Below are 57,671 nucleotides of genomic sequence, written 5' to 3' on the forward strand. Positions count from 1 at the left end.
CGCAGGACGAGCGCGCAACCACCGGGTACGGCCGAGACATGCCCGCACGCGCCGAGCCGAGGAGACACCCCGCCCCGGCACCCCACCCCGCCCCCTGCCGACAGGCCCGCCACCCCCAGCCCCGCCGGCGATTGAGGCGCGGGTCCGGGCAGCGCCCGGCAGACAGCCCGCGCCCGGCACACGGCCCGCGCCGAAAACACCGCCGAGCCGCCCGCAGGGCAGACGGCTCGCGCCGAACACACCATCCGAGGAGTCCACCGTGCACGCATTACCGCCCGACGAGCCGACCCGCCGGACCGGCCGGCGCCCCCTGGTCGGGGTACTGGCCGCCAACACCATCTCCATAGCCGGGAGTTCGCTCACCCTCATCGGCGTCCCGTGGTTCGTGCTCCAGACCACGGGCAGCGCCGGCCGGGCCGGGGTCGTCGCCTTCTGCGCCACCCTGCCCGTCATCGTGGCCGCCCTGATCGGCGGACCGGTCATCGACCGGATCGGCCGCCGCCGGGTCTCCGTCGCCTCCGACCTGATCAGCGGCCTGTCGGTCGGCGCGATCCCGCTGCTGCACTACACCGGCGTCCTGGAGTTCTGGATGCTGTGTGCGCTGATGGCCGTCGGCGGCCTGGTGCACACCCCGGGCCTGACCGCCCGCGGCGTGCTCCTGCCGAATCTCGCCGAGCACGCCGGCACCACCATCACCCGGGCCGCCGGCCTCTACGACGCGGTCTCGCGCGGTGCCCGGATGATCGGGGCCGCGGTGGCCGGTCTGCTCATCGCGGCGTTCGGCGCCGAGACCGTACTGCTGCTGGACGCGGCGACCTACGGGGCGTCGGCGCTGCTGGTCTCCGTCTTCCTGCGCGGGGTGCCGGCCGCCGAACCGCAGCGCACCGCCGGGAAGGTGTCCCTCAAGGCGTACCGCGCCGAGCTCGCCGAGGGCTGGGCCTTCATGACCCGCACCCGGCTGCTGCTGGGCGTCACGGTGATGGTCATGATGACCAACGGGCTGGACCAGGGCTGGTCCTCGGTCCTGCTGCCGGTGCACGGCCGGGAGGCCCTCGGCGGCGCCACCGCGATCGGCCTGATGATCTCCCTCTTCGGAGGCTTCGCGCTGCTGGGCGCCCTGTTCTACGGGATGTGGGGCGAGCGCTTCCCGCGCCGCGCGGTGTTCACGGCGGCCTTCCTGCTCTCCGGGGCGACCCGGTACGTGGTGGCCGCCCTCACCGGCACGACCCTGCCGCTCGCGGTGACGATGGCCCTGGCCGGCCTGGGCGCGGGCATGCTCAACCCGATCCTGACGACGGTCATGTACGAGCAGGTGCCGGAAGCGCTGCGCAGCCGCGTCTCGGGCGTGGCCACGGCGGGCTGCGAGCTGACCATGCCGATGGGCGGACTCGCCGCCGGCCTGCTGGTCGACGGGTTCGGGGTCACCACCGCGCTGCTGCTGTTCGGTGGCACGTACCTGCTGACGACGCTCTCCCCGATGGTCTTCCCGGCCTGGCGCGGACTGGACCGGGCGCCGGCCGTCAGCAGGACGGAGCCGGCTCGCCCCGGTTCAGCGCGCGAAGAGAGTTCACCGCATCCGTCAGCGAGGTGACGGGGACCAGCCGCAGCCCCTCGGGGAGTTCCGACAGGGCGTCCGCGCACTCGGCCTTCGGTACGAGGAACACGCTCGCCCCGTCGCGCCGCGCGGCCTGGGTCTTCAGGGCCACCCCGCCGACCGCGCCGACCGCGCCGTCGGCGGTGATGGTGCCCGTACCGGCGATGCTGCGACCGCCGGTGAGATCGCCGCCGCTGCCGTCACCGTCCAGCTTGTCGACGATGCCGAGGGAGAAGAGGAGGCCGGCGCTCGGGCCGCCGACGTCGGCGAGGTTGAGCTCGACCTTCACGTCCTTGGGGTCCTTGTGGAGGAAGCCGAGGGCTGCGTCGGTGGCGGCCGACTGCGACTTGGACATTTCCTCCAGGTTGTGCTTCTCGATCTCCTCGTCGCTTCCGCCGGAGGAGTAGACGGCCTCGCGGGGCATGACCGCCTGATCGGTCTTGAACCAGTGGCCGATCAGCTCGTGCAGCTTCATGGTCGAGGACGGGCCGGTGGCCCGGATGGTGGTCATCCGCAGCTCGCCCTTGGTGTCCCGGACCGGGGCGCCGGTCACGGTGATGACCGGCTTGCCCTGGTCGGAGCCCAGAACGTCGGCCGTGAGCCCGGGGATGGCGACCACGAAGGGCAGCGGCGCAAAGGCCGCGGCGGCGAAGAGCCCGAGCACGGGCACGGCGCAGACGGCCAGGGCGGCGGGACGCGGCAGACGTGAGAGGCGTGAGAGCACCCGCCCAATCTATCCGGCCCCTCCCACCCCACCGGCCCACCCCAGCACCGCCGGCCACAACCAGCCCAGCCGGGCACACCCAGCCCCGCCGGCGTTTGAGGCGCGGGGGCCCGGGGCAACGGCGCCGACCCGGCAACGAACCGCCGAGCCCGCGGCCTAGCGAAGGGCGTCGGCGACCTCGCGCGCCGCGTCGACCACCCGCGGCCCGACCCGCTCCGGCACCGCGTCCGCCAGCATGACGACGCCGACGCTGCCTTCCAGCCCGGTGATGCCCACGAGCGGCGCGGCGGCGCCGCTGGCGCCCGCTTCCAGCTCCCCGTGGGTCAGCGTGTACCCCGGCTCGATCAGGGAGCCCTGACGCGCTGCCAGGATGGCCCGCCCAGCGGCCCCGCGGTCCAGCGGGTGGCGGAAGCCGGCCCGGTAGGCCACGTGGTAGTCGGTCCAGGTCGGCTCCACGACGGCGACGGCGAGCGCCTCGGTGCCGTCGACGAGGGTCAGGTGCGCGGTGGCACCTATGTCCTCGGCGAGGGACCGCAGCGCGGGCAGGGCGGCCTCGCGTACGAGCGGGTGGACCTGGCGGCCCAGCCGCAGCACTCCGAGGCCGACCCGGGCCCGGCCGCCGAGGTCACGGCGGACCAGGGCGTGCTGTTCGAGGGTGGCGAGGAGCCGGTAGACCACGGTGCGGTTCACACCGAGGCGGTTGGAGAGCTCGGTGACGGTCAGACCGTGGTCGGTGTCGGCGAGCAGTTTGAGGACTCTGAGTCCTCTGTCGAGAGTCTGGGAGGTTTCCGCGGTCACGACGCCTCTCCCTCTTTCGGTGAGCGGCGGTGACTCTCGGGGTGGCACGCCGCCGGTCCCGCGGCGACGCACGGAGAGGCCGCCGGTAGCGGCCATTGCACCGGCTGCGCTCCCGCGGCGGCGCTGCCACGGTGCGTTTGTTGCGGGGACAGTAGCGAGCGGGTCCGCTCAGCGGAAGGGCTCGTCCAGAATCCGGGCGCGCGCTACCTGTTTGTGCCGTTTCCTGATCGGGCTCGGTGTCATTTCGTGACCTCGATTGCCACAGGACGCCTTTACCGCCCCATGACTCCGAGCATGTTCAAAACGACTGTGATCGCCTCCAGGGAGGATGCGCCCCCGCGCACCTGGACCCGGCGACGGGCACCGGCGGCGGCGTGGTGCTCGCCATGGGCGCGGCCCTGGTCGCCGGCAACGGCCGCCGGCGCCGCCCGACCGCGTAACGGCGGACGGGGTCCGTGCGAACCTCCGCACGGACCCCGTCCCCCACTTCGTGGAAACTCACCGCATACGGGTGGCCCACTCCTGCACCTTCTTGATCCGCTCGCGCAGCTGCCCCGCGGTCGCCTCCGCGCTCGGCGGCCCGCCGCACACCCGGCGCAGCTCCGTGTGGATCACCCCGTGCGGCTTGCCGCTCTGGTGGACGTAGGCGCCCACCATGGTGTTCAGCGACTTGCGCAGCTCCAGCAGCTCCTTGTGCGAGACCACGGGCCGCCGGTCCGCCGGCAGCTCCAGCAGGTCCGCCTCCGCGTCCGGCTTGCGCCGGCTGTGCGCGATCTGCCGCGACTGGCGCTTCTGCAGCAGCATCTGCACCTGGTCCGGCTCCAGCAGCCCGGGGATGCCGAGGTAGTCCTGCTCCTCCTCGCTGCCCGGGTGCGCCTGCATGCCGAACTCGGCGCCGTCGTAGAGGACCCGGTCGAAGACCGCGTCGGACTCCAGCGCCTCGAAGGACATCTGCTCGTCCTCGCCGGTGTCCTCGTCCTCCTGCTTGTTCGCCTCGTCCATCTCCTTCTCGGACTCGGCGTACGGATCCTCCTCGCCCTGCTTCTTCGGCTTGTCGAGGACGTGGTCGCGCTCGACCTCCATCTCGTTGGCGAAGCCGAGGAGATAAGGAATGGTCGGCAGGAACACGGACGCGGTCTCGCCGCGCCTGCGCGAACGCACGAAACGGCCGACGGCCTGCGCGAAGAACAGCGGCGTCGAGATGGTCGTGGCGTAGACGCCCACCGCGAGGCGCGGTACGTCGACGCCCTCGGACACCATCCGGACCGCGACCATCCAGCGGCTGCCGTCCTCGCTGAACTCGTCGATCCGCTTCGACGCGCCGGTGTCGTCGGAGAGCACCACGGTCGCCTTGCTGCCGGTGATCTCCCTCAGCAGCTTGGCGTAGGCGCGCGCCGAGTCCTGGTCGGAGGCGATGACGAGGCCGCCGGCGTCCGGGATGCCCTTCCTGACCTCCGTCAGCCGCTGGTCGGCGGCGCGCAGCACGTTCGGCATCCAGTCGCCGCGCGGGTCCAGCGCCGTGCGCCAGGCCTGGGAGATGGCGTCCTTGGTCATCGGCTCGCCGAGCCGGGCGGCGATCTCGTCGCCGGCCTTGGTCCGCCAGCGCATGTTGCCGCTGTAGGAGAGGAAGATGACCGGCCGGACGACGCCGTCGCCGAGCGCGTTCCCGTAGCCGTAGGTGTAGTCGGCGGAGGACCGGCGGATCCCGTCGTTGCCCTCCTCGTACGTGACGAAGGGGATCGGGTTCGTGTCGGACCGGAAGGGCGTTCCGGTCAGGGCCAGGCGCCGGGTCGCCGGGTCGAAGGCCTCCAGGCAGGCCTCACCCCAGGACTTCGAGTCACCGGCGTGGTGGATCTCGTCGAGGATGACGAGGGTCTTGCGCTGCTCGCAGCGGTTGCGGTGCAGCATCGGCCGCACGCCGACACCGGCGTAGGTGACGGCGACCCCGTGGTAGTCCTTGCTGAGCGGTCCGGCGGAGTACTCGGGGTCGAGCCGGATGCCTATCCGGGCCGCCGCCTCCGCCCACTGCTTCTTCAGGTGCTCGGTCGGCGCGACGACGGTCACCTGCTGCACGACGTGGTGGTGCAGCAGCCAGGAGGCGAGGGTGAGCGCGAAGGTGGTCTTGCCCGCGCCGGGCGTGGCGACCGCGAGGAAGTCCCGCGGCTGGTTCTGGATGTAGCGGTCGAGCGCCCCCTGCTGCCAGGCACGCAGCTTGTTGGCGGTACCCCACGGGGCACGGCCGGGGAAGGCGGGTGAGAGATGGTGGGAGGCGGTAGTAGTCACGGTCTCCGGTTCGTGCTCTCGGCGTATCTGGTACGGGTGGCAGGCAGTCGTACGTAGGACAACCGGGCCACCCTACCGGCCCGGGCCCGCCCCTCGCGGAGGGACAGGCCCGTGACCTCGGCGGGTGCGGCGAGCGTCACATCGGCGGGGCGAGCAGCGCCCGCAGCCGGGCCGCGATCCGCGCGACGTCGCCCTCGTGCCCGGCGGCCACATCGATGACCAGCGCGTACGCGGCCTCCTGGTCCACGTCGCCCGGATCGGCCCCGTTCACGGCGAGGAAGGTGGCCGCGGCGAGCCAGGCGGTGCGCTTGTTCCCGTCCACCAGGGGGTGGTTGGTCGCGATGCCGTGGAGCAGCGCGGCGGCCTGCTCGTACGGGTCCTCGTACGCGGGGGTCCCGAACATGCGGGCGCGTGGCCGGTGCACCGCCGACTCCAGGAGCCCGGGGGCGCGCAGTTCGACGGGCTGGTCCTGGGCCAGGCAGGCGTGGCGGGCGAGGTCCAGGACCTCGGCGAGCGTGAGGTGGCGCACCGGGGCCGTGGGGGCGCTCATTCGCCGAGGCGCTTCAGCAGGGGCGCGTGCTGCTGCGCGAGCCGCAGCGCCTCGGCGGCGACCCGGCTGTGCTCGGCGCGCAGCAGCGCCCGTACGGCGTCCAGCGCGAGCTCTTCGGGCGACCGGCCCGTCGCGTCGGCGAGGTCGGCGCACTCCGCCCGCTCGGCGTCGGAGAGCATGATGATCAGCTCGTTCATGGGCGGAACGGTAGTGCCGCGGCCGGTCGTGACGCATCCGGATTCCCCGGCGCCCGGCAGACCCGGGCGGTCACCGCTCGGCGGGGTCCCCGGCCGGATCTTTGGCCGAATCCTCGGCCGAATCGTTGGCGGGATCCTTGGCGGGATCGAGCCGGGTCGCCACCCAGGCACCGACCAGCGCCACGCAGGCCATCGGCAGGAACACCACGGCGAAGGCGGCCGGGTGCGAGGCCGACGCGTCGGCGGTCACGCTGTGCGCGGCCCCCACCGCACCACCGCCCAGCGCGGCGAACGCGGCGCCCCCGCCGGCCAGCAGCACCACGTTCGCCAGCGCGTCCGAGATCTGCAGCGAGGCGGAGTTGGCCCCCGCCTCCTCCGGCGCCGACAGCTGGAGCAGCAGCACGCTCGTGGAGCCGATCACCAGGCCCATGCCCAGGCAGCCGACCGCCCAGGCCAGTGCCAGCGTCCACACCGGCACGGACTCGATCAGCACGGCGGGCGCCGCGGCGATGGCCAGCGCCACCAGCACCATCCCGGTCACCATCAGCCGTTCCCGGTACGGCGCCACCCGGCCCTTGGACTGCACCCACGAGCCGCCCGCCCAGGTCACCCCGCCGAGCGCGAGCGAGAACCCGGCCATCGTCGGGCTCAGCCCCCGCTGGGTGACCAGCATCAGCGGTACGAAGCTCTCCGCCGCGATGAACGACCCGGCGGCGACCCCGCGCAGCAGCACCACGGACGGCAGCCCGCGCCGCGCCAGGTAGGTCCCGCGCGGCAGCAGCCCCAGCACGGCGGGCACGAGCAGGGCGGCGCCGGCGATGCCCGGCGCCAGCGACAGCCACCGCAGGTCCTGGGCGGCGTACTGGAGCAGCCCCGCCCCCACCGAGATGCCGAGGGCCAGCCGGATCCGGCGCCGGTCGAAGGCCACGGGCGGGGCGTCGGGGTCGACGGGCCCGGACGCGGTCCGCCGTATCGCGGGCAGGGCCACCACGAGCGGGACGACGACGAGGGCCGGTATCGCGAGGAACACCCACCGCCACCCGAGGTGCTCGGTGACGGTCCCGGAGGCGAGCGGCCCGACGATGGAGGGGACCACCCAGCTCGCGGCGAACGCGGCCATGATCGCGGGCCGCAGCCGCTCCTCGTAGGCCCGGCTGACGACGACGTACAGGGCGACGATGACCAGCCCGCCGCCGAAGCCCTGCACGGCCCGGCCGAGGACGAACACCCACATGACCCCGGCGGTCCCGGAGATCACGAGCCCGGAGGCGAAGGCGGCGATCCCGACGGTCAGCGGCCGCAGCGGCCCCTGCCGGTCGGCCCACTGGCCGGCCAGGACCATGCCGAAGAGGCTGGTGGTGAAGTAGGCGGAGAAGGCGAAGGCGTAGAGCCCGATCCCCTCCAGCTCGCGGGCGGCGACGGGCATGGCCGTGCCGACGGCGGTGGCCTCGAAGGCGATGAGGAAGACGACGGAGATGATCCCGATGCTGAGCGTCCGGTACGCGGGCCCGAGAATCCCGCCCCCGGGCGGGGGCGGGATCGGTGCGGTTCTCTGGGGAACACGGGGTTCAAGGGCGCTCATCGCCCCAGAGTAAGGTGCGTAGCCCCGCAGTGACCCTGTCAATTCGACGGATCCCGCTCTCGTCCCGGAGGCCTAGGCCGGACGGACTGTGAACGCGGCATGGCAGTCGCATTGCACGGCCCGCGTATCCCTTCCCCGGCCCGGCGAGCCCCCGTAGCGTCATGCACGTCACCACCACACAGCCGTGTGCCCGAGTGGTTGAGGGACTCGCCTGCAAAGCGAGTTACGCCGGTTCGATTCCGGTCACGGCTTCGCGGCGGGCCGTCCAGGGGCAGGCGCACCCCTGGGCGGCCTTCGCCTTTTCCGGCTCAGGCACCGCACCCGGTCTGCTGCCTGGCGAAGTCCAGGTACTTCTTCATGAGACCCGCGAACAGGGGGCGGCGTTCCTCCTGCTTGATCTGCTCCGTCGAGCCGTCGAGCCACAGCTTGAGCTCGAAGGCCTCGGTGGGACCCTTGCACGAGAGGAAGATCGCGACACCGCCGTCCCACAGCTTGCTGTTCTCCGCGAAGGGAAGCGGCTCCGGCTTCTGCTCATCGACCGCAGGAGCCCAGAAGAAATTCTGTCCCTGTGGCAAACGCTCCGCCGACGCGAAGAACCGGGTCTTCCCCTCCACATAGATGTTGCAGATCGCGCTCTTCCGGCCGGCAGTCAGACGCGCATCGGCCGGCGCGGCCACCCGCACCTCCTCGCCCGTACCCATGAAAGGTGCGAGTTCCGTCGGGGTGAAGGCTCCGAAGCACGTGGACGCGGGAAGCTCGGGCACGGCCGACACCTTGCCGTCGGAGCAGCCGGCGAGCAGTGCCGCTCCGACGGCGACCGCGGCCACCGCGCGGTGGGTACGAGTACGAGGACCGGTCATCATGATCCGCCGTTCATGGTGGCGACCAGATCCCGGCCGACCGAGTAGGCGTTCGCCGTCTCCGTGGACGCGACACCCGCGTAGGAGTCGATGGTTCGCTCGGACAATCCGGATCCGCGGGCTGCGATGCGGACCGACGCCGCGGCCGAGTCGGACGCGCCGGTCTGCGCGCGCACGTACTCCTCGCCCGCCTTCTGGTTGCTGTCCTCGACCTTCTTCGCAGCGTCCTTCTCGGCCCCCTCGACCACGCTCTCCGTGATGTCCTCCTGAAGCCATTCGACGACGTCGCCGGCCAACGGCACCAGTTCGAGGTACTTGCCGCCCGCCGCGGTGATACCGCGGTTGACCCACTTGGCGTTGTCCTCGACGCCCTTGACGTACTCCTCCTGCTTGTGGGCGTTCTCGCCGAACGTGCCCTCCGCCCGGGCTTCGGACAGCATGCCGGCGATCTGTCCGCCCGGGTGCACCGCGACCTTGACGGCCGCATCGACGTCGTCGTACTCGCCCCGATGGGTGAAGACGTCATTGACCAGTGCCGTGGTGAAGGTCCGCTGGGCCGTGGTCATCGCACCGTAGGCCTCCGGATCCTGGCCCACCGCCCCGATGAACCGAGCCATGCCGGCCTTGTCGAACTCGGCCATCTCGCCGTTGGCCTTGATCGTCCCGCTGCCGTTCTCCGCAGCGGCCTGGATGTCCGGCATGTACTCGGCCGCCATCTGGCCGAAGTGCCCGGACAGCCCGTTCAGCGGCCCGTCCGGTTCCTTCGGGTCCGCGTCGACCAGCTCCGGCTTGTCGCCGATCTTCTCGACGACCCGCTCCATGACCGCCGCCATCTCCTTCGTGTGCGGGACCGGCGGGGAGTCCTCGTCACCCGGGGCGCGGTGCGAGACCGCCGCCATCAGGGCATCGCCGACCGCCTGCTGGGCGGGGTGCAGGTCCCCGGTCCGGCTGATGTCGAAGCTGTCCATGTACTGCTTCTTGTCGAGCATGTAGTCGACCATGCCCTGGTCCTTGCCGTGCTGGCCGCCGACCGGCTTGTCGTCCTTCGTGACGATGCCGTCGTTGTTGCTGTCCTCGCGGACCGGCTCGTTGAAGAAGGCCGTCGCCGCGTCCGGGTTGTTGCCCAGCGCCTCCATCAGGCCGGTCAGCGGGTAGAAGCCGCGGCCGTCCTGGCCCTGGCTGAGGACCGTCTCCAGCCCGTACGGGGTGTGGAACTCCCAGGTCCTCGGGTCCTTGCGGTCCATGGCGACCATGTCGCGGCCGACCGAGGTGAGGAACTCCGTGTCGTACTTCCCCTCGCGCAGCAGCGCGCCCAGGGCCTGGTAGCCGTAGATCTGCTGCACGCCGCCGTAGACGGCCATCTCCTTGCGGCCCGCCTTCATCAGCTGGGTCGTCCAGGCCGCGTCGAGGTGGCCCGGGACGTCCTTGTGCGTCGCGAGCCCGAGCATCGCGCCCATGTCGCTCTGGATGTTCGCGACCATCAGTGCGCGGTCCTTGCCGGGCGCCCCCAGGCCGGTCGCGTCGAGGGACATCTTGGAGTACATCTCCAGCGTGCCCTCGGCGCCGATCGTCCGGTAGAAGCCCGTGGAGAACTCGGGGTCCGTGCGGTTGTCGTCGAGCAGTTCCTCCAGCTCGCGCAGCGCCTCGACGTTGCGCGCCGTGCCGCCCTCGCCGGTGACCTTCTTCATCAGATCGGCCGCGCGGGCCACCTGTTCGGCATCGAGGGTGGTGAACTTCGCTCCGCTGAAATCGTGTTCGTCGGCGACGTTCGCCTGGAGGACGCGGACCAGGGAGTCGTCGGCGTCCTGGGCGTCCTCGACCGCCCGGTTGATCCGGGACTGCCACGCGTTGCGGGCCGTGTTCAGGGTCGCCTGGTAGTCGGGGTCGTGCCGGGCCGCGTTCCGCTCCCCCTCGGTGGGCAGGGGGATGGCGGTGACCCGCCCGTCGGCATCGACCTGGAAGCCGGCCGCCGGAGCCTCCGCGGCGAGCTTCTTCAGCGCGTCCTGGGCGGCCTTGAACGTCGCGTGCGCGTCGGCGAGGACCTGGTACATGCCCTTGGCGGCCTTGGCCGCGTCCTCGAACTCCTTGGCCGTCTTGTCGACGAACCCGCGCGCCACTCCTGCGGTGACCCCGCTCCACTCGGCCTTGTCGGACTTCGCCTTCATGCCGTTGCGGGCGGCCTCGGCCATCTCGTCGAGCTTGCCGGCCATCGCCGTCCAGTCGGTGACGGCCGTCTGGAGCTTGTCCAGGGGCGCGTTCATCACGTTCTCGTACGTCAGCATGCGGGGCGCCTACTTGAGGTATCTGTCGATCGCGGACGCCGTGAAGTCTGCATGGAGCTGCTGCTCGTCCTTGGCGTGGGAGGCGAGCGAGTAGTTCAGCCCGTTGGAGATGTTGGCGCAGGCGGCCACGAGGGTCTTCACCTGGCTCTCCCAGACGCTGTTGGCCTTGAGGAGCGCCGCCCCGCCGGCGAAGGCCTCCTTCGTGAGGGCCCCGGCGGCTTCGGCGGTGGCGGTGGCGGCGTGCTTGCCGTCGGCCTGCAGGCGCGTGTGCAGCTTGTACGCCTCGGAGCCGATCGCACCGATGTGGTCCTGATTGAGCTCGAGGTCACCGCCGCCACCGCCACCACCGCCGCCGGGATCGGCGGGCACCTGATTGAGGCGCATGGTGACACTGGCGGTGGCCGTGGCGCGAGCCGCCGACCATTCCTCGTCGAACGACATCGCGTGAACTCCCGAAGGCAGGGTGCAGGTCAGATCGGCCCCGGGTCAGCGGTTACGTCGTACGACGACTACGGTCACGGCTCCACCGATCAGCACGCAGGCTGCCAGACCGAGCCCGATCCAGGGAAGCGCGCTGCCGCTCTTCTTCTCCTCGGCCTGCGCGGCGGGCTTGGACGCGGCGGCGTCGGGGGCCTTGCCGTCGGGGGCTGCGGAGGGCTTCTTGGCCGCGTCCGCCGCCGCGAGATCGGGCAGCGGATAGACGTCGGCCGGACCGGGGTCGCCGGGCGTCTGGAGCGCGATCCGGGGGCGGACCACTCCGTAGCCGACGTAGTCGTTGCGCTCGACGCCGTCGGTGGGCTTGCCGGCGGTGTTCAGGAGGACGCGCAGGACCTGGTTGTTGGTCCAGTCGGGGTGGGCGGACCAAATGAGGGCGGCGGAGGCGGAGGCGAGGGCGGAGGAGTCACTGGTTCCGTGGGTTTTGCACAGCCCGGACTGGGCCTTGCAGGATGAAACGATGTCCATACCCGGTGCCGCTATGTCCACCTGGGGGCCGTGCATCGACTCCTTGGTCGGCTTAGCGTTGACGTCCACTGCCCCGACACCCACCACACCGGGAGTCCCAGCGGGGTAGGCGAGTTCGTTGGTCGATTCCCCGTCATTGCCAACGGCGGCAAAAATTAGCTTGCCCTTCGAGAGCGCATACTTCACAGCGGCTGCCCGCCCCGCGTCTTGTTCCGGCTTGCCAGGGAGCCCCATGGAAATATTGATGACCTTGGCGTCCGAGTCCGCCGCGTATCGAATAGCCGCGACGATCGACGGAGTATCCGTCCCTTCCAGGATGTCGGGCACACGGATCGGGAGGATCTTGACGCCGGGTGCAAGGCCATACGCGCCGTCACCGCTTGGGTGCTTCCCAGTGCCAGCGATCATTCCGGCCATGCCAGTGCCGTGGCCGGAATAGTCGTTGTCCCTGCCGACCTCGGCATCACCAACGGGGAAAGCCTTGCCCGGGAGAACTTGGCCAGCAAGTTCCGGGATCTGATTGACACCAGTATCGATCACCGCAACGGTGATCCCCTTACCGGTGGTGACCTTCCAGATCTCGTCGGCCTTCATGGCGTCGAGATGCCATTGCTGGGATCGAACGGTCTCCGCATGGGCAGGGGTCGCGGCGACGCCTGCCAGAAGGAGACCCACCAGGGCCGAGGTCGCCTTGCGCATGCGCATCCCGTGCAATGTCCGTTCTGCTCAGTCGATCACCGGCGGGACAACACGACGGCTGCCCTGCCAGGTCTCTTCGTCTTCGGCCAGGTAGTCGGGGCGTTCGCCCCCCTGGTCGTTCCGTCGCGTACCCGGAGTCTGCGTGCCGGCGCCGCCCGCGTGGCCCATGGGCCTCATGCCCGCGCTACCGCCGGCGCCATTGCGGACGAGACCCGAACCGCCCTGGGTGAACGGCTGGCCGCCCACGCCCGGGCGACCGACCGCACCGGTCTGACGCCCTCCGACGACGCCTCCCGGCTCCGAGGCCAGCCGACGTCCGCCGGAGAAGCCTCCCTGGCTGCTGCCGTGGCCGCCACCGCCACCGTGGCCCATCCCTCCGCCACCCATGGGACGGCCTGCCTGGGCGCCTTCGCCGATGACCGTACCCCGCGGGATACCCGAGCTGGGGCCGGTGGACGTCACGGGGCGGCCGCCCATGATGCCGCTGTCACGCGGAAGCATGCCGGGCAGGCCGCCGCCCTTGCCGAGGGGACCAGGCGTGCCCGGGACAGGGATGCCGGGGCCGAAGACACCGGGGAGACCCGGCCCCTTCACCCCGCTGATCGGTGGGACTGCCATGGGCGGCACGAAGGGGCCGGGGGTCGGACCGCCGGGGCTCGTCGGCAGCGGGCCACCGGGCGGCGTCGTCACCGGAGGCAGTGTCTGGTTCGGGGGCAGCGTGCCGACCGTGTCGAGGTCCACCTCCACGTCACGGTCGGGCGTCACCGGCGCGGGCAGAGTCGTCGTCGGCAGAGTGTTGTCCGGCTGCGGCGGATGTCCCGGAACAAAACCTGGCTCGTTCGCCGGCGCACTGCCGCCAGGACCCGTCACCGGGTACGACGAACCGGCGGAGCCGACTGCTCCGGAGCCTCCCCCAGACCTCGCCATCTCTTCTGAACCGCCGCCGTCGTAGCCCTTCGGCACAAGGTCAGGCGGCGGCGGCGGGAACGTCGGGATCGGGGCCCTGTCCATCTCCGTGGACGACTGCTGGTACGACTGCGCCAGGTTGGTCATCAGGCGGATGGCCTCGCGGCGGTCCGCGTCCAGGATCGTCTGGGCCTCCGAGCGGGTCTTCGCCGAGTCCGGGTCGTTGTGGTGCTCGATGGCCGCCGCGAGATCCTTGGTCGCGGTCGCGTCGACCGCGACCATCTTCGTGGCCTCGGTCATCGTCTGGACGACCCAGCCCATCGCCGTCCCGCCCTTGGCGCTGTATTCGCTCAGGCGCAGCGTCGCGTTGCCGGCGCGGCCCACCCACTCCTGGAAGGCGTCGGCTCCTTGGCCCTCCCAGCCGGTCACGACGTGGTTCTTGAGCGCCTCGCCGATCTTCTTGATGTCCTCGGCGGCCTTCTTCAGCTGGTCGGCCCGTGCCTGGACCGAGATGGGGTCCAGCGAAGCGATCATGTCGCGCATCTGCTGGTGCGTGAAGCGTTCGAAATCGGTCATGAGTAGCTACCTCCCGCCGTGCTGGTCGACGGAGTCGGAGTCGGAGTCGTGGACGTCGGTGGCTGGTTGGCTTCCTTGAGGCGGCGCTGTTCCTCCGGCCACGGGTCGCGTTCCTCCACGTACTGCGCCTTCGCCTCCCTGGCGATGGCCGCCATGCGCCGCTTGGTCTCCTCGTCCACGCCGTCGTAGCCCTTACCCGCCGACAGGACCGCGATGCCCAGGGCCTCGATCTGCCCCGCCAGCCCCTTCGAGAGGTTCTGCAGCTGCGTGATGACCGTGTCGTACGACTTGAACAGCGCGTCCACCTCGGTGAAGCCCTTGCCGAGCTTGCTGGCCGGCAGCTTGCCGTCCGCCAGCTTCTTGTGGTCCGCGTCCGAGCCGGTGAGTTCGTCCAACAGCGAGTCCACCATGCGCTTGTACTCGCTCATCGAGTCGAACTCGACCCGCAGCGCCGCACTGGCCGCACCGTAAGCCGCCCCCGCGATCGCGCCCATCGGGCCCGCCAGCCCCAGCGTGAGGGCTGCTGCCACCTGGCCCGCCCCGTTGTCCTCTGCCACGTTGGCCTCCCCGTCTCCCCGTCTCCCCGTGGTCGCGGCGTTTCCGCCGCTTCCCGTCCCCGTTCGCACCCGTGTCCGCGCGTACACACACACCGGTACCGATCACTCTAGCGACCGGCGCCGACAGGCCCAAGTCCGGGGTTGCACGTGCAATGCGGGTCACACAGTCACGAGTTGGGCGTACCCACCGCCGCAGAAGGCCTGATCGGCAGGCGGTTCACCGGGCGGCCCGTGGCCGCGCGGACCGCCGAGGCCACCGCCGCCGGGGTCGTCACCACGGGGACCGCGCTCGCCGCCTTCGCGCCGAACGGGGCCACCACATCACGTTCTTCGACCAGCTTGACGATGCGGACCGCCGGGGCGTCCAGCGCCGTCGGGAGGGCGTAGCCCGTCAGGTCCGGGTGGCGGATCAGGCCGGAGACCGTGCGGAGGTTCTCCGTCAGGGCCGCGCCCACGCCCTGCGTGACGCCCGCCTCGATACGGGCCTCCAGCTGACGGGGGTTCAGGATGCGGCCCACGTCCTGGGCCACCGCGAGTTCCACGACCCGGACCGAGCCCAGTTCGATGTCCACGTCCACCACCGCGCGGACCGCGCAGAAGGCGAGGCCCACGAAGGCGTCGCCCTGGCCGTCCGCGTCCAGGGGTTCCGTGGGGTGGGGGCGGCACTGGGCCGTCGCCCAGAGTTCCTTGCCGGCCATCGCCTCCGCCACCGACATCGAGAACGCGCCGTCGTACGACGTGATGCGACCGTCCTGGATCTGCAGGAGCTCCGTCGACATGCCCAGCTTGTGGGCCATGGGCTGGAGGAGCTGGGTGCGGACCATCTTGGCCGCCCGCTCCACCGCGCCGCCCGACACCCACGTGTGGCGGCCGTGCGCCGACGGGCCGGCCGGCGGCTGGTCGGTGTCCACCGGGGCCATGGCGACCTCGTCGACGCCCAGGACCTCCTGCACGATCTGCCGGGCCAGCGTGGCGAAGCCCTGACCGGTGTCGACGGCCGCGCAGATGACCGTGGCCGCGCCGCCCACCACCTTCACCGTGGCCGTGGAGACCTCGTCGGCCCCCTCGGCGCCGAGCATGTGGACCATGCCGACGCCGTAGCCCACCCCGCGCCGTACCGCGCCCGGCTCGCCCGCGCCCTCCGGGCCGCCCGGCAGCAGCCACTCGTCCTCCGGGGCGTCCTTGGGCAGGGCGGGCAGTTCGAAGTCGCGGACCGCGCGCAGCAGTTCCGCCACGGGGGCCGGGCAGGTCACCGTCTGGCCGGTGGGGAGCAGGTCTCCGGTCGCCAGGACGTTGCGCAGGCGCAGCTCGGCCCCGTCGATGCCGAGGGCGGCCGCGAGCTTGTCCATCTGGCCCTCGTACGCGGCGCACACCTGCATGGCGCCCTCGCCGCGTACGTGGCCGGACGGCGGGTTGTTGGTGCGTACCACCCAGCCCTCGACGAAGGCGTGCGGGACGACGTACGGGCCGCAGGCGAAGGCTACCGCCGCCGCCAGGGACTCTGAGGAGGAATCGGCGTAGGCGCCGGCGTCCATGAGGATCTGTGCCTCGACCTTGACCAAGCGTCCCTCCGCGTCCGCGTGGTGGCGGTAGCGCAGCAGGGTCGGGTGGCGGTGGGTGTGGCCGAGGAAGGACTCCTCGCGGGTGGCGGCCAGTTTGACGGGGCAGCCCGTGCGCAGGGCGAGCAGGCCGAGCGGGAGCTGGAAGGCGGCGTCCTCGCGGTCGGCGGTCGCGCCGGGTACGCCGGTGACGACCACGCGCACGCGGTCCGGATCCAGTCCGAAGCAGGCGGCGGCCAGGTCGCGGTCGGTGTGCGGGTCGGTGGACGCGGTGTAGAGCTCCACGCCGCCGTCGGGGCGCGGCACGGCCAGTCCGGCCTCGGCGCCGATGGGGGCGGGGTCCTGGCGGCCGATCCGGTACAGGCCCTCGACGACGACCTCGCCGGTGGCTTCCGGGTCGCCGTAGCGGAGCGGGATGTGCCGGATCAGGTTGCCGTCGGGGTGCAGGGCGGGGGCGCCGAAGGACTGCTCGGGGTCGGTGACCGGGTCGAGGAGCTCGTACTCGACGGCGATCGCGGCGGCGGCGAGCCGTGCGGTGTCGGGGTGGTCGGCGGCGACGGCGGCGATGGCCTCGCCGTGGTGGCGTACGACGTCGTGCGCGAACACCGGCCGGTCGGCGATCCGGCGGCCGTGGGTGGTGGCGCCGGGCACGTCGGCGTGGGTGACGACGGCGCGGACGCCGGGCATCTCGGCGGCGGCCGTGGTGTCGATGGAGAGGATCCGGGCGTGGGCGTGCGGGGAGCGCAGCACGGCGGCCCACAGGAGGCCCTCGGCCCACAGGTCGGCGGCGTAGGGGAAGGTGCCCTCGGTCTTGGCGCGGGTGTCCGCGGCCGGGACGGAGGCCCCGATTCCGCGCGGGACCTGCGGCTCGGATGCCTCGGAACCGGGGGCGGCCATGGCCGTCACCGTGGGGTTGACCGTTGTGGTCGCCGTCGCCGCGTCCTGCCCGCTCACGCCGTGCCTCCGTGGTGGATGCCGCCCTCGCCGGGCGCTGCCTGGTGCGGGATGCGCGGCTCCGGTGCACCTGCGCCCGGGGCCGCGGGTTCCGCGGCCGCCGCCTCGCGCTCGGCCACGACCTCGCGCACGGCGTCGACGACGCCCGCGTAGCCGGAGCAGCGGCAGAGGTTGCCGCACAGGGCCTGACGGGTCTCCAGCTCGCTGGGGGCGTGATTGCCCTCCAGCAGGTCGTGGATGGTCATGGCCATGCCGGGTACGCAGAACCCGCACTGCACCGCACCCGACCTGCACAACGCCTGCTGGACGTCCGAGAGTTCCCCGTCCGTCGCGAGACCCTCGACCGTACGCACCTCGCTGCCGGCGGCCGTGGCGGCCGGTACCAGGCAGGAGGCGACGAGCCGGCCGTCGACCTGCACGGCGCAGGCGCCGCATTCGCCCTGCGAGCAGCCGTCCTTGGCGCCCGCGAGGCCGAGCCGCTCGCGCAGCACGTACAGGAGGGACTCGCCGATCCAGGCGCCGGTGACGGGCCGGTCGGCGCCGTTGACCCGCAGGACGTAGGAGGCCGACGGGTGCTCGTGATGGGCGACGGCCCCGGCGGTCGCGTCTTCTTCGTACGTCGCCACCTCGGCCGGGAAACCTTCGGTGGTGCCCTCGTCCGGGATTGCGTCCCCGCTGTCGGCGGTGCCGTCGGTCGGCGTGAGGCCGGCCGGGGGCTCCTGCGCGGCCGGCCCGTCCCCGCTCCCGGGGTCGGAGTCCGCGGCGGCGGGCTCCGCCTCGTGCGCGGGCCCGTGCGCGGCCTCGGGGCCGGGCTCCGGCGCGTGGCCGAACGCCGTGAAGCCGTGGCCGTCGGTGCCGCCGGGCTGCGCGGGCTCGGCGGCCGGTGCCGGGACACGGACCCCGCCGAAGAGATCCAGGTCGGCGGGGGGCACCGGCGGCTCCGCGGCGGCGCCGGGCGCGGCGTACTCGCCCTGCCCGGCGTACTCCCCGTGGACCGCGTGGCCCGCATGGCCGGTGTACTCGCCCTGTCCCGCGTGGTCCGTGGACCGGGCGCCCTCGGCGTGCTCCGCCGCCGGGCCGTGCGCGGCCTCGATGTCGTGCGGGGCCTGGTGCACCGGCTCGCCCTCGGACAGGGGGGTGCCCACCCCGGGCCCGCCCAGCACGCGCGGCCCACGTCCGGCGGCATGCGCGGTCGCGGCGGCGGCTGCCGAAGCGGCGGCGGCCTCGTCCGTGCCGGGCAGCACACCGGCAGCGGCGCCAGCGTCAGCGGCGGCGTCCGTGCCGGGGTCCCCGGCCGGCTGCTGCGTCAGGTACGCCCACGGCGCCGCGGCGCCGCCCGGCAGCGTCGCCGGGGCCTGGCTCCAGTCGGCGTCCAGAGCGCCCCGCCGGTAGTCGTTCGGCTGGTGGGGGAATTCTTCGAACTCGGGCACGGCCCACTGCCCGGTCGCCGGCCCGGCCGGCTCGGGCTCCTGCGCCGCCTCCGGGAAGCGCCACTCGGCCGTCGCGCTCGGATCGGTCACCGGCTGCTCCGGCTCCGCCTCGGCGAACGCCGCCGCGACCGACGCCGGGATCGGGATCGACGCCGGGATCGGCCCGCCCACCGACCCGGAGCCCGGGCCCTGACCCTGACCAGCAGCACCGGCGCCACCAGCGCCACCCGCACCACCCGCGGGGCCGCCCTGTGCCGGGCCGCCCGCCTCCGGCCACTGCACCGGAATCGCCCACGTCCCCGTGGCCGCCGGATCCGTGCTGGCCGAGCCGAGCGGCACGATCATCGGCGGCGGCACGTAGCCGTGCCCGGGCGCCGCGAGCGGCTCCCCGGTGCCGAGCGCGTCCAGCATGTCCTGCGGCAGTTTCACGAAGGCCGTGGCGTCCGAGTCGTACTCGCCGCCCTGCGGGACGGGTTCCCAGCCCCAGCCCGCCGTGCCGTTCCCCTGGGTCACGTTCTCGTTCTCGTTCTCGCTCATGAGGTCAGCGCCCTCCCCAGGGCCCTGCGCGCCAGCACGGCCACCGTCCGCCGCAGATGCAGTACTCCGGGAGCCACCGGCTCGCCCTGGTCGGGCACGCACGCGGCGGCGACGTACTCGCCGAAGGCCTCCAGCGCCTCGGGGGCCAGGGTCCGCCCGCCGTCCCAGTCGATCAGCGAGGCCACCCACTGCTCGGCCTCCAGCGGCCGCAGCGGCATCGGGGCGACCGCGCCGATGGCGCAGCGCACCCCCCGGCGCGCGGGATCCAGGACGAGCCCCACGGACGCCACAGCACGCCCCGGCCCGGTACGGCCCGTGGCCTTCAGGAACACCTGCGGTGCGTGCAGCAGCGGCACCCGCACGAAGCCGATCAGCTCGCCGGGCCGCAGCATCTCCCGCCCGGCCAGCAGGTACGACACCGGGATCTCCCGCTGTCCGCCCGGGCCGACGATGACGAGTACGGCCTCCAGCGCGGCCAGCACGGGCAGTGCGTCACCCGTGGGCGCGGCGGTGGCGATGTTGCCGCCGAGGGTGCCCGCGTTGCGGATCTGCGGGGGGCCGGCGGCCCGGGCCGCGGCCGCGAGGGCGGGGATCAGAGCGGCGAAATCCGGCCGTCCCATCCGGGCGTGCGTGAGGCCCGCACCGAGCAGCGCGTGGCCGTCCTGGTACTGCCAGCCGCGGATCTCGTTGATCCGGCCCAGGCCCACCAGCGCGGCGGGCCGCAGCAGCCCGGCGTTGACGGCGGCCATCAGGTCGGTGCCGCCCGCGACCGGCACGGCGGCGGGCATGGCGGTGAGCGCCGCCACGGCCTCGTCGAGCGAGGCCGGCAGCGTCACGGACTGCGCCGCCTGCGGGCCCTGCGGCCCCTGAGGTGAATCCAGTGCGTGCGGTGCGTGCGTGGTCAACCCAGCTGCCCCTTCCCGATGTCCCGGTTCCGGCGCTCACGCCTGTTCCGCCGTACGGTACGTCCTCACCGCCGGGACGTGGCAACTCTGGCACATCTTCCGGGCCGCCCGGCGCGAGGGTCCGCCCGCTGCGGCCGACCCCGGGCGCGGTGCCCCGTACGGGGCGTACGGCCCTGTCGCACCGCCTTGGGCGACCCTCCTCCCCGATTGCCCGATTTTCCCTGTATAGGGGGAAATTGAGGCAGAGTTCCGCTCCCGTTCCCTTTCGGTTCGGGTCGGCGCCGGCATCCACTTGTCACACGTTCGGGGGCGTGCCCTCGATCGGACGCCCGAGCACACCGGGCCGCCGCTGCCGCGGCAACGGCCCGCCCGGCGGCCGGTAATCGACCCCCTGCGCGGCCAACCGCGCGTAGTGCGCGTCCATCCGCCCCTCGAACCACGCGAAGTCGCGCTCCCCGGGCGCCGGCTGCCGTGACCACACCACCTCGGCGAAGGCCGCCAGCCGCGGGAACACCTGGTAGTCGACCCGGTCCTGGTTCTCCATCACCTCGGTCCACACGTTGGCCTGCGCGCCCAGCACCCGGGCGGCGGCCTCCGGCGACAGCTTCGGCGGCACCGGCTCGAAGCGGTAGACGTCCTCCAGCGAGCGCACGTACCCGATGGGCATAGGCTCGTCCGCGCCGCCCGCCTGCCGGTGGTCCAGGTAGACCTGCTGCTCGGGGCACATGACCACGTCGTGCCCGGCCTCGGCGGCGGCGATCCCGCCCGCGTAGCCGCGCCACGAGGACACGGCGGCGCCCTCCGCGAGCCCGCCTTCCAGGATCTCGTCCCAGCCGATCAGCCGCCGCCCGCGCGCGGCCAGCCAGCCGTCGAAGTGCCGGACGAACCAGGACTGCAGCCCGTCCTCCCCGTCCACGCCCAGTTCGCGGATCCGCTCCTGGGCGGTCGCGGAGGCCTTCCACTGCGCCTTGGGGCACTCGTCCCCGCCCACGTGCACGAAGGGTGAGACCTCGGCCGGGAACAGCTCCAGCAGCTCTTCGAAGACCCCCTCGTAGAAGCGAAGCACGGCCTCGGTGGGCGCGAGCACGTTCTCGGTGATCCCCCAGTCCTCCCAGACCCCGAGCGCGGCGGTGTCGACGACGTCGGTGTTGCCCAGCTCCGGGTACGCGGCGATCGCGGCCTGCGAGTGCCCCGGTACGTCGATCTCCGGGACCACCCGGACGTGCCGTTCGGCGGCGTACGCGACGATCTCGCGGATGTCGTCCTGCGTGTAGAAGCCGCCGTGCGGGGTCTCGTTCCACAGCGGTGAGGCCCGGTGGCCCCAGCGGCTGCGCGGGCGCCAGCCGCCGACCTCGGTCAGCCGCGGGTAGCGCTCGATCTCGATCCGCCAGCCCTGGTCGTCGGTCAGGTGCAGGTGCAGGACGTTGAGCTTGTGCGCGGCGAGCAGGTCGATGTAGCGCAGCACGCCGTCCTTGGGCATGAAGTGCCGGGCCACGTCCAGCATCATCCCGCGCCAGCCGAACCGCGGGCCGTCCACGACCGAGGCGTACGGAAGGCTCCACGCGCGGCCGGGCAGCGGCGCCCTGCGGTACGCGTCGGGCCCCAGCAGCTGACGCAGCGTCTGGGCGCCCCAGAACAGCCCGGCCGCCGTCGCGCCCGTCAGCTCCGCCCCGTCCGGGCCGATCTCGATGCGGTACGCCTCCGGGCCCAGGTCCCCGGCGCCGTCCGGGTCGACGCGCAGCCGCAGCTCGGCGGTCACGCCGGCCCCGGCGGCGGGCAGCTCCCAGCCGGTGGCCGCGCCCAGTTCGCGCCGCAGCCAGCGCGCGACCGCCGCGGCTCCCGGCCCGGCGTCCAGGACCGGCCCGGGCCCGAACGCGAAGCGGCGCCCGCCCTCGTCGGGAACGGCGACCCGGGGTGCGGGGATCAGGTCCATGCGTCAGCCCTTCACGACGGCGTGCGCGTGTTGCGCCCTGCGCAACGCTCGTTCCGCAGGGCGCTCGTCGCGCCGACCCTAACGCGCCCCACGGGCACGGCAAAGACCCCCGGGCGCACTGGGGCGCACCGGGGGTCTCGGTCGGTCTCGGTCCCGCGGAAGACGGAGGGCCGGGGGCGGACTACTGGTCCTTGCCGCCCTTGTCCTTGTCCCCGCCGGGGCCCATGGACTCGTAGATCTCCTTGCACATGGGGCAGACCGGGTACTTCTTCGGGTCCCGGCCCGGTACCCAGACCTTGCCGCAGAGCGCGACGACGGGGGTCCCGTCGAGCGCGCTCGCCATGATCTTGTCCTTCTGGACGTAGTGGGCGAAGCGCTCGTGGTCGCCGTCACCGTGCGACACCTGCGGCGTCGGCTCTACGAGGGTCCCCGTGCCAGTCCCGCGCTCGGGCTCAAGAGTGCTCATGGAACCCAGGGTACTTAACCCCGCGCCCGTCAGTTGAGCGACGGGTCGTCCGGATAGGTGGCGACCATCGCGAGGTCGCTGCGCTGGCGGCGCAGCACCGCCCGCCACAGCCGCTCCGGATCCGGGAAGGACACGTCCCCGGGCTCCGATTCGACCACGTACCAGGCGCCCTCGCTGAGCTCCGCCTCCAGCTGGCCCGGGCCCCAGCCGGAGTAGCCGGCGAAGATCCGCAGGCCGCCCAGGGCCGCGGCCAGCAGCTCCGGCGGCGTCTCCAGGTCGACCAGTCCGATCGCCCCGTACACGCGGCGCCAGCCGAGCGGACCCTCCTCGCCCGGGATCACCGCCACGCCCAGGGCCGAGTCCATGGCCACCGGCCCGCCCTGGAAGACCACCCCGGGGTCGCCGGCCAGGGGCGCCCAGGGCAGCAGGACGTCGCCGACGCCCACGGGCGTCGGCCTGTTCAGGACCACGCCGAGGGAGCCCTGCTCGTCGTGGTCGAGCAGCAGCACGACCGCGCGGTCGAAGTTCGGGTCCGCGAGGGCGGGGGTGGCCACGAGCAGCCGCCCTGTGAGGGAGGACACCTCGGTCATGCCGCCATGATCCCGCACATCGGCCGATTCCGGGGAGCGAGCGGGAAGATCGGATCGACCGCAGCTCAGGGCGCACGGCAGCAGCGAGGAGCGCGCACGGACGGCGTAGGCGGAACGCAACACTCCGCCATGTGGTGGATACGGAGGGTGTTGTACCGAATTCATGACAGTCCTACGGCCACGTCGGCCTTACGAACAAGGGGGTGGTGGCCCTTACCCTTTTCCCTGGCCCCCTGCCCACCCCTCTCCGGAACGCGAGATTCATGACCGGCATCAGTGACGATGTACTGCTTGTCCACGGCGGTACCCCGCTCGAGGGCGAGATCCGTGTCCGTGGTGCGAAGAACCTCGTGCCCAAGGCCATGGTCGCCGCTCTGCTCGGCAGCGAACCCAGCCGGCTGCGCAACGTTCCCGACATCCGTGACGTGCGCGTCGTCCGCGGGCTGCTCCAGCTGCACGGGGTGACGGTCCGTCCCGGCGAGGAGCCGGGCGAGCTCGTGCTCGACCCCACCCACGTCGAGAGCGCGAACGTCGCCGACATCGACGCCCACGCGGGCTCCTCGCGCATCCCGATCCTGTTCTGCGGCCCCCTGCTGCACCGGCTCGGCCACGCCTTCATCCCGGGCCTGGGCGGCTGCGACATCGGCGGCCGGCCGATCGACTTCCACTTCGACGTGCTCCGCCAGTTCGGCGCGACCATCGAGAAGCGCGAGGGCGGCCAGTACCTGGAAGCCCCGCAGCGCCTGCGCGGCTGCAAGATCCGCCTCCCCTACCCGTCGGTCGGCTCGACCGAGCAGGTGCTGCTGACGGCCGTCCTGGCCGAGGGCGTCACCGAGCTCAGCAACGCCGCGGTGGAGCCGGAGATCGAGGACCTCATCTGCGTCCTGCAGAAGATGGGCGCGATCATCTCCGTCGACACCGACCGGACCATCCGGATCACGGGCGTCGACCGCCTCGGCGGCTACAACCACAAGGCCCTCCCGGACCGTCTGGAAGCCGCCTCCTGGGCTTCCGCGGCGCTGGCCACCGGCGGCAACATCTACGTGCGCGGTGCCCAGCAGCGCTCGATGATGACGTTCCTGAACACCTTCCGCCGCGTCGGCGGGGCGTTCGAGATCGACGACGACGGCATCCGCTTCTGGCACCCGGGCGGCCCGCTCAACGCCATCGCGCTGGAGACGGACGTCCACCCCGGCTTCCAGACCGACTGGCAGCAGCCGCTGGTCGTGGCCCTGACGCAGGCCTCCGGTCTGTCGATCGTCCACGAGACGGTCTACGAGTCCCGGCTCGGCTTCACCTCGGCGCTCAATCAGATGGGTGCTCACATCCAGCTGTACCGCGAGTGCCTGGGCGGCAGCGCCTGCCGCTTCGGCCAGCGCAACTTCCTGCACTCGGCGGTCGTCTCCGGCCCCACCAAGCTGCAGGGCGCCGACCTGGTCATCCCCGACCTGCGCGGCGGATTCTCGTACCTGATCGCGGCCCTGGCCGCCGAGGGCACCTCGCGGGTCCACGGCATCGACCTGATCAACCGCGGCTACGAGAACTTCATGGAGAAGCTCGTGGAACTCGGCGCGAAGGTCGAGCTCCCGGGCGGCGACCTCGCCTGAGCCGTACCCGGACGCCCGGACACCCGGACGTACGCAGAAAGCCCCCCGGGCCCCGCACAGGGCCCGGGGGGCTTTCCCGTACCCCGGCCGAGGCCCGGTCCCCCGCCCGTAGGAGCCGTATGGAGCCGTACGGAGCCGCACTGCGGCCCGGCGGGACGTGCCGGTGGCATACCTGAGCCCCGCCAGGCCCCCTGACGGGCCCTCACAGGGCCTGTCAGGCTCGCCGGGCGGCCCGGGGCGGTCCTCCGCCCGTCCGGGCCCACCGGCCCGTGTCCGGCCCCGGACATGCCGAAGGGCGGCCACCCCGCCCGGGGGTGACCGCCCATCGTCGTTCTGCGTACTACTGCCGTTCCAAAGGCCTGTGCGGCCCTCGGCGCCGGGGCAGGACTTACTTGCCCTTGGCGGCTTCCTTGAGCTTGGAGCCCGCGGAGACCTTCACGCTGTAGCCGGCCGGGATCTGGATGGGGTCGCCGGTCTGCGGGTTGCGCGCGGTGCGAGCGGCACGGTGGGTGCGCTCGAAGGTCAGGAAGCCGGGGATGGTGACCTTCTCGTCGCCCTTGGCGACAATCTCGCCGACGGTCTCGGCGAGCGCGGCCAGAACGGCGTCGGCGTCCTTGCGGGTCACCTCGGCGCGCTCGGACAGAGCGGCCACCAGCTCACTGCGGTTCATGTTGTACTCCCGTGTTCAACTTGCCTTAGAGGCGTGAGATCGAAGCCGATGCTGCCAGGGCCCTAGGACAGTCCCCGGACCCGGGTCTGAACGTCAGACCCTCTCGCCCGGTTACGCATCCTGCCCCCACCAGCGGCGGGAAAGCCAATCCGGCACCCATCGGGGTCACACGAAAAGCGCCACAGTCACGCCGCGGTGACGCTCCGTCCACGCCTTCGCTCACGCGCCGCCGCGGACCGCGGACCTCGCGGGCATCCCCGCAAACCCTAGAGGCGGCCCGTCGGGCCCGCATCTCGCGACGCGCCGGTATCGGAGCACCGTGAGGGCCGTCACAGCAGGGCTCAGGCTCCCGAGGCCGCCTTGCGGACGGCGCCCGCGACCGCACCCGCGACCTTGTCGTTGAACACCGACGGGATGATGTAGTTCGCGTTCAGCTCGTCCTCGCCCACGACGTCCGCCAGCGCGCTCGCGGCGGCCAGCATCATCTCCGTGTTCACGGTGCGGGACTGAGCGTCCAGCAGACCGCGGAAGACACCCGGGAAGACCAGCACGTTGTTGATCTGGTTCGGGAAGTCGGAGCGGCCGGTGGCCACGACGGCGGCGGTCTGGCGGGCGACGGCCGGGTCCACCTCGGGGTCCGGGTTCGCGAGCGCGAATACGATCGCGCCTTCGGCCATGGCGGCGACGTCCTCGCCGGACAGCACGTTCGGGGCCGAGACGCCGATGAACACGTCGGCGCCGACCACGGCCTCCTTCAGCGTGCCCGTGTAGCCCTCGGGGTTGGTGTTGTCGGCGATCCAGCGCAGCGGGGAGTCGGGGGCCGCGTCGACGAGGTCGGGGCGGTCCGCGTGCACGACGCCGTGGATGTCGGCGCTCACCACGTTCTTGACGCCCGCCGCCAGGAGCAGCTTGAGGATGGCCGTACCGGCCGCGCCGGCGCCCGACATGACGACCTTGACATCGCCAACTGCCTTGCCCACCACGCGCAGTGCGTTGGTGAGCGCCGCGAGCACGACGATCGCGGTGCCGTGCTGGTCGTCGTGGAAGACGGGGATGTCGAGGGCCTCGCGCAGCCGGGCCTCGATCTCGAAGCAGCGCGGCGCGGAGATGTCCTCGAGGTTGATGCCGGCGAAGCCCGGGGCGATCGCCTTGACGATCGCGACGATCTCGTCGGCGTCCTGGGTGTCGAGGCAGATCGGCCAGGCGTCGATGCCGGCGAAGCGCTTGAAGAGGGCCGCCTTGCCCTCCATGACGGGCAGCGCGGCCATCGGGCCGATGTTGCCGAGACCCAGCACGGCGGAGCCGTCGGTCACGACTGCGACGGAGTTGCGCTTGATGGTGAGGCGGCGCGCGTCCTCGGGGTTCTCGGCGATCGCCATGCACACGCGGGCCACGCCCGGGGTGTAGATCATCGAGAGGTCGTCACGGTTGCGGATGGGGTGCTTGGACGACATCTCGATCTTGCCGCCGAGGTGCATCAGGAAGGTGCGGTCGGAGACCTTGCCGAGGCTGACGCCCTCGATGCCGCGCAGTTTCTCGACGATCTCGTCCGCGTGCGCGGTGGAGGTCGCGGCGATGGTGACGTCGATCCGGAGCTTCTCGTGGCCGGATGCGGTCACGTCGAGGCCGGTGACCGATCCGCCGGAGGACTCCACGGCGGTGGTGAGCTGGGAGACCGCGGTTCCGCTCGCGGGCACTTCCAGACGGACCGTCATCGAATACGAGACGCTGGGCGCCGTTGCCATGGCCGTGTTCCTCTTCTGTCCCTGGTTCGCTGTAACACACAGAGCCCCGCTGCACAGCAGGTGCGGCAGGACCTGTTGTCCGATCGTCCCACCTACCAGCCAGTACAAGGTAACCAGCTACAAAATTCGGAAAGACTCTTCCACCATACGAGATATCAGGGGCGTTCGGAATGGTGGGGTCATACGAAACAGGTCCGCGCCCCCCCACAGGTGGGGGACGCGGACCTGGTGATTCATACGTTGACGACACCGACCCGCCATGCTCGCCTCGCGGCAAGTGGTCGCTCTGAGCGACGAAGGTTGGGCCCGGGGGCTTGGATCGAGTCGGTGCCGTACCCAGGCTAACAAAGGATCGCCGAAAGTGATCCCCCTGCTCGCGCTCGTATCCGGCCACCACGCGCCCGGCCGCCGCCCATCCGGCCGTACGAGGCCCTGAGCGGGCCGGGACCCCGGCGATGAACCGCCACCGCCGGGCCGATCGGCAGGCGGCCGGCAAGACACCCCCTACGGCAGCAGCAGCTCCGGAACCCCGTCCGCGTCGGGCTTGTCCCGCTCGGCCGAGACCACGGTCAGCTGCTGCGTCGCGCGCGTCAGCGCCACGTACAGCACCCGCAGGCCCGCCGGGGACTCGTCCGCGATCTCCGCCGGGGAGACGACCACCGTGGCGTCGTACTCCAGGCCCTTGGCCTCCAGGCTGCCCAGCGCCACCGCCCGCTCGCCGAGGTCCGCGAGCCAGCCCGCGGCCTCCGCGCGCCGGTCCATCGCCACGACCACGCCGACCGTGCCGTCCACCTGGTCCAGCAGCCGCCGGGTCTCCTCCCGGACCGCGGTGCCCAGATCGCCGTCGGCGGCCGTGAAGCGGGGCTCCAGGCCCGTGGAGCGCACCGCCGACGGCGGCTCCATGCCCGGCATCGCCAGGCGCAGCACCCGGGAGGCGACCTCGGCGACCTCAGCCGGGTTGCGGTAGTTGACCGTCAGGGTGAACCGCCGGCGCGGGCGGGAGCCCAGGGCCTCGTCGCGGGCCGCGGCCGCCTCCTCCGGGTCCGTCCAGGAGGACTGCGCCGGGTCGCCGACCACGGTCCAGGTGCCGTGCCGGCCGCGGCGGCCCACCATCCGCCACTGCATCGGCGTCAGGTCCTGGGCCTCGTCCACGATGACGTGCGCGTACTCGGTGCGCTCCGCCGCGAGCCGCTCGGCCCGCTCCCACTGGGTCTCCTCGCGGGTGGGCATCAGCTCCTCCAGCCCGCTGAGCTGGTCGAGCGGGTCCATCTCCCGTCTGCGCTTGGGCCGCGCGGGGGCGCCCAGCAGCAGCTGGAGCTCGTCCAGCAGTGCCACGTCGTGCACCGACAGGGGGCCCTTGCCGTCCGGGCCCACCCGGCGCAGCGAGCGGGCCAGCTGGCGGCTCTCGCGCGGGCCCAGGTCGCGGCGCGACCAGCGGCCGAGGTGGCGCTCGTCGGCGAGCGCGGCGAGCACCGCCCGCGGGGTCAGCTCGGGCCACCAGGCGTCGAGGAAGCCGATGAAGGCGTCCTCGGTGGAGATGTCCTCGTCGAAGGCGGAGCGCAGCTCGGCGGCCAGCTCCGGGTCGCTGTGCCGGCCGGCGCCGCCGGACTTCGCGTAGAGGGCGTCGAGCAGCAGCTTGCGGGCGCGCGGGCGCAGCAGGTTGACCGGGGCGGTGCCGCTGAGCACGTTCTGCCGGATCCGGTTCAGCTCGTCGGACTCCAGCTCATGGCGGCGGCCGAAGGCCACCACGCGCAGCCGGTCGGGGGCGCCGCCGAGCTCCAGTGCGCCGCGTACGGCCTTGCGGAGCACCTTGAGCATCCGGGAGGAGCCCTTGATGCGGGCCACGGCCGGGGAGTCGTAGGTGGTGGCTTCGGCGCCGTCGACGAGCGAGCCCAGCGCCCGGATGGCCACCTGGCCCTCCTCGCCGAGCGAGGGCAGCACGCCCTCGGTGTACGCGACGAGCAGCGGGGTCGGCGAGACGATCAGGATGCCGCCGGAGTAGCGGCGCCGGTCCTGGTAGAGCAGGTAGGCGGCGCGGTGCAGGGCGACGGCGGTCTTGCCGGTGCCGGGGCCGCCCGCGACCTCGGCGACGGAGGCGGCGGGGGCCCGGATGACCAGGTCCTGCTCGGCCTGGATGGAGGAGACGATGTCGCGCATCGAGTGCGTACGGGCCCGCCCGAGGGCGGCCATCAGGGCGCCGTCGCCGATGGCCGGGAGCTCCCGGCCGTCGAGGAAGGCGGTGACCTCGGGACGCATCAGGTCGTCCTCGACGCCGAGCACCTTGCGGCCCTTGGAGCGGATGACCCGGCGGCGCACGACCCGGCCGGGCTCCTTGGGCGTGGAGCGGTAGAACGGCGCGGCGGCCGGCGCGCGCCAGTCGATGACGAGCGGCGCGTAGTCGGAGTCCAGGACCCCGATGCGGCCGATGTGCAGCGTCTCGGCGATGTCGGCGGTGAGGTCCTCGCGGATCGCGTCGTCGGCGGGCTCGACGGAGGTGTACGCGCCGTCGGCGCCGCGCTCCCCGTCCTTGCCGAGCACCAGGTCGATGCGGCCGAAGAGGAAGTCCTCGAACTCGTTGTTCAGCCGGTTCAGGTGGATGCCCGCCCGGAAGACCTGCGCGTCGCGCTCGGCGAGCGCGCCGGGCGTACCCACCTGGCCGCGCTTGGCGGCGTCGTTCATGAGGAACTCGGCCTCGTGGATCTTCTCCTCAAGGCGTCGGTACACCCGGTCGAGATGCGTCTGCTCGACCGCGATCTCCCGATCGCGGACGGAATCCGCCGTGCTGTCGACAGCGGCATTCTGCGCGGCCACCAAGGCCCCCTTCTGACGTGCATGGGCGACCGTCAAAGGTACGCGAATCGGCCCCCTGTCCGCACGCCCGTTCCGGAACCGGTCTCGCAGGGTGGTACGCCCCTCACCGGGAGCCTCACCCCGCTCCGGCCGCCAGGACCCGGCGGCGGTGCCGGGCCACGCGCTCCCGGTTCCCGCAGCGCTCGCTGGAGCACCAGCGGCGGCGGTGTCCCCGGGAGGTGTCCAGGTAGACGCGGGTGCAGCCGTCACCCGCGCAGGCCCGCAGCAGCGCCCGGTCGCCGGGGTCGGTCAGCAGCTCGACGGCGTCCCGGGCGACGGCCGCGAGCAGCGCACCGCATTCCACGCCGCCGCACAACTCCCGTACGAGGTGGCCCTCCTGGTCCCGTACGGCGCACAGGCCCGGGGGTGGTCCGGCGGCCAGCGCGTTGACCCGGGCGAGGGCGTGCTCGTCCGGGTCGGTGCCGAGCAGCTCCGCCCGTACGAGGGTTTCCACGTCGGCGCGCAGGGACCGGAAGGCCGCGGCCCAGTCGGGCCCCACCCGGGCGAGCGGCGTCCGGTCGGGTACCAGGCCGGCGCCGGCGAGCCACAGCCGCAGCTCGTCGCCGTCCGGGATCCCCTCGTGGGGGGTGAAGGTGGCCACCAGGTCCAGACAGACCCGCCCGGAATCGAACCGCATGCCGTCAGCCTCCCGTCGTGGGGGTGCCGTACCAGATTGCCGCCCGGCGGGTCACAGCGGAAGCCCCCGAACCGGTGGGTCCGCCCAGCCGCTCGGGCGGAGCCCTACCCGAGCTGCGCGTGCTCACGGGCCGACGCCGACCCCACCCAGCCTCGCCGGCGTTTGAGGAGGGGGCACCTCCCAGCGGTAGCCGGGGGAGGGTCCGGGCGGAGCCCGGTGCCCGGCGGAGCCGGGTTTCCTGGGGCTCCGCCCGGACCCCGCTCCTCAAACGCCGGAGGGGCTGAAGATGGCCGGAGCGGCTAGGGGGCCGGAGGCTGGTCGTGGAGGAGGCGTTGGAAGAGGCGGTGGTCGCGCCAGGCGCCGTCGATGTGCAGGTAGCGCGGCGCGAGGCCGAACCGCTCGAAGCCCGCCTTCGTCAGCACCCGCTGCGAGGCCAGGTTGTCGACCAGCGTGCCCGCCTCCACCCGGTGCAGGCCCAGCTCGTCGCGCGCGACCCGGCAGACCTCCTCCACGGCCGCGGTGGCCAGCCCCTTGCCGTGCCAGGCCCGGTCGACCCAGTACCCCAGACCGCCGCTGCACAGCGGCCCGTACGCGATCGAGCCGAGGTTGATCGCGCCGACGGGCGCACCCGTGGCCGTCTCGACGAACACGTACGGGACGATCCGGCCCGCGTCCCGCTCCGCGAGCACGCCCTCGAGCCGCTCCCGCTGGCCGGTCTCCGTGTAGAAGGCGTCCGGCCGGACCGGCTCGTAGCGCGCCATGAAGGCCCGGTTCCGTGCGAACGCCTCGGCCAGCCCGGCGGCGTCGCCGAGCACGGCGCCCCTCATCTCCACCCCGTCAATGATCATCCCGGCACGCTAGCCGAGGACCCCCCGGGCCGTCACCGCGTCGGCCGGGAGTTGCCCGTACTTGGCCTCCCCGCCCGCGTCCAGCGACAGCCGGTACCCCCGCTTGACCACCGTCTGGATCAGGTTCGGGGCCCCGAGGGCCACCCGGAGGCGGGCCATCGCCGTCTCCACCGCGTGCTCGTCCCGCCCGGCGCCCGGCAGCGCCCGCAGCAGTTCCGCGCGGGGCACCACCCAGCCCGGCCGCCGGGCCAGCGCCCGCAGCAGGGCCATCCCGGCGGGCGGTACGGGCCGCAGGTGCGCGTCCACCAGGACCGCGTGCCCCCGGATCTCCATCCGGTGCCCGGCCACCGGCAGCACCCGGGCCCGGCCGGGCAGCTCCTGGCAGAGCAACTGCACCAGCGGGCCCAGCCGGAAGCGCTCCGGCTGCACCGTGTCCACCCCGTGCGCCTGCAGCGGCAGCGCGGTCACCGGCCCGACGCACGCCGACAGCAGCCTGCCGCGCAGCGCGTCCAGCACGGCCTCCCGCAGCCCCCGCTCCTCGGCCCGGGACAGCAGCGAGGCCGCCGCCGGGGCCGAGGTGAAGCTGACGGCGTCCACCCCGCCGCCGATCATCGCGTCCAGCAGCCGGTCCAGCGGCGCGAGGTCCTCCGGCGCCATCCACCGGTACACCGGGACCACCACCACCTCGGCTCCGCCGGCCCGCAGCGCCTCGACGAAGCCGGGCAGCGGCTCCCCGTGCAGCTGGAGCGCGATCCGCCGGCCGTCCACCCCGTCCGCCAGCAGCCGTTGCAGTACCTCGGCGAGCGATTCCGAGTCCGGGGACCAGGTCTCCACGAGCCCGGCGGCCCGGATGGCGCCCTTCACCTTCGGCCCGCGCGCCAGCAGTTCGGCGGCCCTCAGCCGCTCCAGCAGTTCCTCGCCGACGCCCCACCCGTCGGCCGCCTCGATCCACCCCCGGAAGCCGATGGCGGTGGTGGCCACGACCACGTCCGGCGCGCAGCCGATCAGTTCCTTCGTCGCGGCCAGCAGCTCGCTGTCGTCGGCGAGCGGCACGATCCGCAGCGCCGGCGCGTGCAGCACCGCCGCCCCGCGGCGGCGCAGCAGCGCGATGAGCTCGTCCGCGCGCCGGGCGGCCGTGACCCCGACGGTGAAGCCCGCGAGCGGGCCGGTGTTCGTGTCGTCCATCGTGACCTGCCTAGTGACGCATGGGGGGGCGGTACGGGTGGACCGAGTCTGCCCACACGTCGTGTCGGACTCGGTTCACCCGCATTTCGCCCCGGTTACACCGACGTGAGCTGCGGTTTCGTCTCGACCCCGACCGTGTGGATCACCGGGGCCGCGGGGCGGCGAAGGTATACCGCCCAGGTGACCGCGCAGCACAGGGCGTAGAAGCCGAGGAAGGTGACGAAGGCCGCCGTCCCGGAGCCGGAGGTGCGGAACGCCTCCCGGAAGACCAGGTTGATGCCGAGTCCGCCGAGCGCGCCGACCGCCCCGATGAGGCCCATCGAGGCGCCGGAGAGCCGCCGCCCGTACGCTGCCGCGCTCTCGCCGCTCATGCCGCGCGCCAGTGCCTTCGCCTGGAAGATGCCCGGGATCATCTTGTACGTCGATCCGTTGCCGAGCCCGCTCAGGACGAACAGGGCCACGAAGCCGACGAGGAAGACCGGCAGCGAGGACCGCTGCGAGGCGAACACCACGACTCCGGTGGCCGCCGCCATCGCCACGAACGTCCCCAGCGTGATCCGTGCTCCGCCGAACCGGTCCGCGAGCGCCCCGCCCACCGGCCGGATCAGCGATCCGAGCAGCGGCCCCATGAAGGTCAGCGAGGCGGCCTGGAGCGGGGTGCGGCCGAACTGGGTCTGCAGCACCAGGCCGAAGGCGAAGCTGTAGCCGATGAAGGACCCGAAGGTGCCGATGTAGAGGAACGCCATGATCCAGGTGTGCGCGTCCTTCAGTGCCTCGCGGACCGCGCCGGTGTCGTTGCGTACGGGCGCCAGGTTGTCCATGCGTACGGCCGCCAAGGCCGCCGCGGTCACGATCAGCGGGAGGTAGGCGGCCAGCAGGTACCGCGGGTGCGCGGCTCCGGCGGTGGCGATGACCAGCAGCCCGGCGAGCTGCACCACGGGCACGCCGATGTTGCCGCCACCGGCGTTCAGGCCGAGCGCCCAGCCCTTCTTGCGCAGCGGGAAGAAGGCGTTGATGTTGGTCATGGAGGAGGCGAAGTTGCCGCCGCCGACGCCGGTGAGGGCCGCGACGACCAGGAAGGTCCCGTAGGAGGTCCCGGGCTCCATCACCACGATCGCGGCGACCGTCGGCGCGAGCAGCAGCACTGCGCTGACGACGGTCCAGTTGCGGCCGCCGAAGCGGGCCACGGCGAAGGTGTACGGCACCCGTACGAGCGCGCCCACGCAGGTAGCGGTGGCGATCAGGAAGAACTTCCCGGCCGGGTCGATCCCGTACGCCGGTCCCATGAAGAGGACCATCACGGACCAGAGCGACCAGATGGAGAACCCGATGTGCTCGGAGAACACGGAGTAGACGAGGTTGCGGCGGGCGGTCCGCTCCCCGGTCTCCTTCCAGAAGGTCTCGTCCTCGGGATCCCACTGCTCGATCCAGCGGCCCCCCTTGCGCGGTGCGGTCGTACCGGTCATCACACGCCTCCACAGCTCTCGCGTCCGTGGAACGACCGTAGGAACGGCGCGTTTCGGCCCCGGTCACCGCCTGATGACCGCCGGGAAACCTTGCTCTCACCCGCCGCCGGGGGCACCTGTGAGCGCGGCCGGGCGCCAGCTCTCCGGGGGCACTTCCAGCCAGCCGCGTTCGCCGCCGAGCCCGGCCACGGCCCGGTGCAGCGCTTCGAGTCCGGGGTGGCCGAAACCCTTGCGCCACACCATGGACAGCGGGGACAGCGGTACGGGGTCGACCAGCGGCCGCTTCACGGAGCCGGGCAGGTCGACGAAGTCGACGGTCACCAGCACCGGATTGCCGGTCTTGGCCATGACCCGGCTGAACTCGTCCTTGCCGATGGCCACCGGGGCGGGCGGCGCCATCAGGATCCCGCGGCCGGCGAACAGCTCGCGGGCGAGCCCCGTCCACTCCAGGGTGCGCGGGTTCCCGGCGCCGGCGTACACGGTCTCCCCGGCCAGCGCGTCCAGCGGTACGGCCGCCCGCCCGGCCAGCGGGTGTCCCTCGGGCAGCAGCACGGCGAGCGGCTCGAAGCGCACGGGCCGGTGCGCGAGACGCGAGCGCCACACCGGGTCCAGCCCGTCGGCGTACCCGAAGGAGACGTCGAGACGGCCGGCGGCGATCTCGGCGGCGGCATGGGTCAGGCCGCTCTCCCAGCGGGCCATCAGTTCGCAGTCGGGGGCCAGCTCCCGGGCCCGTTCCAGCACGGTGCGCGCGGTGCTCGGCCCGTCGGTGTTCAGGTCGACGAGCAGCGGGCGGGGTGCGGCGAACGCGGCGGCGACCGCCTCGTGCGCGGCGAGCACCCGCCGGGCCAGCGGCAGCAGCCGCTCCCCGTCGGGGGTCGGCTCGACGGCGCGGGTCGTACGGACGAACAGCGTGGTGCCGAGGGCCTCTTCGAGCCGCCGTACGTCCCGGCTCAGCGCCTGCTGGGCGACGTACAGCCGGGCGGCGGCGCGGGTGAAGTGCAACTCCTCGGCCACGGCGACGAACCCGCGCAGCAGCCGGGGATCCACATCACGGGGCATCATCCCCGGAGACTAACAACAGATCGGCGTGAATGGCCGCCGGACAGGTGTTGGACGGTTCGCCCGGTCCCGGCCGAGGGTGGTGGTCATGCCCCTCATGGCCGTCACCGGCAGCACCCTCGTCCTGGCCGCCCCGCCCGCCCCCGCCCGTACTCCCTCGCGCCCGCGGGGCCCCTACCGGCGCCTGTTCGCGCTGCCCGGCGCCCGCGGTTTCACCGCCGGGAACCTCCTCGCCCGCCTCCCGATGGGCATGTTCGGGATCAGCGCGGTCATGATGATCGCCGGCCAGCGCGGCTCGTACGCCCTCGCCGGCGCGGTCACGGCGACCGGCCTGGCCGCCACCGCGCTGGTCGCGCCGTGGACCGCCCGGCTGATCGACCGGCACGGCCAGGCCAGGATCGCCGTCCCGGCCACCCTGGTCGCGGTGCTCGGCTCCCTGTCCCTGGTCGTGTGCGTCCGGACCGGCGCCCCCGACTGGACCCTCTTCGCCTCGTACGCCGCGACCGCCACCACCCCCAACATCGGCGGCATGTCCCGCGCCCGCTGGACGCATCTGCTGCGGGACTCCCCGGGCGCGCACCACACCGCGATGTCCTTCGAACAGGCCGCCGACGAGCTCTGCTACATGCTCGGCCCGGTCCTCGCGGCCTTCCTCTGCTCGGTCGTCCTGCCCGAGGCCGGCACCCTCACCGGGGCCGCCCTGCTGCTGACCGGCATGCTGGTCTTCACCTCCTGCCGCGCCACCCAGCCCCCGGTGACGGCGGGTCCGCGCCGCGGCTCACCGCTGCGCGCCCTCGGCCCGCTGCTACCGCTGTTCCTCGCCACGGGTGTGGTCTTCGGGTCGATGGAGATCGCCTCGATCGCCCACCTCGATGCCCTGGGCCTGGGCGCCGCCTCCGGACCGGTCCTCGCCCTCCAGGCGGCGGGCTCCTGTGCGGCCGGCCTGCTCTACGGCACGCTGCGCCCGCGCGGCCTGCGCACCTGCCTGCTCGCCATGGCCGCCGCGATGACCCTGCCGTGGCTCGCGGCGAGCACGGGCGCGCTCTTCCCGCTGGCCTGCGCGCTGCTGCTGGCGGGCATGGCCACGGCTCCGACGATGGTGACGGCGATGTCCCGGGTCCACGCGCTCACCCCGGAGGGCCGCCTCAACGAGGGCATGACCCTCGCGGTCACCGCCATCCTCGCGGGCATCGCCCTGGGCGCGGCCGCGGCCGGCTCCCTGGTCGACCACCTGGGCCCGTCGACGGCCTACGCCCTCCCGGCCGCGGCGGCCCTCGTCGCACTCGCCGCCACGAAAGTCGTACCGCTTTCCGGTACCGGAGACGTACCATAAACTCGTACGAGTACGACCCGGAGTGAGGAGCGCAGCATGTCCATAAGCGCCAGCGAAGCCAGGGCGACCCTGTTCCCGCTGATCGAGCGCGTCAACACCGACCACGCCCCGGTGCGCATCACCTCCAAGAGCGGTGACGCGGTCCTCATGTCCGCCGACGACTACGACTCCTGGCAGGAGACCGTCTACCTGCTGCGCTCCCCCGCCAACGCACAGCGGTTGATGGAGGCCGTCGCACGCGATCGCGAGGGCGCTTCCACGGTCGTCAGGACGCTGGACGAGCTGAGGGAGCTGGCCGGGGGCGAGGAGTGAGGAGCGTTCACTTCGACCCCGCCGCCTGGGAGGACTTCCTGTTCTGGCTCGCATCGGACCGGAAGATGGCCCGCCGGATCACTCGCCTGATCGGCGAGATCCAGCGGGACCCGTTCACCGGCATCGGCAAGCCCGAGCCACTGAAGGGCGAGTTGACGGGGTACTGGTCCCGCCGCATCGACGACGAGCACCGCCTGGTGTACCGGGCCGACGACAAGGAAGTGAAGATCCTCAAGGCCCGCTACCACTACTGACGCATGACGAAGGCCCCGCAGCCGAGAGGCCGCGGGGCCTTTGCCCACATGGGATGAGTGGAGATGGCGGGAATCGAACCCGCGTCCAACGGTGCAGAAGCAGGGCTTCTCCGAGCGCAGTCCGCTGCGCTTTTCTCAGCCCCGGAGATCACACGGACAAGTCTCCGACGGGCTCAGTCACTGTTTGGTTTCCCTCCAACCCCCGTGACCGGGGCTAGAGGTTTAGATCCCTAATTGACGCCAGGATCCGGACCGGGACCACTTCCGGGCTGACGCTCCTCACAGAGGCTTCAGCTCACTGTTATTAGGCAGCGAGGGTGAAGCGGGAGTTATCGCTCTTGGAGTTGGCGATTATTGTTTGCGACATATGGTTAGCGAGATCATTGCCGCTTCCTCGGCTCGCTTCCCCTGCATCGACATCCGCTGTCGAAACCGATCATCCCCATGTTGTTTTTTCAAGGTGCGCCACCCCCTGGGGGGCGGTGCTGACGCCATGGTACGCGAAGTCGACCACCGCGTGCCAGGTGATTAAACCGTGCCGCGCTGCTTGCGACGGATGGCCGAGATCGCCCGGTTCGTCTCGCGGGTGTCCTGCTTCTCCCGCAGCGTCTGCCGCTTGTCGTACTCCTTCTTGCCCTTCGCCAGCGCGATCTCGATCTTCGCCCGGCCGTCCTTGAAGTACAGCGAGAGGGGCACGATCGTGTGACCCGACTCGTCCGCCTTGCGCTCCAGCTTGTCGATCTCCTCGCGGTGCATGAGGAGCTTGCGCTTGCGCCGGGCGCTGTGGTTGGTCCAGGTGCCCTGGCTGTACTCCGGCACGTGCACGTTGTAGAGCCAGGCTTCCCCGCCCTCCACCGACACGAAGCCGTCCACCAGCGAGGCCCGGCCCTGGCGCATGGACTTGACCTCGGTGCCCGTGAGCACGAGACCGCACTCGTAGGTGTCGAGGATCGCGTAGTCGTGACGCGCCTTCTTGTTCTGGGCGATCAGCTTGCGCCCTTTTTCCTTAGCCATAGTGCGGTCATTTTCGCACTACGGACCCACCCCGAGGCCACCCAATACCGTGACGGCCCGCTCCTCGACCGCCTCGCCCGCCGGCACGTCCGGGGTGATGCCGGCGCCGTCCAGGCTGCGGCCCGCCGGCGTGCGGTACGTGCCCACCGTCAGCTCGGCCACCGAGCCGTCCGGGAGCTCGGTCGGCATCTGCACCGAGCCCTTGCCGAAGGTCCGGCTGCCCACGGCCACCGCCCGGCCCCGGTCCTGCAGGGCGCCCGTCACCAGTTCGGCCGCGCTCATCGTGCCGCCGTCGACCAGGGCCACCAGCGGCCGGGTGGTGTCCCCGCCCTCGGCCGCGTACAGGACCCGCTGGTCGCCCCGTACGTCGTACGTGGCCACGAGCCCGCCGTCGAGGAAGGCGGAGGCTGCGGTGACCGCCTCGGTGACCAGCCCGCCCGGGTTGCCGCGCAGGTCGAGCACGACCCCCTCGCCGGGCGGGGCCGCGCGGACGGCGGCCTTGACGCGGTCGCCGGAACCGCGGGTGAAGGAGACGACCTTGATGACCGTGACCCCGTCCGGGCGCTGCCGTACGGTCACCGGCTCGGTGCGCAGCTGCTCGCGGCGCACGGTCTCGGTGAGATCGGCGCCGTCCCGGCTCAGGTTCAGCACGACGGGGGTACCGGCGTCGCCGCGCAGCAGGGCGACCACGGCGGGCACGGCGAGGCCGGTCACGGCGTGCCCGTCCACGCTCAGCAGCCGGTCCCCTGCGCGCAGTCCGGCCCGGGCGGCGGGGCTGCCGGGCTGGACCTTGTCGACCTTGATCATGCCGTCGGGGGCCCGGCCGGCCCACACCCCGACGCCGGTCCAGTGGCCGTCGAGGCCCTCGGTGAAGGCGGCGTACTCGCCCTGGTCGTAGACGGTGCCCCAGCGGTCGCCGCTGCGGCTGACGACCTCCTGGGCCGCCTTCTTGCCGGACTTCCCCTCGGCGACGGCCTCGGCGACGGCGCGGGCGACGGCCTCCCGGTCGGCGGTGCCCGCCTCGCGCGGGGTCTCGGCCGCGGGGGCGCCGGCCAGGGCCGCGGCGGCCGCGGCGCCCTCCTCGCGCTCCCAGCAGCCGGTGTACGCGCCCGCGCCGACGGCGGTGAGGAAGGCGATCGTCAAAACGGCCCCGCGACGCAGGTCGCGGGGCCGGAGACAGAAGGCGGGAACACTCGGCAAGCCCAGCATGGCGCCGAGTCTAGGACAAGCCCCGCGTCGGTACGGGTGGTTGACCCGACCGCTCGCGGGGCGCTTGTCACACCTTCAGGTACTTGCGCAGGGCGATGAAGGCGGCCATGGAGGGCATCAGGAGGCCGATGAAGAGTACGTACGGGAGCTTGGCCAGCACCGATCCCCAGCCCATGAAGTCGATGAGCTGGATCTTGTCCCGCAGTCCGACGCCGTGGTCGATCACGAAATACTGGCCGGACATCAGCATGGCGCAGGCGAACAGTGCGCCGATGAGGCCGGCGACGGCCGCCTCCATGATGAAGGGGACCTGGATGTAGAAGCTGGACGCACCCACCAGCCGCATGATCCCCGTCTCACGCCGTCGGCTGAACGCCGAGACGCGCACCGTGTTGACGATCAGCAGCAGCGCCACGATCAGCATGATCAGCATGATGGCGAGGGCCGCGATGTTCAGGTAGTTGAGGATCCGGAACAGGTCGTCGATGGCCTGGCGCTGGTCGTCGACGGTGTGGATGCCGTCACGGCCGACGAAGGCGGAGGTGACGACCTTGTACTTCTCCGGGTCCTTCAGCTTGACCCGGAAGGACTCCTGCATCTGGTCCGGGGTGATGGAGGAGGCGAGCGCCGTGTTCCCGAACCGCTCCTGGTAGTGCTTGTACGCCTCGTCCGCCGACTCGTAGGCGACGGACTTCACCAGGGACATCTGCTTGAGCTCGGACTCGATCTGCTTCTTCTGCTCCTCGGTCACCGCGCCCTTGGCGCAGGTGGTGACGCCCGTGGAGCCCGCCCCGGAGCCGTCGGCCTTCTTGGTGGCGGCCTCGCTCGCCTCGACGGCGTCCTGCTTGTTGCAGAGGTAGATCGAGACGTTGGCCTTGTCGTACCAGTAGCCCTTCATCTTGCTCACCTGCTCGCTCATGAGCATGGAGCCACCGAACAGGGCCAGGGAGAGGCCCACCGAGATGATGACCGCGAAGGTCATGGTGAGATTGCGACGGAGGCCGACGCCGATCTCCGACATGACGAACTGGGCGCGCATTGCGTCTCAGGGACCTTTCAGTGCTGGTAGCCGTAGACGCCGCGCGACTGGTCGCGCACGAGTCGGCCCTGTTCGAGTTCGATGACGCGCTTGCGCATCTGGTCGACGATCTGCTGGTCGTGGGTGGCCATGATCACGGTGGTGCCGGTCCGGTTGATCCGGTCCAGCAGCTTCATGATCCCGACCGAGGTCTGCGGGTCGAGGTTGCCGGTGGGCTCGTCCGCGATCAGCAGGGCGGGGCGGTTGACGAAGGCGCGGGCGATGGCCACGCGCTGCTGCTCACCGCCGGAGAGCTCGCCGGGCATCCGCTCCTCCTTCCCGCCCAGGCCCACGAGTTCGAGGACCTGCGGGACGGCCTTGCGGATCTCGCCGCGCGGCTTGCCGATGACCTCCTGGGCGAAGGCCACGTTCTCGGCCACCGTCTTGTTGGGGAGCAGACGGAAGTCCTGGAAGACGGTCCCCAGCTGGCGCCGCATCTGCGGAACCTTCCAGTTGGAGAGCTTGGCGAGGTCCTTGCCCAGGACGTGCACCTGGCCGTGGCTCGCCCGCTCCTCGCGCAGGATGAGCCGCAGGAAGGTGGACTTGCCGGAGCCGGAGGAGCCGACCAGGAAGACGAACTCGCCCTTCGCGATGTCGAGCGAGACTTCTCTGAGTGCGGGTCGGCTCTGCTTCGGGTAGGACTTGGAGACACTGTCGAATCGGATCACGGGTGCACCACGGTCGCCGGGAGTAGGTGTGCGTGACCATACGCGAACGGGCGCGAGGTGTGGACCCGGCCTCCGGACTTGCCCGATTTATCCCGGGGTGCGGGCGCCCAGGACCGTGATTGCCCGGACGGGCCGCGCCGAATGTCGGCGAAGCTGGCACAGTGGTAGGGGGAACGCTCCGGTTCCCCACGCCGTTATAGGCAGCAGAAGAGCGAGGGGACGAGAGGAGGAGCGCATGACATATGACCGGCTCGTGTGCGCGAACTGTGCCGCACCCGTCAGCCAGGGCCGCTGCCCGGTGTGCCGGGCGAACCGGGAGCGCCTCCAGCAGGAGGGCCCCTTCTCCGGCCTTAACCCCGTGACGCTCATCGTGCTCATGGTGGTCCTCGTGACAGCTCTGGTACTGGTGGCCCAGCACACCGCCTAGACCGCCCGGCCGTGGTGCCCGCGGCAGCCTCCGTGCCACGTACCGATCACACACGCGAGAAGGGCCCGGACACCTGGTGTCCGGGCCCTTCCGCGCGTGCGCGTGTGCTGGGGTTACGCGGTCTGCTCCTGCTGCTTGCGCCAGCGGATACCGGCCTCCAGGAAGCCGTCGATCTCGCCGTCGAGCACCGCCTGCGGGTTGCCGACCTCGAACTCCGTCCGCAGGTCCTTGACCATCTGGTACGGGTGCAGGACGTAGGACCGCATCTGGTTGCCCCAGGAGCTGCCGCCGTCCTTGAGGGCGTCCATCTTGTCCTTCTCCTCCTGGCGGCGCCGCTCGAGCAGCTTGGCCTGGAGGACGTTCATGGCGCTCGCCTTGTTCTGGATCTGCGAGCGCTCGTTCTGGCAGGAGACCACGATGCCGGTCGGCAGGTGCGTGATGCGGACCGCCGAGTCGGTGGTGTTGACGCCCTGGCCGCCGGGGCCGGAGGCGCGGTACACGTCGACGCGCAGCTCGGCCTCGTCGATCTCGACGTGGTCGCTGGTCTCCACGACCGGGAGCACCTCGACGCCCGCGAAGGAGGTCTGGCGGCGGCCCTGGTTGTCGAAGGGCGAGATGCGCACGAGGCGGTGGGTGCCCTGCTCGACGGAGAGCGTTCCATAGGCGTACGGGGCCTTGACGACGAAGGTGGTCGACTTGATGCCGGCCTCTTCCGCGTACGAGGTCTCGTAGATCTCGGTCGAGTAGCCGTGCCGCTCGGCCCAGCGCAGGTACATGCGCTGGAGGCGCTCGGCGAAGTCGGAGGCGTCGACGCCGCCGGCCTCGGCGCGGATGTTGACCAGGGCCTCGCGCTCGGCGTACTCGCCGGAGAGCAGGGTCCGGACCTCCATCTCGTCCAGCGCCTTGCGGACGGAGACCAGCTCGGCCTCGGCCTCGGCCAGGGTGTCCGCGTCGTCCATCTCCTGGGCGAGGTCGAAGAGCACCCCGAGGTCGTCGATGCGCCCGCGCAGCGTTTCGGTCTTCCGGACCTCCGCCTGGAGGTGCGAAAGCTTGCTCGTGATCTTCTGGGCGGCCTCCGGGTCGTCCCACAGGGACGGCGCGGCGGCCTGCTCCTCGAGCACGGCGATATCTGCCCTCAGCTTGTCGAGGTCCAGGACGGCCTCGATCGACCCCATGGTCGAGGAGAGGGACTTCAGCTCTTCGGAAACATCGACGACTGCCACGGGTCCAGCGTAGCCGGTCCCCGGACAACCCCGTCCGGGCAGGCCGAATCACCCGTTCTGATGATGGATCGCACGGGCGTACCCTCTCCGTATGACCGTTCTCCTCGTCAAGCGCCGCCATGTCGACCACATGCGTGTCACGACGACGAGCTGTCCGCCGCCGGACCGAACCCAAGCCTGATCCACCACGATCCGACTTGGTCCTGTACGCGGCCCCCGTGGTCCCGGCACCACCCCTGTCGGTGACCCTCCCCCCGCCCGCGGCCCCCACCACCTCTGGGGATCAGGACCCCGTGACATCCGAAACGGAGCCGTCATGCCGTCCGCGCACACTCTCCCCGTCCTGGACCTTTCCCAGGCCGACGACCCGGCCCAGCGGGCCGATTTCCTGAAGAAGCTGCACGCAGCCGCCAGGGACACCGGTTTCCTGCACCTGACCGGGCACGGCGTCACCGCCGCCGAGAGCGCCCGCATCCTCGAGCTGACCAAGGCCTTCTTCGCCCTCCCGGAAGCCGACCGGCTCGCCGTCAGCAATCTGAACTCCCCGCACTTCCGTGGCTACACCCGGATCGGCCACGAGCTGACCGGCGGCTCCTCCGACTGGCGGGACCAGCTGGACGTCGGCGCGGAGCGCCCGGCGCCGGTCGTGGGGCCGGACGACCCGGCGTTCCTGTGGCTGGAGGGCCCGAACCAGTGGCCCGCCGCCCTCCCGGAGCTCCGTACGGTGGTCCTGGACTGGCAGTCCCGGCTCGCGGCGGTCGCCCACCGCCTGCTCCAGGAACTCCTCGTGGCGATCGGCGCCCCGGCGGACTTCTTCGACGAGGCCTTCGCGGACCGCCCGCACCTGCACACCAAGCTGATCCGCTACCCGGGATCGGCCCCCTCCGGCGCCGACCAGGGGGTCGGCGCGCACAAGGACTACGGCTTCCTGACGCTCCTGCTGCAGGACTCGGTGGGCGGCCTCCAGGTGGTGCGCGACGGCGGCTACGTGGACGTACCGCCGATGCCGGGCGCCTTCGTGGTGAACCTGGGCGAGCTGCTGGAGATCGCGACCGAGGGCTACCTGACGGCGACGGACCACCGGGTGGTCAGCCCGCCCGGCGCGGTGGAGCGGTACTCGGTGCCGTTCTTCTACAACCCGCGGCTGGACGCGGTGATCGAGACCGTCCCGGGCGACTACCTGCGTTCCGCGCCCGGTGTCGCGCACGACGAGTCGAACCCGCTGCACGCCGAGTACGGCCGCAACGAACTGAAGGGCTGGGTCCGCGCCCACCCCGCCGTGGCGCGGCGCTGGCACCCGGAACTGGCCTCGGTGTAGCCCCCGGGGCTCTGCCCGGACCCGGTCCTCAAACGCCGGAGGGGCTGGAAATCCAGCCTCGCCGGCGTTTGAGGTGCGGGGGTTCGGGGGCGGAGCCCCCGACCACGGCACGCACCCGGCGGCTAGCGCTTCGCGGGGACCGACTGCTTGTGGTCCTGCCGGGGCGCCGGGTCGTCGCCCGAGACGGCCAGCCACGTGCCCAGACCGGCGGCCGCGGCCAGGGCCAGGGCCGATGCCGAGAGGACCAGGCGGCGCTTGCGGGCCGCCTCCGCGCGGTGGCGGGCGGAGCCGGGACGGTGGCCGCCCGCCGGGCGCGGGACGCGGGCCGTGCCCAGCGCCCCGCCCGCCAGCTCGTCCGGCCCCGGCACGCGCATCGAGGTGTGGGTGTCCCGGTTGGAGTCGGTCGCCGAGCCGGGCACCAGCGGGACCACGCCCCGCCGCCGGACCGGGTCGGCCGCCGGTTCCTCCGAGGGCTCGGGGTCCGGATCCGCGTCGTCCGGCTCGTCCACGTCCAGCGGTGGCATCCCGGCCAGCAGCGGCAGCAGGTCCCGCAGCCGGACCGACAGCTCCGAGGCCCGCAGCCGCGAGGCCGGGGCCTTGGCCAGGCACTGCACGATGAGCTGCCACAGCTCGTCGGGGATCCCGGGCAGCGGGACCACCGTCTCCGTCACGTGCCGCCGCAGGACCGCGCCCGGGTGGCCCCCGCCGAAGGGGGTGAAACCGGCCAGCAGCTCGTACAGGACCGTGGCGAGGGCGTATATGTCCACCGCGGCCCGCGGGGGCAGGCCCTCGACGATCTCCGGCGCCAGGTAGTCCGGGGTGCCGATGATCCGGGTCGTCGGGGCCGAGGCGCGGCCCGTGGAGGCCCGCCTCGGGGAGTCGATCAGCTTGGCCACGCCGAAGTCGGTCAGCAGCGCCGGGTGCGAGCCGCCGGGGCCGAGCCGGCCCTGCATGTCCAGCAGGACGTTCTCCGGCTTGACGTCCCGGTGGACGACCCCCGCCGCGTGCGCCGCGGCCAGCGCGTCGGCGACGTCCGCGACGATCGCCACGGCCGCCTCGGGGGCGAGCCGCCGTTCGCGGTCGAGGCGCGTGCGCAGGTCCGTACCGCGGACGAGGTCCATTACGAGGGCGAGGTCGTTGCCGTCCACGACGAGGTCGCGGACGGACACGACGTGCGGATGCTCCAGGCCGAGCAGCGCGCTGCGCTCCTGGACGAACCGTCCGACGAGTTCCTGGTCGGACGCGAGGTCCTCGCGCAGCAGTTTGACGGCGACGGGCCCGTCAGGCCCCTCGCCCAGCCACACCGTGCCCGCGCTGCCGCGCCCCAGGATCTGGTGCGCGGTGTACCGGCTGCCGATCTTCCGTGCCACGACTGCTCCCTCAGCGGCTGGCGTACGCACCAAAGCTACGCGGCCGGGTGGGCATTGGAGGCCAGCAGGGGTCCGGATTCGCGGCGACCTTCACTTCTGCGAGCGAAATCATGTCCCAGAAGTCGACAAATCCACGAAGTCGGAGCTAGGGGGGCTCGTTTCAGGGCTTGGTGGAGCCCGTCGAGCCCGAGGAGCTCACGGAGTCCCCGATCGAGCTGACCCAGTCCACGGCGTCGCCGCCCCAGGTCCAGACCTGGTCCCACCAGCCCTTGCCGGTGCCGATCCACTCCTGGAGCGGGGTCAGTTCCCAGACCAGCCAGCCGGCGACGAAGAACACCAGGATCAGCACCAGGCAGCCCTTGAGGCAGCCGAGGCCGGGGATCCGCACCGGGTTGGCGCTGCGGCGGCGCGGCTCGCGCGGCTCCCGGGGAGCCGGCCGCTGCTGCGGCGGGGGCTGCGGGGGCTGCTGCTGCGGCTGGGGCTGGCGGTACTGGGGCTGCTGCGGCTGAGACTGCTGCTGGTACGGCTGGGGCTGGTGCTGCTGCGGCTGGTAGTGCTGCGGCGGCGGGGGCGGCGCGTACTGCTGCTGAGGCGGCTGCTGCGGCTGGCGGTACTGCGGCTGCTGAGGCTGCTGGTACTGCTGCTGCGGGGGCGGCGGGCCCTGCCGGTACTGCGGCGGCTGCTGCTGGGGCCGGTGCTGCGGCGGCGGAGGCGCCTGCCGCTGCGGACGGCGGCGCAGAGGGTCCTCGTTCGGGTCGAGGTACTGGATCTGCGTCTGCTCGTTGCGGTCACGGGCGGCCTGCATCTGCGACTGCCACGGGTGCGGCGAGTCGGGCCGCTGCACCGGGGGCATCACCGAGGTCGGGTCGGCCCCAGGGCCCGCCGCTTCCCCTGGCCCTCCGGGCCGGGGAGACCCCATGGGCAGCACCGAGGTGGCGTCGGCCGCGCCGACCGGCGGCATGACGCTCGTCATGGCGTTCGGGTCGTAGGCGCCCGCGCCCGCGCCGGCGTCGGGGGTCTCGGGGACCGGGGCCGGCGAGGGATCGGGCGCGAGCAGCGCGCCCACGCCGAGCGCGGCCTCCACCTCGGCGGCCGAGGAGTGCACACCGATGCCGGAGGCCACCACGCGCAGTCCGCGGGCCAGGCTCTCGGCGCTGGGGCGCTCGTTCGGCTCCTTGCGCAGGCAGCGCTCGATGACCGTCCACAGCGGCTCGGGCACGGTCGAAGGGCGCTGCGGCTCCTCGCTGAGGTGCCGGTGGAGCACTTCGAGGGCGGAGCCGCCGCCGAACGGCGGGCGGCCGGTGAGCAGCTCGTACAGGAGGATGCCGGCGCCGTAGATGTCGACGGCGGAGGTCTGCGGGCGGCCCTCGGCGGACTCGGGGGCGACGTAGGCCGGGGTGCCGACGAACTCGTGGGTGCGGGTCAGGCCCGGGGAGTCGGCGAGGCGGGCGATGCCGAAGTCGGTGAGCATCGGCTTCATCTGTCCGCCGCGCTCGTCGAGCAGCACGTTGGCCGGCTTCAGGTCGCGGTGGACCACTCCGTCGGCGTGGCTGGCGGCGAGGGCGTCGGCGATCTGGGCGGTCAGCAGGCTCGCGGCGACGGGCGTGAAGGGGCCGTTCTCCCGGAGGTACCGGTGCAGGTCCGGGCCGTCGATCAGGTCCATGACCAGGGCCAGCAGATCGCCCTCGACGACGAGGTCGCGGGTGCGCACGATGTTGGGGTGGGTCAGGCGCAGCAGGACCGAGCGCTCCCGCAGGAAGCGCATGACGATGTCGGGATCCTGGGCCAGCTCCTCCTTGAGGACCTTGATGGCCACGGTCTCTCCGGGCTGCCCCGCGACGGCCGCCTCAGCGCCGGCGGCCTCCCTCTGGCGGGCACGCCAGACAGTGCCCGTGGCGCCGCGCCCGAGCGGCTCCTCGAGCAGGTACTTGCTGCCGACTGGCCGCACGTCTCGCGCTCCCCTGCTGTCGTCGGATGTGGTCGATCCGCTGATTGGTTTTCCGGCCCACTCTAGGGGGTGTCCCCCGGGAAGACGCCGGTCCGCGGAGGTTGGTTGCCGCACATATGTACGGAGGGTGATGTTTGCGGGGTATGCCGGAGGCGATTTTCCCCGTCTTTCGCCGCCTTGGCGTCCGGATCCGACCGGGGTCCGGTCCGGGTCCCGGCACATCAAGATCATTTGTTGCCGGGTGCCGGGCGTGTTGTCCGTGACAGGTGCGAGGATGCACATGTACGGACGGCACGGGACGGGAGCCCCGCCTTCCGGGCAGACCTGACCGGACGACGCGTCCGTGCCGGGTGGGGGGCGACCGGACGGTCATGTCACGGGATTCCCCTGCCGGGCGCACACACCGCGCACCGCGCAGAAGGGACCGCTGACGGCGATGCAGATCCGGCTGACCGTCCTTGGGTCGCGCAGCGGCCACCAGACCGCGACCGCCCCCGCGAGCTGTGACGTGCTCGTCACCGCACCCGCCGGCACCGTGCTGGCCGCGGTCGCCTCCGGGCTCGCGGCGACCGTCGGCGGCCCCGACACCGGGGGCACGGTCGTGCTCTACGCCGGCTCCGAGCGCCTGGACCTCCAGCGGCGGGTGCTCGGCGAGCCGCCGCTCGTGGACGGCGCGGTACTGGCGCTGCACGGGCCCGTGCCGGACGTTCTGCCGGAGGACGGCCTCGGCGCGGCCCAGCTGCACGTCGTCGCCGGACCCGACGCCGGCGGGGTGCACCTGCTGCACAGCGGGCAGATCCGGGTGGGCCGCTCCGCCGACGCCGACGTCCCCCTCGACGACCCCGACGTGTCCCGGATGCACTGCGCGGTGACGGTCATCCCCGACGGGCGGGTCGCGGTGGCCGATCTGCACTCGACGAACGGCACGACCCTGGACGGCGCCCCGGTGGGGGCCCAGCCCGTCGCGCTGCCCCCGGGGGCACTGCTGCGGGTCGGCGAGTCCACCCTGCGGCTGGCCCCCGCGGGCGCTCCCGCGCTGCCGGTGACCCCGGACCTCCAGGGCCACCTCTCGGTCGCCGCCCGGCCCGTCGCCCCCGGGCCGCTCCCCGGCCCGCTCCCCGGGGCGGATCCGGCCGCCTCCGGGCCGGCGCCGGACGCACCCGAGGTCCCCGGCGCCCCCGGCACTTCCCTCGAAGCCGGGCCGGAGGGCGCTCCGCCGAGCCCCGGCACCGCCCCCGGGCGGCGGAAGGGCCTCGGCGCCTGGGCCCGCAAGTGGGTGCGCGGCGAGGAGCCCGCCGAAGCCCCGCAGGAACCGGTGGCCGCCCCACCCGACCCCGACGATCCCGCCGCGGTGCTGCTGGCCGCGATGGGCCCCACCGAGCGCCTGTGGTCCCGTACGACCGGCCACCCCGCCGTGCTGGACGTGGGGCTCGGCGCCGGGAGCCGAGTGTCCCTGCCCGCCGTCGGCGCCCTCGGGCTCGCCGGCCCGCGGAGCCGGCTGGCCGGGGCCGCCCGCTGGGTGGTCGCGCAGCTCGCGGCACTGCACGCGCCGGGGCAGCTGGAGATCGTGCTCATCTCCGCCGACCGGGCGCGCGGCCTCGCCGACCGGCGGCGCGACTGGGGCTGGCTCGGCTGGCTGCCCCACGTACGCCCCGCCCACGGCCAGGACTGCCGGCTCCTGCTCGCGTACGACCGCGACCAGGCCGTCGCCCGCACCGGTGAGCTGACCCGGCGCCTCGACGAGGGTCCGCTCGGCACGCACTGGGCCGCCGCCGACGCCGGGCAGGTCCGGCGGGCCGCCGCCGTCCACGAGGGCCCGTACACGCTCGTCGTCCTCGACGGCGATCCCGGGGCGGGCCCGCTGCGCGACGTCACCGGCCGGCTCGCCTCGCACGGCCCGGCCGCCGGGATCCACGTGCTGGTGCTCGCCGAGGCCCCGGCCGCCACCCCCGCCTCGCCGGTCGCCGAGACGTACGAAGCCGCCTGCGCGAGCTCCCCCGCCTTCCGGGACTGCGGGGCGGTCGCCCTGCTCAGCGGCGATGTGGCCACGGCCGTACGCACCTTCACGATCAGCGGTGGCAGGCCGGTCCCGTCCGGGGGCACCGCCACCGCCGACGCCGTCTCCGCCGCCTGGGCCGAGCGCTTCGCCCGGGCCCTGGCCCCGCTGCGCACCGCCGAGGGCGGCTCCGCCGAGCCCTGCCGGCCGACCGCGGCCGCCCTGCCCGCCACCGCGCGGCTGCTGGACGAGCTGGGGCTGGCCCGGGCCACCCCGGCCTCCCTGATGGCCCGTTGGGCCGCCGCCACCGACCAGGGGCAGGGCATGGGCGGCCTCGCCGAGATCGTGCTGGGCAGCGGACGCCGCGGGCCCGTGGGCACCGAGCTCGTCCACGACGGCCCGCACCTGCTCATCGAGGGGCCCGCCGGGAGCGGGCGGACCGAGCTGCTGCGCTCGGTGGCCGCGTCGCTGTCCGCGGCCGCCCGGCCCGACCGGCTCGGGCTGCTCCTCCTCGACGGGGCCGGCGGCGAGCGCGGCGACGGGCTGCTGCCCTGCACCGAACTCCCGCACGTCTGCGCCCACCTGGTCGCCTCCGATCCGCTGCGCATGCGGGAGTTCGCGCAGGCCCTGGGCGCGGAGCTCAAGCGCCGCTCCGAGCTGCTGGAGGAGCTGTCGTTCGCCGAGTGGCACGCGCAGCGCGAGGTGTCCGACCGCATGGTCGCGCCGCGCCGGCCCGCCCCGGGCGAGCAGCGCGGTGACCTGGACCCGCAGCGCACCGGCACGCTGCGGCTGCGGGCCGCGACCACCCGTACGGATCCGGCCGGGCCCAGCCCGCTGCCCCGTCTGGTGGTGCTCGTCGACGATCTCGACGCGCTGGTCGCGCCGGGGCTGGGCGCCGCGGGCCGCCCCGCCGCGGGCTCGGTGGTCCGGGCGCTGGAGGCGGTGGCCCGCGAGGGCGCCCGGCTCGGCGTGCACCTGGTGGCCACCAGCGCCCGCCCGGACCGTACGGCGGAGACCGGGCTGGCCCGGCTGACGACCCTGCGCGTGGAGCTCGACGCACCCGACCAGCCGGGCCCGGGCCGCGGACTGCTCCGCTTCGGTGACGGCCGGACGGTCCCCTTCCAGGCGGGCCGGGTCACCGGCCGGATCCCCCGGACGGCGACCCAGCGGCCGACCGTGGTCCCGGTGGAGTGGGAGCGGATGGGCGATCCGCCGGCCCGCCGCCCGGTCCGTGAGCTGGGCAACGGGCCCACCGACCTCGCGCTGCTGGCCAGCGCCCTGGACCGGGCCTCGCACCTGGTCTCGGCGATACCCGTGCCGTTCCCGCCCGCGCCCTAGGGGTGTCCTGCCCCCGCGAGGCGCTATTGCGGGGGCGCACGGCTCGGCGTAGACCTTGTGGTCCAGGACACATCACGGGCATCGGGGGCAGAGCCATGCGAAGGCACGGAACGAGCCGTACGACACTCACCTGGACGGCGCTCGCCGCGGCGGCCGCCCTCGCGCTCTCCGGGTGCGGGGACGGCGGAACGGAGGAACCGCAAGGTCCCGAGGGCAGCACGGCCGCACCGCGGGTGCAGTTACCGAAACTGCCCGGCGAGAAGCTGGAGGTCGCGGCGGTCTGGACGGGCCCGGAGCAGGAGAACTTCACCAAGGTCCTGAAGGAGTTCGAGAAGCGGACGGGTGCCTCCGTCACGTTCGTCCCGGCCCAGGACCCGATCGTCACCTTCCTCGGCACGAAGATCGCGGGCGGTGCGCCGCCGGACGTGGCGCTGCTCCCGCAGGTCGGGGCGCTGAAGGCGGCGGTGGAGAACAAGTGGGCGCAGCCGCTGGGCCCGGAGGCCGCCGCCCAGCTCGACGCGAACTATTCGAAGGGCTGGCGGACGCTCGGCGCCGTCGGGGACACCCAGTACGGCGTGTACTACAAGGCCGCCAACAAGTCGCTGATCTGGTACAACGCGAAGGCTTTCGAGGCGGCGGGGGTCAAGCCCCCGAAGACCTGGAAGGAACTGATCACCGCGGCCGACACGCTGTCCGCCTCCGGCACCCCGGCGGTCTCGGTGGCGGGTGCGGACGGCTGGACCCTCACCGACTGGTTCGAGAACGTCTACCTCTCCCAGGCCGGGCCGGAGAAGTACGACCAGCTGGCCAAACATCAGATCAAGTGGACGGACGACAGCGTCAAGCAGGCGCTGACCACGCTCGGCGAACTGTTCGGCCGCAAGGACTTCCTGGCGGGCGGGGTGAGCGGGGCACTGGCCACCGAGTTCCCGAAGTCGGTGACGCAGACCTTCACCGGCGGCGACCGGCCGGCGGCCGCGATGGTCTTCGAGGGCGACTTCGTGGCGGTGAACATCGCGCAGACGGAGGCGAAGGTGGGCGAGGACGCCCTCGTCTTCCCCTTCCCGGCGGTCGGCGGGAAGGCTCCGGTGGTCTCCGGCGGCGACGTGGCGGTCGCCCTGAAGCCGTCGAAGGGGGCACAGGCGCTGCTGACCTTCCTGGCCTCGGCGGACGCGGCGGAGATCCACGCCCGTCAGGGCGGATTCGTCTCCCCGAACAAGGCGGTGGACCCGGGCGCGTATCCGAACGCCATCCAGCGGGACATCGCCAAGGCGCTGATCGCCGCGGGTGACGACTTCCGCTTCGACATGTCGGACCAGGCCCCGGCGCCCTTCGGCGGGACCCCGGGCGCGGGTGAGTGGAAGGCGCTCCAGGACTTCCTGGCGAACCCGTCGGACGTGGCGGGCACCCAGGCGAAACTGGAGGCGGACGCGGCCAAGGCCTACGGGAACTGATCCCGTGCGGGCCCCTGCCCCTGCCGCTTCCGCTGCCCGTGGCGCCAAGGGCGTCGTCTCCGCGGAGGCCCGGCGCCGCCGGCTGATCGCGGCGGCGTTCCTCCTCCCGGCGCTCGTGCTGCTCGGTGCGCTCGTCGTGCACCCGATCGGCTACTCCCTCTACCGCAGCTTCTTCGACCGGTCCGGCGACACCTTCGTCGGCGGCGACAACTACCGGGAGATCCTGAGCGACGACACGATCCGCACCGCCCTGAAGAACACCGCGCTGTGGGTGGTGTTCGCTCCGGCCACGGCCACCGCCCTCGGCCTGATCTTCGCGGTGCTCACCGAACGGGTGCGCTGGGGAACGGCGTTCAAGCTGCTGGTCTTCATGCCCATGGCGATCTCGATGCTGGCCGCGGGCATCATCTTCCGGCTCGTCTACGACCACGATCCCGACCGCGGGGTCGCCAACGCGGTCTGGGTCGGGGTCCACGACACCTTCGCGGAGTCCTCGGCCTTCCCCAAGGCCCGCCCGGGCCGGGATTCACCGCTCGCGGACGCCGGCGGGGGCGCCTTCATCACCCGCGCCCCCGTCCGCGCGGGTACCCCGGTGCTGCTCCCGCTGGTCGGCGTGGCCCCGGAGGCGCTGCCGGACGGGACCCGGACCGCGGGCAGGGCCGACGCCGTGCCGGGGAAGGTCACCGGCACGGTCTGGCAGGACTTCACCCGGGGCGGGGGTGGGTCGGCGAACGTGGTGGACCCGACCGAGCAGGGCTTCGCCGGGATGCGGATCGAGGCGGTGAAGGACGGCCGGGTGGTGGACAGGGCGACGGCCGCCGCCGACGGCACCTTCACCCTGTCCGCGAAGGCCGACGGGGCCCTGCTGCGGCTGCCCGCGGCCAATTTCCGGGCGGCGTACGCGGGGGTGGAGTGGCTCGGCCCGGCGCTCGTCACCCCGGCGGTCATCGGGGCGTACGTATGGATGTGGGCCGGTTTCGCGATGGTGCTGATCGGGGCCGGGCTGGCCGCCGTCCCGCGTGAGCTGCTGGAGGCGGCGCGCGTGGACGGGGCGAACGAGTGGCAGGTGTTCCGGCGGATCACCGTCCCGCTGCTGGCGCCGGTCCTGGCGGTCGTGCTCGTCACCCTCGTCATCAACGTCATGAAGATCTTCGACCTGGTCTTCGTGATCGCGCCGGGTGCGGTCCAGGACGACGCGAACGTGCTCGCGCTCCAGCTGTACCGGACCTCCTTCGGCACGGACGCCGATCCGGGGCTGGGCAGCGCCATCGCCGTGCTGCTGCTGGTACTGGTGATCCCGGTGATGCTCGTGAACATCCGTCGGCTGCGCAAGGAGGGGTCCCGATGAGCGGTACCGACGCGACGCCGGACCCGGCGGCGGGCAGTGCGGGAGCCGATCCGCGCACGGGGAGGCCCACGGCGGCCGGGCCGGCGACGGCGGACCCGGCGGCCGCCGAACCCGGGTACGCCAGGCCTTCGCACGCCAGGCCCGCCCACTCCGCCCCCGCCCCCGCCCCCGCCCCCGCCCCCGCCAGGCCTTCGTACGCCGAGCGCGCCTCCGCCAAGCTCGCCTCAGGCGCCCTGCGCGTCTTCCTGGTCGTGGCGGCGCTCTTCTGGCTGCTGCCCACGCTCGGGCTGCTGCTCTCCTCACTCGTCTCCCCCACCGACCTCAACAGCGGCGGCTGGTGGCAGGTGCTCACGGCGCCCTCGCGGCTGACGGCCGACAACTACGAGCGGCTGCTGGCGAACGACACCATCACCGGCTCCCTCCTCAACACGTTCGCGATCGCCGTGCCGGCCACCCTGCTGGTCGTGGGCCTGGGCGCCTTCGCCGGATACGCCTTCGCCTGGCTCGATTTCCCCGGCCGGGACTGGCTGTTCCTCCTCGTCGTCGGACTGCTCGTGGTCCCCGTGCAGGTGGCCCTGATCCCGGTCTCCGAACTCTTCGGCTCCATCGGGCTGTTCGAGACCACGGCGGGCGTGGTCCTCTTCCACACCGCCTTCGGACTGCCCTTCGCCGTGTTCCTGCTGCGCAACTTCTTCGCGGAGATCCCGCGCGAGCTGCTGGAGGCGGCCCGTCTCGACGGGGCGGGTGAACTGCGGCTGTTCGCACGGGTGGTGCTGCCGCTCGGCGCACCGGCGATCGCCTCGCTCGGCATCTTCGAGTTCCTGTGGGTGTGGAACGACATGCTGGTGGCGCTGGTGTTCGCGGACTCGGCCCGGCCGCCGGTCACGGTCGCGCTCCAGCAGCAGGTACGGCAGTTCGGGAACAACATCGACGTGCTCGCGCCCGGCGCGTTCCTGTCGATGGCGGTCCCGCTCGTCGTCTTCTTCGCCTTCCAGCGGCAGTTCGTCTCGGGGGTGATGGCCGGGGCGATCAAGTGACGTGCCCGCCGCCGCACGTGACGTGACGTGCTCCATTGACGCTGCGTAACCCGAATGCCACACACCGCGTAACCCGATCGCCACGCCGGGGGTTCCTGGGCCATATGCCCGTGCCGACCCCTGGATGTGCCGTGCCCCGGTTCAGCGTCATCGTGCCCGCGTACAAGGTCCAGGCCTACCTCCAGGAGAGTCTGGACTCGGTCCTGACGCAGTCGTACCCGGATCTTGAGCTGATCGCGGTCGACGACGCCTCTCCGGACGCCTGCGGGTCGATCATCGACGAGTACGCGGCACGTGACCCCCGGGTGACGGCCGTCCACCTGGCGCACAACCTGGGCCTGGGGCCGGCCCGCAACGCGGGCCTGGCGCGGGCGAGCGGCGACTACCTGATCTTCCTCGACGGCGACGACACCCTCGCCCCCGGCGCCCTGCAGGCCATCACCGACCGGCTGAAGGCCACCGGCTCCCCCGATGTCCTGGTCTACGACTACGCGCGCGCTTTCTGGTCGGGCGAACGCGTACGCAACAGCCTCTCCCACCGGCTGTCCGAGGAGGGCCCGGCCAGCTTCCGCCTGGCCGACCGCCCGGCCCTCCTCGGCATGCTGCTGGTGGTCTGGAACAAGGCTTACCGCCGCGAGTACGTGGAGCGCGAGGGCCTCGCGTTCCCGCCCGGCTTCTACGAGGACACCCCCTGGACCTACCCGGCCCTGCTGGCCGCGGAGTCCGTCGCCGTCCTGGACCGGGTCTGCGTCCACTACCGGCAGCGGCGCACCGGCTCGATCCTGACCACCACCAGCCGCCGCCACCTCGACATCTTCGACCAGTACGACCGGGTCTTCGGCTACCTCGCCGGCCGCCCCGAGCTGGAGCGCTGGCGCCCCACCCTGCACCGCCGGATGGCCGAGCACTTCTGCGCCCTGTACGCCGACCCGCGCCGCCTCCCGCGCGCCGCCCGGGCCGAGTTCTTCGCCCGGGCCTGCGCCCTGCTGCGCCGCTATCGCGTCCCCGGCGGCAGCAGCCCCCTGCCGCTGTCCCTGCCGCTGTCCCTCTCGCGGACCGACCGGGTCCGGCACACCCTGATGCGGCTGGGCACCCGGCGCGCCTACCGGCTGCTGTCGGCGCTGCGCTCGGCCGGACTGGCGCTGGGCCGCGCGGCCTCGGCCCTGTGGCGGGGCCTGCGCGAAACGGCCCTGCGCCTGCACTACCGGACCCAGCGCCTCCTGCCCCTGCGCCCGGAGCTCGCGGTCTTCTCCGCGTACTGGCACGGCGGCTACGCCTGCAACCCGGCGGCGATCGAGGCCAAACTGCGGGAGCTCGCGCCGCAGATGCGCACGGCATGGATCTGCGCCCCGGAACACGCCTCGACCCTGCCCCGCGAGACGACGGCGCTGCGCCCGGGCTCGGCGGCGTACTGGACCGCCCTGGCCCGGGCCACCTACCTGGTCACGAACGTCAACTTCGACCGCACCCTGGTCAAGCGCCCGGGCCAGGTCCTCGTCCAGACCCAGCACGGCACCCCGCTCAAGCGCGTGGGCCTCGACCTCCAGGACCGCCCCGCGGCCAGCCCGACGACGGACTTCGCGGGCCTGCTGCGCGGCGCCGACCAGTGGGACTACCTGCTCTCCTCGAACCGGCACTCCACCCTGGTGTGGGAGAAGGCCGTCCCGTCCTCGTACACGACGCTGGAGTACGGCTACCCGCGCAACGACGTCTTCCACCGGGCGGGCCCGGCCGAGGTGCTGGAGCTGCGCGAACGCCTGGGCATCCCGGCGGGCTCGACGGCCGTCCTGTACGCGCCCACGCACCGCGACTACCGGCGCAGCCGGCCGGAGCACCTGGACTTCGAGCGGGTGCTGCGGGACCTGGGCCCGCGCTTCACGATCCTGGCCCGCACCCACCTCACGTACGCGGACGTCCCGCCCTCCCCGGACACGCACCCGCGCCTGATCGACGTCTCCTCCTACCCCTCGGTGGAGGAGCTCTGCCTGGCCTCGGACGCGCTGGTGACGGACTACTCGTCCCTGATGTTCGACTACGCGGCGCTGGACCGGCCGATCGTGATCCACGCGGACGACTGGGAGGCGTACGAGGCGGCCCGGGGCACGTACTTCGACCTGCGGTCGTGCCCGCCGGGCGCGATCGCCCGGACCGAGGACGAGCTGGTGGACATCTTCGGCACGGGCCACTGGCAGGGCTCGCGCTCCGCGCAGCTGCGGGCGGCGTTCCGCGCGCGCTTCTGCTCGCACGACGACGGCCACGCGGCGGAGCGCGTGGTGCGCCGGGTCTTCCTCGGGCAGACGGCCCCGATCCCGGCGGTCATCCCCCTGGAGGACCGCCGTCCCACTCCCGCGGCTCCCCCGCCGGCGCCGGTCCTGGCTCCCGTCCGGCCTTAGGCGCATCAACGTAGCCGCAGAAAGCGCCCTCCTGCTCCATCCGCTTGCGCTCGGCCACCCGCTCCTCAACACTGCGCCTGCGTAGCACCCCAGGCCCCCTCACCTGCGATTCCGTTCACTGCCCACACTCTGCCGGAGAATCGCATCGGTACACACTTACCGCCGAACAGACCACCCTGCCCCTGCTGCTGTCACCCGATCAGCGGCTAGGCTGAAAGAGCTCAGCGGACGTCGAATGGCACGGGGGACGCATCAAGGAACGACCAAGACTGATTCTCCCTGCCATGGCAGGTCCATTCCTGCAAATAGGTTCCCCGTGGGGGCGCGGTAAGACTCGGGTTATGTGCGTCCAGGCATCGGAGCGCGCCCGCGGAGCGCCTGATCCTGAAGCCGAATCCTTCCGGGTGGGGTTCGATCTTCCAGAACTGATAGCTGGTCTCCGCGTCGCACTCAGCCGTGTGAACCCTTTCCGCTCCGGCTTTCCAGTGGTCGCTGCCTTCCAGGCATAGTCCCGTGCTGCGCACCTCAATCTGGAACTGGCTGCCTCTGGGCCGGAAGCGGAACTGCTGGCTCTCCGCGTTACGGTCGGGCTCAAGGACCGGTACTCCACCAACCACCAGGTCGTCATTGACGCGGATACCCGCCTGGTCGTCGTGGTCGGTGAGCCTTTGCCCGGCAATCGCAACGACTGCCGGGCATGGGAGGAGTCCGGCGCGAAGGCCGCCGTGGGCAGGACCCTCACGATGGCCGACGGCGGCTACGGCGTCCGACACGCCATGCTCGGCATCGCCCGACTGCACAACCTCGCTCTCACGGGACAGCTTCTGCCGCATACGAGACCTGAGAGGTCCCCGGGAGACGGCTCCCCCTCGCAGTCTCGGAGGGGAATCAGGCGAGGCAGAACTCGTTGCCCTCGATGTCCTGCATCGTGATGCACGA

The 57,671-nt window shown here is 72.6% G+C and carries 47 protein-coding genes, 1 tRNA gene, 1 other RNA gene and 1 pseudogene (1 of these 50 running past the window's edge); 14 read left to right on the top strand and 36 right to left on the bottom strand.

The genetic code is table 11. The features are described from left to right. Positions 1 to 259: 259 nt before the first annotated feature. The gene (locus ACZ573_RS34530) at positions 260 to 1,591 is read left to right on the top strand and encodes an MFS transporter (protein ID WP_471312217.1); all 1,332 of its coding nucleotides are present in this window, start codon (positions 260 to 262) and stop codon (positions 1,589 to 1,591) included. On the opposite strand, the gene ACZ573_RS34535 is transcribed toward ACZ573_RS34530, so the two are convergent. From ACZ573_RS34535 to ACZ573_RS34560, 6 genes are all read right to left on the bottom strand, one after another. Then, positions 1,521 to 2,318 (bottom strand): S16 family serine protease, encoded by a 798-nt coding sequence (locus tag ACZ573_RS34535; protein WP_351158767.1) that lies wholly within the window; start codon positions 2,316 to 2,318, stop codon positions 1,521 to 1,523. The two genes, ACZ573_RS34530 and ACZ573_RS34535, sit on opposite strands and share 71 nt — an antisense overlap. A 156-nt stretch (positions 2,319 to 2,474) precedes the next feature. Beyond that, on the bottom strand, positions 2,475 to 3,116 hold the full coding sequence (locus ACZ573_RS34540) for an IclR family transcriptional regulator (protein ID WP_007264382.1): 642 nt from the start codon (positions 3,114 to 3,116) through the stop codon (positions 2,475 to 2,477). Positions 3,117 to 3,614: 498 nt separating this feature from the next. Next, on the bottom strand, positions 3,615 to 5,399 hold the full coding sequence (locus ACZ573_RS34545) for a DEAD/DEAH box helicase (protein ID WP_052874215.1): 1,785 nt from the start codon (positions 5,397 to 5,399) through the stop codon (positions 3,615 to 3,617). A 136-nt stretch (positions 5,400 to 5,535) separates the two neighbouring features. Continuing rightward, positions 5,536 to 5,949, bottom strand: a complete 414-nt coding sequence (locus ACZ573_RS34550) for a type II toxin-antitoxin system death-on-curing family toxin (protein ID WP_471312220.1) — start codon at positions 5,947 to 5,949, stop codon at positions 5,536 to 5,538. Beyond that, positions 5,946 to 6,146 (bottom strand): hypothetical protein, encoded by a 201-nt coding sequence (locus tag ACZ573_RS34555; RefSeq protein ID WP_471312222.1) that lies wholly within the window; start codon positions 6,144 to 6,146, stop codon positions 5,946 to 5,948. The genes ACZ573_RS34550 and ACZ573_RS34555 overlap by 4 nt, the downstream gene beginning before the upstream one ends. A gap of 70 nt (positions 6,147 to 6,216) precedes the next feature. Next, positions 6,217 to 7,728, bottom strand: coding sequence for an MFS transporter (locus ACZ573_RS34560; protein ID WP_471312224.1), 1,512 nt, complete (start codon positions 7,726 to 7,728; stop codon positions 6,217 to 6,219). Positions 7,729 to 7,908: 180 nt separating this feature from the next. Here ACZ573_RS34560 and ACZ573_RS34565 point away from each other — a divergent pair. Beyond that, positions 7,909 to 7,980 (top strand) — tRNA-Cys (locus tag ACZ573_RS34565). Positions 7,981 to 8,036: 56 nt separating this feature from the next. Here ACZ573_RS34565 and ACZ573_RS34570 read toward each other — a convergent pair. The 12 genes from ACZ573_RS34570 to ACZ573_RS34625 all read right to left on the bottom strand — a co-directional run bounded on the left by ACZ573_RS34570 (position 8,037) and on the right by ACZ573_RS34625 (position 22,945). Beyond that, positions 8,037 to 8,555 carry a hypothetical protein gene (locus ACZ573_RS34570; protein ID WP_471312226.1) on the bottom strand — a complete coding sequence of 173 codons (519 nt, stop codon included), beginning with the start codon at positions 8,553 to 8,555 and terminating at the stop codon, positions 8,037 to 8,039. 32 nt (positions 8,556 to 8,587) lie between these two features. Then, positions 8,588 to 10,870, bottom strand: coding sequence for a hypothetical protein (locus ACZ573_RS34575; protein ID WP_471312228.1), 2,283 nt, complete (start codon positions 10,868 to 10,870; stop codon positions 8,588 to 8,590). A 9-nt stretch (positions 10,871 to 10,879) separates the two neighbouring features. Next, positions 10,880 to 11,311: a hypothetical protein gene (locus ACZ573_RS34580; protein WP_471312230.1), complete on the bottom strand. Its 432-nt coding sequence runs from the start codon at positions 11,309 to 11,311 to the stop codon at positions 10,880 to 10,882. Positions 11,312 to 11,356: 45 nt separating this feature from the next. Continuing rightward, positions 11,357 to 12,538: a type VII secretion-associated serine protease mycosin gene (gene mycP / locus ACZ573_RS34585; protein WP_471312232.1), complete on the bottom strand. Its 1,182-nt coding sequence runs from the start codon at positions 12,536 to 12,538 to the stop codon at positions 11,357 to 11,359. Between the two features lie 21 nt (positions 12,539 to 12,559). Continuing rightward, positions 12,560 to 14,014, bottom strand: coding sequence for a WXG100 family type VII secretion target (locus ACZ573_RS34590; RefSeq protein WP_471312234.1), 1,455 nt, complete (start codon positions 14,012 to 14,014; stop codon positions 12,560 to 12,562). After that, positions 14,011 to 14,571, bottom strand: a complete 561-nt coding sequence (locus ACZ573_RS34595) for a hypothetical protein (protein WP_471312236.1) — start codon at positions 14,569 to 14,571, stop codon at positions 14,011 to 14,013. Before ACZ573_RS34595 ends, ACZ573_RS34590 begins: the two co-directional genes overlap by 4 nt. 167 nt (positions 14,572 to 14,738) lie before the next feature. Next, positions 14,739 to 17,027 (bottom strand): xanthine dehydrogenase family protein molybdopterin-binding subunit, encoded by a 2,289-nt coding sequence (locus ACZ573_RS34600; RefSeq protein ID WP_471312314.1) that lies wholly within the window; start codon positions 17,025 to 17,027, stop codon positions 14,739 to 14,741. 53 nt (positions 17,028 to 17,080) lie between these two features. Next, positions 17,081 to 19,051, bottom strand: a complete 1,971-nt coding sequence (locus tag ACZ573_RS34605) for a (2Fe-2S)-binding protein (protein WP_471312238.1) — start codon at positions 19,049 to 19,051, stop codon at positions 17,081 to 17,083. Continuing rightward, positions 19,048 to 19,932 (bottom strand): FAD binding domain-containing protein, encoded by an 885-nt coding sequence (locus ACZ573_RS34610; RefSeq protein ID WP_150261856.1) that lies wholly within the window; start codon positions 19,930 to 19,932, stop codon positions 19,048 to 19,050. Before ACZ573_RS34610 ends, ACZ573_RS34605 begins: the two co-directional genes overlap by 4 nt. A gap of 319 nt (positions 19,933 to 20,251) precedes the next feature. After that, positions 20,252 to 21,889, bottom strand: coding sequence for a beta-N-acetylhexosaminidase (locus tag ACZ573_RS34615; RefSeq protein ID WP_471312240.1), 1,638 nt, complete (start codon positions 21,887 to 21,889; stop codon positions 20,252 to 20,254). A gap of 181 nt (positions 21,890 to 22,070) precedes the next feature. After that, positions 22,071 to 22,355, bottom strand: coding sequence for a DUF3039 domain-containing protein (locus ACZ573_RS34620; protein WP_063754862.1), 285 nt, complete (start codon positions 22,353 to 22,355; stop codon positions 22,071 to 22,073). 29 nt (positions 22,356 to 22,384) lie between these two features. Further along, positions 22,385 to 22,945, bottom strand: a complete 561-nt coding sequence (locus ACZ573_RS34625) for a YqgE/AlgH family protein (protein ID WP_301370743.1) — start codon at positions 22,943 to 22,945, stop codon at positions 22,385 to 22,387. A gap of 263 nt (positions 22,946 to 23,208) precedes the next feature. On the opposite strand from ACZ573_RS34625, the gene murA reads away from it, so the two are divergent. Continuing rightward, positions 23,209 to 24,552 carry a UDP-N-acetylglucosamine 1-carboxyvinyltransferase gene (gene murA / locus ACZ573_RS34630; RefSeq protein ID WP_030010731.1) on the top strand — a complete coding sequence of 448 codons (1,344 nt, stop codon included), beginning with the start codon at positions 23,209 to 23,211 and terminating at the stop codon, positions 24,550 to 24,552. A 388-nt stretch (positions 24,553 to 24,940) separates the two neighbouring features. Here murA and ACZ573_RS34635 read toward each other — a convergent pair whose 3' ends face one another. The 8 genes from ACZ573_RS34635 to ACZ573_RS34670 form a co-directional block, all read right to left on the bottom strand. Beyond that, positions 24,941 to 25,222, bottom strand: a complete 282-nt coding sequence (locus ACZ573_RS34635; protein WP_007264399.1) for an HU family DNA-binding protein — start codon at positions 25,220 to 25,222, stop codon at positions 24,941 to 24,943. Positions 25,223 to 25,563: 341 nt separating this feature from the next. After that, positions 25,564 to 26,967 carry an NAD-dependent malic enzyme gene (locus ACZ573_RS34640; RefSeq protein WP_471312243.1) on the bottom strand — a complete coding sequence of 468 codons (1,404 nt, stop codon included), beginning with the start codon at positions 26,965 to 26,967 and terminating at the stop codon, positions 25,564 to 25,566. A gap of 504 nt (positions 26,968 to 27,471) precedes the next feature. After that, entirely contained in the window at positions 27,472 to 29,778 is a 2,307-nt protein-coding gene (locus ACZ573_RS34645) for a HelD family protein (protein ID WP_471312245.1), read from the bottom strand. 115 nt (positions 29,779 to 29,893) lie between these two features. After that, entirely contained in the window at positions 29,894 to 30,454 is a 561-nt protein-coding gene (locus ACZ573_RS34650; protein ID WP_471312247.1) for a CGNR zinc finger domain-containing protein, read from the bottom strand. A gap of 299 nt (positions 30,455 to 30,753) precedes the next feature. Continuing rightward, on the bottom strand, positions 30,754 to 31,302 hold the full coding sequence (locus ACZ573_RS34655; protein WP_471312249.1) for a GNAT family N-acetyltransferase: 549 nt from the start codon (positions 31,300 to 31,302) through the stop codon (positions 30,754 to 30,756). A gap of 9 nt (positions 31,303 to 31,311) precedes the next feature. Then, on the bottom strand, positions 31,312 to 32,487 hold the full coding sequence (locus tag ACZ573_RS34660; protein ID WP_471312251.1) for a uroporphyrinogen-III synthase: 1,176 nt from the start codon (positions 32,485 to 32,487) through the stop codon (positions 31,312 to 31,314). Positions 32,488 to 32,582: 95 nt separating this feature from the next. Then, positions 32,583 to 33,953, bottom strand: coding sequence for a nitrate/nitrite transporter (locus tag ACZ573_RS34665; protein WP_471312253.1), 1,371 nt, complete (start codon positions 33,951 to 33,953; stop codon positions 32,583 to 32,585). A gap of 96 nt (positions 33,954 to 34,049) precedes the next feature. Then, the gene (locus ACZ573_RS34670; RefSeq protein ID WP_471312255.1) at positions 34,050 to 35,015 is read right to left on the bottom strand and encodes a LysR family transcriptional regulator; all 966 of its coding nucleotides are present in this window, start codon (positions 35,013 to 35,015) and stop codon (positions 34,050 to 34,052) included. A 94-nt stretch (positions 35,016 to 35,109) separates the two neighbouring features. Here ACZ573_RS34670 and ACZ573_RS34675 point away from each other — a divergent pair, with 94 nt between their 5' ends. From ACZ573_RS34675 to ACZ573_RS34685, 3 genes are read left to right on the top strand one after another with little or no spacing between them, the layout of a single operon-like run. Next, positions 35,110 to 36,345, top strand: a complete 1,236-nt coding sequence (locus ACZ573_RS34675; protein ID WP_471312316.1) for an MFS transporter — start codon at positions 35,110 to 35,112, stop codon at positions 36,343 to 36,345. Between the two features lie 36 nt (positions 36,346 to 36,381). Continuing rightward, positions 36,382 to 36,657, top strand: coding sequence for a type II toxin-antitoxin system Phd/YefM family antitoxin (locus ACZ573_RS34680; protein ID WP_030010371.1), 276 nt, complete (start codon positions 36,382 to 36,384; stop codon positions 36,655 to 36,657). After that, positions 36,654 to 36,911, top strand: a complete 258-nt coding sequence (locus ACZ573_RS34685) for a Txe/YoeB family addiction module toxin (RefSeq protein ID WP_301370716.1) — start codon at positions 36,654 to 36,656, stop codon at positions 36,909 to 36,911. Before ACZ573_RS34680 ends, ACZ573_RS34685 begins: the two co-directional genes overlap by 4 nt. A 55-nt stretch (positions 36,912 to 36,966) precedes the next feature. Here ACZ573_RS34685 and ssrA read toward each other — a convergent pair. The 5 genes from ssrA to ftsE form a co-directional block, all read right to left on the bottom strand. Beyond that, positions 36,967 to 37,355, bottom strand: a transfer-messenger RNA (tmRNA) gene (ssrA, locus tag ACZ573_RS34690). A gap of 84 nt (positions 37,356 to 37,439) precedes the next feature. Continuing rightward, entirely contained in the window at positions 37,440 to 37,925 is a 486-nt protein-coding gene (gene smpB, locus ACZ573_RS34695) for an SsrA-binding protein SmpB (RefSeq protein ID WP_471312257.1), read from the bottom strand. Between the two features lie 18 nt (positions 37,926 to 37,943). Beyond that, positions 37,944 to 39,134: a S41 family peptidase gene (locus ACZ573_RS34700; RefSeq protein WP_471312259.1), complete on the bottom strand. Its 1,191-nt coding sequence runs from the start codon at positions 39,132 to 39,134 to the stop codon at positions 37,944 to 37,946. Positions 39,135 to 39,201: 67 nt separating this feature from the next. Further along, positions 39,202 to 40,173 (bottom strand): permease-like cell division protein FtsX, encoded by a 972-nt coding sequence (ftsX, locus tag ACZ573_RS34705; RefSeq protein ID WP_471312261.1) that lies wholly within the window; start codon positions 40,171 to 40,173, stop codon positions 39,202 to 39,204. Positions 40,174 to 40,190: 17 nt separating this feature from the next. Then, entirely contained in the window at positions 40,191 to 40,880 is a 690-nt protein-coding gene (gene ftsE / locus ACZ573_RS34710) for a cell division ATP-binding protein FtsE (protein ID WP_030011324.1), read from the bottom strand. A 235-nt stretch (positions 40,881 to 41,115) separates the two neighbouring features. On the opposite strand from ftsE, the gene ACZ573_RS34715 reads away from it, so the two are divergent. Next, positions 41,116 to 41,307, top strand: coding sequence for a hypothetical protein (locus ACZ573_RS34715; protein WP_030011325.1), 192 nt, complete (start codon positions 41,116 to 41,118; stop codon positions 41,305 to 41,307). 113 nt (positions 41,308 to 41,420) lie between these two features. Here ACZ573_RS34715 and prfB read toward each other — a convergent pair whose 3' ends face one another. Next, positions 41,421 to 42,530, bottom strand: a complete 1,110-nt coding sequence (gene prfB, locus ACZ573_RS34720; protein ID WP_030011326.1) for a peptide chain release factor 2 — start codon at positions 42,528 to 42,530, stop codon at positions 41,421 to 41,423. 316 nt (positions 42,531 to 42,846) lie between these two features. Between prfB and ACZ573_RS34725 the strand changes: the two genes are divergently transcribed. Continuing rightward, a complete protein-coding gene (locus ACZ573_RS34725) occupies positions 42,847 to 43,848 on the top strand; it encodes an isopenicillin N synthase family dioxygenase (RefSeq protein WP_382550150.1) in 1,002 nt (333 codons plus the stop codon). Between the two features lie 122 nt (positions 43,849 to 43,970). Here the strand turns inward: ACZ573_RS34725 and ACZ573_RS34730 are convergent, their stop codons facing one another. Beyond that, complete coding sequence (locus ACZ573_RS34730) at positions 43,971 to 45,218, bottom strand: serine/threonine-protein kinase (protein WP_471312264.1); 1,248 nt, start codon at positions 45,216 to 45,218, stop codon at positions 43,971 to 43,973. A gap of 160 nt (positions 45,219 to 45,378) precedes the next feature. After that, entirely contained in the window at positions 45,379 to 47,166 is a 1,788-nt protein-coding gene (locus ACZ573_RS34735; protein ID WP_471312266.1) for a serine/threonine-protein kinase, read from the bottom strand. 436 nt (positions 47,167 to 47,602) lie between these two features. Between ACZ573_RS34735 and ACZ573_RS34740 the strand changes: the two genes are divergently transcribed. From ACZ573_RS34740 to ACZ573_RS34760, 5 genes are all read left to right on the top strand, one after another. Continuing rightward, positions 47,603 to 50,500: an FHA domain-containing protein gene (locus ACZ573_RS34740; protein ID WP_471312269.1), complete on the top strand. Its 2,898-nt coding sequence runs from the start codon at positions 47,603 to 47,605 to the stop codon at positions 50,498 to 50,500. Positions 50,501 to 50,595: 95 nt separating this feature from the next. Beyond that, entirely contained in the window at positions 50,596 to 51,954 is a 1,359-nt protein-coding gene (locus tag ACZ573_RS34745; protein ID WP_471312271.1) for an ABC transporter substrate-binding protein, read from the top strand. A gap of 4 nt (positions 51,955 to 51,958) precedes the next feature. Continuing rightward, positions 51,959 to 53,302 carry a carbohydrate ABC transporter permease gene (locus ACZ573_RS34750; RefSeq protein WP_471312273.1) on the top strand — a complete coding sequence of 448 codons (1,344 nt, stop codon included), beginning with the start codon at positions 51,959 to 51,961 and terminating at the stop codon, positions 53,300 to 53,302. Continuing rightward, positions 53,299 to 54,339, top strand: a complete 1,041-nt coding sequence (locus tag ACZ573_RS34755; protein ID WP_471312276.1) for a carbohydrate ABC transporter permease — start codon at positions 53,299 to 53,301, stop codon at positions 54,337 to 54,339. Before ACZ573_RS34750 ends, ACZ573_RS34755 begins: the two co-directional genes overlap by 4 nt. A 131-nt stretch (positions 54,340 to 54,470) precedes the next feature. Beyond that, positions 54,471 to 56,732 carry a bifunctional glycosyltransferase/CDP-glycerol:glycerophosphate glycerophosphotransferase gene (locus ACZ573_RS34760; protein WP_471312278.1) on the top strand — a complete coding sequence of 754 codons (2,262 nt, stop codon included), beginning with the start codon at positions 54,471 to 54,473 and terminating at the stop codon, positions 56,730 to 56,732. A gap of 221 nt (positions 56,733 to 56,953) precedes the next feature. On the opposite strand, the gene ACZ573_RS34765 is transcribed toward ACZ573_RS34760, so the two are convergent. After that, positions 56,954 to 57,349 carry an RICIN domain-containing protein gene (locus ACZ573_RS34765; protein ID WP_471312318.1) on the bottom strand — a complete coding sequence of 132 codons (396 nt, stop codon included), beginning with the start codon at positions 57,347 to 57,349 and terminating at the stop codon, positions 56,954 to 56,956. On the opposite strand from ACZ573_RS34765, the pseudogene ACZ573_RS34770 reads away from it, so the two are divergent. Further along, positions 57,332 to 57,664 (top strand): annotated as a pseudogene (locus ACZ573_RS34770) (hypothetical protein); the annotation flags it as partial. The gene ACZ573_RS34765 and the pseudogene ACZ573_RS34770 overlap by 18 nt on opposite strands. Here ACZ573_RS34770 and ACZ573_RS34775 read toward each other — a convergent pair. Further along, on the bottom strand, positions 57,621 to 57,671 hold the 3' portion of the coding sequence (locus tag ACZ573_RS34775) for a VOC family protein (protein ID WP_471312280.1). 381 nt of this gene lie beyond the right edge of the window; 51 of the gene's 432 nt are visible here — the last part of the coding sequence; its start codon lies off the right edge, out of view — the gene reads right to left on this strand; the stop codon is at positions 57,621 to 57,623. The pseudogene ACZ573_RS34770 and the gene ACZ573_RS34775 sit on opposite strands and share 44 nt — an antisense overlap.

This window comes from Streptomyces sp. NPDC040545 (assembly GCF_055595065.1).

Bases quoted from the DNA above. Each gene is read 5' to 3' on its own strand.
- ACZ573_RS34660 (WP_471312251.1), bottom strand. From the start codon at position 32,487: ATGGACGACACGAACACCGGCCCGCTCGCGGGCTTCACCGTCGGGGTC.
- ACZ573_RS34715 (WP_030011325.1), top strand. From the start codon at position 41,116: ATGACATATGACCGGCTCGTGTGCGCGAACTGTGCCGCACCCGTCAGC.
- ACZ573_RS34650 (WP_471312247.1), bottom strand. From the start codon at position 30,454: ATGCGGTTCGATTCCGGGCGGGTCTGTCTGGACCTGGTGGCCACCTTC.
- ACZ573_RS34755 (WP_471312276.1), top strand. From the start codon at position 53,299: ATGAGCGGTACCGACGCGACGCCGGACCCGGCGGCGGGCAGTGCGGGA.
- ACZ573_RS34655 (WP_471312249.1), bottom strand. From the start codon at position 31,302: ATGATCATTGACGGGGTGGAGATGAGGGGCGCCGTGCTCGGCGACGCC.
- ACZ573_RS34700 (WP_471312259.1), bottom strand. From the start codon at position 39,134: ATGCTGGGCTTGCCGAGTGTTCCCGCCTTCTGTCTCCGGCCCCGCGAC.
- ACZ573_RS34680 (WP_030010371.1), top strand. From the start codon at position 36,382: ATGTCCATAAGCGCCAGCGAAGCCAGGGCGACCCTGTTCCCGCTGATC.
- ACZ573_RS34745 (WP_471312271.1), top strand. From the start codon at position 50,596: ATGCGAAGGCACGGAACGAGCCGTACGACACTCACCTGGACGGCGCTC.
- ACZ573_RS34590 (WP_471312234.1), bottom strand. From the start codon at position 14,014: ATGACCGATTTCGAACGCTTCACGCACCAGCAGATGCGCGACATGATC.
- ACZ573_RS34575 (WP_471312228.1), bottom strand. From the start codon at position 10,870: ATGCTGACGTACGAGAACGTGATGAACGCGCCCCTGGACAAGCTCCAG.
- murA (WP_030010731.1), top strand. From the start codon at position 23,209: ATGACCGGCATCAGTGACGATGTACTGCTTGTCCACGGCGGTACCCCG.
- ACZ573_RS34670 (WP_471312255.1), bottom strand. From the start codon at position 35,015: ATGATGCCCCGTGATGTGGATCCCCGGCTGCTGCGCGGGTTCGTCGCC.
- ACZ573_RS34615 (WP_471312240.1), bottom strand. From the start codon at position 21,889: ATGGACCTGATCCCCGCACCCCGGGTCGCCGTTCCCGACGAGGGCGGG.
- ACZ573_RS34725 (WP_382550150.1), top strand. From the start codon at position 42,847: ATGCCGTCCGCGCACACTCTCCCCGTCCTGGACCTTTCCCAGGCCGAC.
- ACZ573_RS34640 (WP_471312243.1), bottom strand. From the start codon at position 26,967: ATGGCAACGGCGCCCAGCGTCTCGTATTCGATGACGGTCCGTCTGGAA.
- ACZ573_RS34600 (WP_471312314.1), bottom strand. From the start codon at position 17,027: ATGGCCGCCCCCGGTTCCGAGGCATCCGAGCCGCAGGTCCCGCGCGGA.
- ACZ573_RS34560 (WP_471312224.1), bottom strand. From the start codon at position 7,728: ATGAGCGCCCTTGAACCCCGTGTTCCCCAGAGAACCGCACCGATCCCG.
- ACZ573_RS34635 (WP_007264399.1), bottom strand. From the start codon at position 25,222: ATGAACCGCAGTGAGCTGGTGGCCGCTCTGTCCGAGCGCGCCGAGGTG.
- mycP (WP_471312232.1), bottom strand. From the start codon at position 12,538: ATGCGCATGCGCAAGGCGACCTCGGCCCTGGTGGGTCTCCTTCTGGCA.
- ftsX (WP_471312261.1), bottom strand. From the start codon at position 40,173: ATGCGCGCCCAGTTCGTCATGTCGGAGATCGGCGTCGGCCTCCGTCGC.
- ACZ573_RS34740 (WP_471312269.1), top strand. From the start codon at position 47,603: ATGCAGATCCGGCTGACCGTCCTTGGGTCGCGCAGCGGCCACCAGACC.
- ACZ573_RS34550 (WP_471312220.1), bottom strand. From the start codon at position 5,949: ATGAGCGCCCCCACGGCCCCGGTGCGCCACCTCACGCTCGCCGAGGTC.
- ACZ573_RS34665 (WP_471312253.1), bottom strand. From the start codon at position 33,953: ATGACCGGTACGACCGCACCGCGCAAGGGGGGCCGCTGGATCGAGCAG.
- ACZ573_RS34625 (WP_301370743.1), bottom strand. From the start codon at position 22,945: ATGACCGAGGTGTCCTCCCTCACAGGGCGGCTGCTCGTGGCCACCCCC.
- ACZ573_RS34675 (WP_471312316.1), top strand. From the start codon at position 35,110: ATGGCCGTCACCGGCAGCACCCTCGTCCTGGCCGCCCCGCCCGCCCCC.
- ACZ573_RS34605 (WP_471312238.1), bottom strand. From the start codon at position 19,051: ATGAGCGAGAACGAGAACGAGAACGTGACCCAGGGGAACGGCACGGCG.
- ACZ573_RS34555 (WP_471312222.1), bottom strand. From the start codon at position 6,146: ATGAACGAGCTGATCATCATGCTCTCCGACGCCGAGCGGGCGGAGTGC.
- ACZ573_RS34580 (WP_471312230.1), bottom strand. From the start codon at position 11,311: ATGTCGTTCGACGAGGAATGGTCGGCGGCTCGCGCCACGGCCACCGCC.
- ACZ573_RS34620 (WP_063754862.1), bottom strand. From the start codon at position 22,355: ATGAGCACTCTTGAGCCCGAGCGCGGGACTGGCACGGGGACCCTCGTA.
- smpB (WP_471312257.1), bottom strand. From the start codon at position 37,925: ATGGCTAAGGAAAAAGGGCGCAAGCTGATCGCCCAGAACAAGAAGGCG.